This window comes from Kocuria tytonicola (genome assembly GCF_003687455.1).
Taxonomy (GTDB): Bacteria; Actinomycetota; Actinomycetes; order Actinomycetales; family Micrococcaceae; genus Kocuria; species Kocuria tytonicola.
This window is the reverse complement of the sequence record NZ_PHOA01000003.1, coordinates 1-57,671: the sequence shown is the minus strand read 5'-3', so window position 1 is coordinate 57,671 and position 57,671 is coordinate 1. Positions and strand designations below refer to the sequence as shown.

The 57,671-nt window shown below is 72.1% G+C and carries 46 protein-coding genes and 3 tRNA genes (1 of these 49 running past the window's edge); 28 read left to right on the top strand and 21 right to left on the bottom strand.

All coding sequences use genetic code 11. From position 1 onward, the window contains the following. A protein-coding gene (locus CWC38_RS00990) for a DUF3145 domain-containing protein (RefSeq protein ID WP_121844989.1) crosses the window boundary here: on the top strand, window positions 1-494 show its 3' portion. Its footprint begins 10 nt before the window's first position; the window shows 494 of its 504 coding nt (coding positions 11-504); its start codon lies beyond the left edge, outside the window; it ends in the stop codon at window positions 492-494. Between the two features lie 303 nt (window positions 495-797). Here the strand turns inward: CWC38_RS00990 and CWC38_RS00985 are convergent, their stop codons facing one another. The 6 genes from CWC38_RS00985 to aceE all read right to left on the bottom strand — a co-directional run bounded on the left by CWC38_RS00985 (window position 798) and on the right by aceE (window position 8,821). Next, entirely contained in the window at window positions 798-2,060 is a 1,263-nt protein-coding gene (locus CWC38_RS00985) for a beta-ketoacyl-[acyl-carrier-protein] synthase family protein (protein ID WP_121844988.1), read from the bottom strand. Between the two features lie 117 nt (window positions 2,061-2,177). Next, the gene (locus tag CWC38_RS00980; protein WP_121844987.1) at window positions 2,178-2,423 is read right to left on the bottom strand and encodes an acyl carrier protein; all 246 of its coding nucleotides are present in this window, start codon (window positions 2,421-2,423) and stop codon (window positions 2,178-2,180) included. Between the two features lie 148 nt (window positions 2,424-2,571). After that, the gene (locus tag CWC38_RS00975; protein WP_121844986.1) at window positions 2,572-3,639 is read right to left on the bottom strand and encodes a beta-ketoacyl-ACP synthase III; all 1,068 of its coding nucleotides are present in this window, start codon (window positions 3,637-3,639) and stop codon (window positions 2,572-2,574) included. A 57-nt stretch (window positions 3,640-3,696) separates the two neighbouring features. Continuing rightward, entirely contained in the window at window positions 3,697-4,608 is a 912-nt protein-coding gene (locus CWC38_RS00970) for an ACP S-malonyltransferase (RefSeq protein ID WP_121844985.1), read from the bottom strand. A 91-nt stretch (window positions 4,609-4,699) separates the two neighbouring features. After that, window positions 4,700-5,935 carry a PucR family transcriptional regulator gene (locus CWC38_RS00965; RefSeq protein WP_121845005.1) on the bottom strand — a complete coding sequence of 412 codons (1,236 nt, stop codon included), beginning with the start codon at window positions 5,933-5,935 and terminating at the stop codon, window positions 4,700-4,702. Between the two features lie 147 nt (window positions 5,936-6,082). After that, window positions 6,083-8,821, bottom strand: a complete 2,739-nt coding sequence (gene aceE / locus CWC38_RS00960) for a pyruvate dehydrogenase (acetyl-transferring), homodimeric type (protein WP_121844984.1) — start codon at window positions 8,819-8,821, stop codon at window positions 6,083-6,085. A 350-nt stretch (window positions 8,822-9,171) separates the two neighbouring features. Here aceE and CWC38_RS00955 point away from each other — a divergent pair, with 350 nt between their 5' ends. The 3 genes from CWC38_RS00955 to CWC38_RS00945 are packed head-to-tail and all read left to right on the top strand — an operon-like array spanning window position 9,172 to window position 10,997. Then, window positions 9,172-9,588 carry a DUF3052 domain-containing protein gene (locus tag CWC38_RS00955; protein ID WP_121844983.1) on the top strand — a complete coding sequence of 139 codons (417 nt, stop codon included), beginning with the start codon at window positions 9,172-9,174 and terminating at the stop codon, window positions 9,586-9,588. Window positions 9,589-9,628: 40 nt separating this feature from the next. After that, entirely contained in the window at window positions 9,629-10,090 is a 462-nt protein-coding gene (locus tag CWC38_RS00950) for a redoxin domain-containing protein (protein WP_121844982.1), read from the top strand. A 1-nt stretch (window position 10,091) separates the two neighbouring features. Continuing rightward, window positions 10,092-10,997, top strand: coding sequence for a Sir2 family NAD-dependent protein deacetylase (locus tag CWC38_RS00945; RefSeq protein WP_121844981.1), 906 nt, complete (start codon window positions 10,092-10,094; stop codon window positions 10,995-10,997). Between the two features lie 367 nt (window positions 10,998-11,364). On the opposite strand, the gene ppgK is transcribed toward CWC38_RS00945, so the two are convergent. Next, window positions 11,365-12,198, bottom strand: a complete 834-nt coding sequence (gene ppgK, locus CWC38_RS00940) for a polyphosphate--glucose phosphotransferase (RefSeq protein WP_121844980.1) — start codon at window positions 12,196-12,198, stop codon at window positions 11,365-11,367. A gap of 115 nt (window positions 12,199-12,313) precedes the next feature. After that, on the bottom strand, window positions 12,314-13,210 hold the full coding sequence (gene map, locus CWC38_RS00935; protein WP_121844979.1) for a type I methionyl aminopeptidase: 897 nt from the start codon (window positions 13,208-13,210) through the stop codon (window positions 12,314-12,316). A 176-nt stretch (window positions 13,211-13,386) separates the two neighbouring features. Between map and CWC38_RS00930 the strand changes: the two genes are divergently transcribed. Further along, window positions 13,387-13,563 carry an SPOR domain-containing protein gene (locus CWC38_RS00930; protein ID WP_121844978.1) on the top strand — a complete coding sequence of 59 codons (177 nt, stop codon included), beginning with the start codon at window positions 13,387-13,389 and terminating at the stop codon, window positions 13,561-13,563. Window positions 13,564-13,641: 78 nt separating this feature from the next. Here the strand turns inward: CWC38_RS00930 and panB are convergent, their stop codons facing one another. Continuing rightward, window positions 13,642-14,493, bottom strand: a complete 852-nt coding sequence (gene panB / locus CWC38_RS00925; RefSeq protein WP_121844977.1) for a 3-methyl-2-oxobutanoate hydroxymethyltransferase — start codon at window positions 14,491-14,493, stop codon at window positions 13,642-13,644. A gap of 189 nt (window positions 14,494-14,682) precedes the next feature. On the opposite strand from panB, the gene CWC38_RS00920 reads away from it, so the two are divergent. Then, window positions 14,683-16,026 (top strand): glutamine synthetase family protein, encoded by a 1,344-nt coding sequence (locus CWC38_RS00920; protein WP_121844976.1) that lies wholly within the window; start codon window positions 14,683-14,685, stop codon window positions 16,024-16,026. Continuing rightward, window positions 16,027-19,107, top strand: a complete 3,081-nt coding sequence (locus CWC38_RS00915) for a bifunctional [glutamine synthetase] adenylyltransferase/[glutamine synthetase]-adenylyl-L-tyrosine phosphorylase (RefSeq protein ID WP_240624974.1) — start codon at window positions 16,027-16,029, stop codon at window positions 19,105-19,107. 90 nt (window positions 19,108-19,197) lie between these two features. Here CWC38_RS00915 and CWC38_RS00910 read toward each other — a convergent pair whose 3' ends face one another. Together CWC38_RS00910 and CWC38_RS00905 are read right to left on the bottom strand one after the other, a co-directional pair. Then, entirely contained in the window at window positions 19,198-19,785 is a 588-nt protein-coding gene (locus CWC38_RS00910; protein ID WP_240624973.1) for a DUF2231 domain-containing protein, read from the bottom strand. Between the two features lie 204 nt (window positions 19,786-19,989). Then, a tRNA-Arg gene (locus CWC38_RS00905) sits at window positions 19,990-20,062 on the bottom strand. 257 nt (window positions 20,063-20,319) lie between these two features. On the opposite strand from CWC38_RS00905, the gene CWC38_RS00900 reads away from it, so the two are divergent. Then, the gene (locus CWC38_RS00900; RefSeq protein ID WP_121844974.1) at window positions 20,320-21,087 is read left to right on the top strand and encodes a single-stranded DNA-binding protein; all 768 of its coding nucleotides are present in this window, start codon (window positions 20,320-20,322) and stop codon (window positions 21,085-21,087) included. A 123-nt stretch (window positions 21,088-21,210) separates the two neighbouring features. After that, window positions 21,211-22,893 carry an energy-dependent translational throttle protein EttA gene (ettA, locus tag CWC38_RS00895; RefSeq protein WP_121844973.1) on the top strand — a complete coding sequence of 561 codons (1,683 nt, stop codon included), beginning with the start codon at window positions 21,211-21,213 and terminating at the stop codon, window positions 22,891-22,893. Between the two features lie 88 nt (window positions 22,894-22,981). On the opposite strand, the gene CWC38_RS00890 is transcribed toward ettA, so the two are convergent. Genes CWC38_RS00890 through CWC38_RS00875 form a run of 4 tightly spaced genes read right to left on the bottom strand, consistent with a single transcriptional unit; the run spans window position 22,982 to window position 31,612 of the window. Beyond that, on the bottom strand, window positions 22,982-26,059 hold the full coding sequence (locus CWC38_RS00890) for a GNAT family N-acetyltransferase (RefSeq protein WP_240624972.1): 3,078 nt from the start codon (window positions 26,057-26,059) through the stop codon (window positions 22,982-22,984). Continuing rightward, entirely contained in the window at window positions 26,056-28,053 is a 1,998-nt protein-coding gene (locus CWC38_RS00885) for an IucA/IucC family protein (RefSeq protein ID WP_240624971.1), read from the bottom strand. The genes CWC38_RS00890 and CWC38_RS00885 overlap by 4 nt, the downstream gene beginning before the upstream one ends. Before the next feature lie 23 nt (window positions 28,054-28,076). After that, window positions 28,077-30,137 (bottom strand): GNAT family N-acetyltransferase, encoded by a 2,061-nt coding sequence (locus tag CWC38_RS00880; protein WP_121844972.1) that lies wholly within the window; start codon window positions 30,135-30,137, stop codon window positions 28,077-28,079. Then, window positions 30,134-31,612 carry a pyridoxal phosphate-dependent decarboxylase family protein gene (locus CWC38_RS00875; RefSeq protein WP_121844971.1) on the bottom strand — a complete coding sequence of 493 codons (1,479 nt, stop codon included), beginning with the start codon at window positions 31,610-31,612 and terminating at the stop codon, window positions 30,134-30,136. The genes CWC38_RS00880 and CWC38_RS00875 overlap by 4 nt, the downstream gene beginning before the upstream one ends. Before the next feature lie 261 nt (window positions 31,613-31,873). Here CWC38_RS00875 and CWC38_RS00870 point away from each other — a divergent pair, with 261 nt between their 5' ends. Together CWC38_RS00870 and CWC38_RS00865 are read left to right on the top strand one after the other, a co-directional pair. Continuing rightward, a complete protein-coding gene (locus tag CWC38_RS00870; protein WP_121844970.1) occupies window positions 31,874-32,644 on the top strand; it encodes a siderophore-interacting protein in 771 nt (256 codons plus the stop codon). Then, on the top strand, window positions 32,641-33,894 hold the full coding sequence (locus tag CWC38_RS00865) for an MFS transporter (RefSeq protein WP_121844969.1): 1,254 nt from the start codon (window positions 32,641-32,643) through the stop codon (window positions 33,892-33,894). Before CWC38_RS00870 ends, CWC38_RS00865 begins: the two co-directional genes overlap by 4 nt. Window positions 33,895-33,976: 82 nt before the next feature. Here CWC38_RS00865 and CWC38_RS00860 read toward each other — a convergent pair whose 3' ends face one another. Further along, window positions 33,977-34,867 carry an acyl-CoA thioesterase gene (locus tag CWC38_RS00860; protein WP_121844968.1) on the bottom strand — a complete coding sequence of 297 codons (891 nt, stop codon included), beginning with the start codon at window positions 34,865-34,867 and terminating at the stop codon, window positions 33,977-33,979. Window positions 34,868-34,910: 43 nt separating this feature from the next. Between CWC38_RS00860 and CWC38_RS00855 the strand changes: the two genes are divergently transcribed. After that, the gene (locus CWC38_RS00855; protein ID WP_121844967.1) at window positions 34,911-35,378 is read left to right on the top strand and encodes an acyl-CoA thioesterase; all 468 of its coding nucleotides are present in this window, start codon (window positions 34,911-34,913) and stop codon (window positions 35,376-35,378) included. Continuing rightward, the gene (locus CWC38_RS00850; RefSeq protein ID WP_121844966.1) at window positions 35,375-36,082 is read left to right on the top strand and encodes a DUF8185 domain-containing protein; all 708 of its coding nucleotides are present in this window, start codon (window positions 35,375-35,377) and stop codon (window positions 36,080-36,082) included. Before CWC38_RS00855 ends, CWC38_RS00850 begins: the two co-directional genes overlap by 4 nt. A 23-nt stretch (window positions 36,083-36,105) precedes the next feature. Here the strand turns inward: CWC38_RS00850 and CWC38_RS00845 are convergent, their stop codons facing one another. Beyond that, window positions 36,106-36,516, bottom strand: coding sequence for a globin (locus tag CWC38_RS00845; protein WP_121845002.1), 411 nt, complete (start codon window positions 36,514-36,516; stop codon window positions 36,106-36,108). A gap of 179 nt (window positions 36,517-36,695) precedes the next feature. Then, window positions 36,696-39,278 (bottom strand): aminopeptidase N, encoded by a 2,583-nt coding sequence (gene pepN / locus CWC38_RS00840; protein ID WP_121844965.1) that lies wholly within the window; start codon window positions 39,276-39,278, stop codon window positions 36,696-36,698. A gap of 337 nt (window positions 39,279-39,615) precedes the next feature. Here pepN and CWC38_RS00835 point away from each other — a divergent pair, with 337 nt between their 5' ends. Continuing rightward, window positions 39,616-40,128 (top strand): ribose-5-phosphate isomerase, encoded by a 513-nt coding sequence (locus CWC38_RS00835; RefSeq protein WP_121844964.1) that lies wholly within the window; start codon window positions 39,616-39,618, stop codon window positions 40,126-40,128. 16 nt (window positions 40,129-40,144) lie between these two features. Further along, the gene (locus CWC38_RS00830; protein ID WP_121844963.1) at window positions 40,145-41,065 is read left to right on the top strand and encodes an Fpg/Nei family DNA glycosylase; all 921 of its coding nucleotides are present in this window, start codon (window positions 40,145-40,147) and stop codon (window positions 41,063-41,065) included. A gap of 147 nt (window positions 41,066-41,212) precedes the next feature. On the opposite strand, the gene CWC38_RS00825 is transcribed toward CWC38_RS00830, so the two are convergent. Next, window positions 41,213-41,283: transfer RNA gene (locus CWC38_RS00825), tRNA-Gly, on the bottom strand. Window positions 41,284-41,480: 197 nt separating this feature from the next. Here CWC38_RS00825 and CWC38_RS00820 point away from each other — a divergent pair. The 6 genes from CWC38_RS00820 (at window position 41,481) to CWC38_RS00795 (ending at window position 46,665) form a co-directional block, all read left to right on the top strand. Beyond that, window positions 41,481-41,553 (top strand) — tRNA-Pro (locus tag CWC38_RS00820). 103 nt (window positions 41,554-41,656) lie between these two features. Next, window positions 41,657-42,991: a trigger factor gene (gene tig, locus CWC38_RS00815; RefSeq protein ID WP_121844962.1), complete on the top strand. Its 1,335-nt coding sequence runs from the start codon at window positions 41,657-41,659 to the stop codon at window positions 42,989-42,991. Window positions 42,992-43,224: 233 nt separating this feature from the next. Continuing rightward, a complete protein-coding gene (locus CWC38_RS00810; RefSeq protein ID WP_121844961.1) occupies window positions 43,225-43,878 on the top strand; it encodes an ATP-dependent Clp protease proteolytic subunit in 654 nt (217 codons plus the stop codon). 50 nt (window positions 43,879-43,928) lie between these two features. Further along, window positions 43,929-44,591 (top strand): ATP-dependent Clp protease proteolytic subunit, encoded by a 663-nt coding sequence (locus CWC38_RS00805; RefSeq protein WP_121844960.1) that lies wholly within the window; start codon window positions 43,929-43,931, stop codon window positions 44,589-44,591. Window positions 44,592-44,736: 145 nt separating this feature from the next. Continuing rightward, window positions 44,737-46,032, top strand: coding sequence for an ATP-dependent Clp protease ATP-binding subunit ClpX (gene clpX / locus CWC38_RS00800; protein WP_121844959.1), 1,296 nt, complete (start codon window positions 44,737-44,739; stop codon window positions 46,030-46,032). Window positions 46,033-46,062: 30 nt separating this feature from the next. Then, window positions 46,063-46,665: a mycothiol-dependent nitroreductase Rv2466c family protein gene (locus CWC38_RS00795; protein ID WP_121844958.1), complete on the top strand. Its 603-nt coding sequence runs from the start codon at window positions 46,063-46,065 to the stop codon at window positions 46,663-46,665. Window positions 46,666-46,788: 123 nt separating this feature from the next. Here the strand turns inward: CWC38_RS00795 and CWC38_RS00790 are convergent, their stop codons facing one another. After that, on the bottom strand, window positions 46,789-47,769 hold the full coding sequence (locus tag CWC38_RS00790; protein ID WP_165860309.1) for an alpha/beta fold hydrolase: 981 nt from the start codon (window positions 47,767-47,769) through the stop codon (window positions 46,789-46,791). 171 nt (window positions 47,770-47,940) lie between these two features. After that, window positions 47,941-50,592: a valine--tRNA ligase gene (gene valS / locus CWC38_RS00785; RefSeq protein ID WP_121844956.1), complete on the bottom strand. Its 2,652-nt coding sequence runs from the start codon at window positions 50,590-50,592 to the stop codon at window positions 47,941-47,943. Between the two features lie 176 nt (window positions 50,593-50,768). Between valS and CWC38_RS00780 the strand changes: the two genes are divergently transcribed. From CWC38_RS00780 to CWC38_RS00750, 7 genes are all read left to right on the top strand, one after another. Then, entirely contained in the window at window positions 50,769-51,569 is an 801-nt protein-coding gene (locus tag CWC38_RS00780) for an SDR family oxidoreductase (protein ID WP_121844955.1), read from the top strand. Window positions 51,570-51,690: 121 nt separating this feature from the next. Then, window positions 51,691-52,755 carry an ABC transporter substrate-binding protein gene (locus CWC38_RS00775; protein ID WP_121844954.1) on the top strand — a complete coding sequence of 355 codons (1,065 nt, stop codon included), beginning with the start codon at window positions 51,691-51,693 and terminating at the stop codon, window positions 52,753-52,755. Between the two features lie 5 nt (window positions 52,756-52,760). Continuing rightward, window positions 52,761-53,855, top strand: coding sequence for a FecCD family ABC transporter permease (locus tag CWC38_RS00770; protein ID WP_121844953.1), 1,095 nt, complete (start codon window positions 52,761-52,763; stop codon window positions 53,853-53,855). Continuing rightward, window positions 53,852-54,922, top strand: coding sequence for a FecCD family ABC transporter permease (locus CWC38_RS00765; RefSeq protein ID WP_121844952.1), 1,071 nt, complete (start codon window positions 53,852-53,854; stop codon window positions 54,920-54,922). Before CWC38_RS00770 ends, CWC38_RS00765 begins: the two co-directional genes overlap by 4 nt. Before the next feature lie 113 nt (window positions 54,923-55,035). Beyond that, a complete protein-coding gene (locus CWC38_RS00760; protein ID WP_424321737.1) occupies window positions 55,036-55,959 on the top strand; it encodes an ABC transporter ATP-binding protein in 924 nt (307 codons plus the stop codon). Continuing rightward, complete coding sequence (locus CWC38_RS00755) at window positions 55,956-56,993, top strand: siderophore-interacting protein (protein ID WP_121844950.1); 1,038 nt, start codon at window positions 55,956-55,958, stop codon at window positions 56,991-56,993. The genes CWC38_RS00760 and CWC38_RS00755 overlap by 4 nt, the downstream gene beginning before the upstream one ends. A 114-nt stretch (window positions 56,994-57,107) precedes the next feature. Next, window positions 57,108-57,671: precorrin-2 dehydrogenase/sirohydrochlorin ferrochelatase family protein (locus CWC38_RS00750; protein WP_133306224.1), on the top strand; the 564-nt coding region annotated here is incomplete at its 3' end.

The following is a 57,671-nucleotide window of genomic DNA, read 5'->3' as shown; positions in this document are numbered from 1 at the left end:
CCACCACGCGGGGAGTGCTCTACGTGCACTCCGCGCCGCGGGCGCTGTGCCCCCACATCCAGTGGGCCCTGGAATCCGTGTCCCACCGGCGCACGGATCTTCAGTGGACCCCGCAGAACGCCGAGCCCGGATGCGTCCGCACCGAGCTGGAGTGGTCGGGTCGCGCGGGCACCGGTGCCCTGCTCGCCTCCGCGTTGCGCACCCTGGGGCGGGTCCGCTTCGAGGTCACGGAGAACGCGAGCCAGGGCAACGACGGCTCCCGCTGGTCGTTCACCCCGGATCTGGGGATCTTCCACGCCACCACGGACGTGGCGGGGAACATCTGCGTGAGCGAGGACCGCATCAAGTACGCGTTCGAGGCCTCCGGAGGAGACCCCGAGGCCGTGGTCTCGGAGCTGTCCCTCGCGCTCGGTGAGGCCTGGGACGAGGAGCTGGAGCCGTTCCGCCACGCGGCGGAGGGAGCTCCCGTGCGCTGGCTGCACCGCGTGGGCTGACCCGCCGCGCGGCGGTGTCGGTCTCTTCGGCAGTGCTGGCCTCCTCGGCACGGCGCGTCGGCACGAATCCCGGGACGCCGCCTCCGGGAAGGAGCGGGAACGTCAGAGACGGGCACGACAGCTCACGGCCGTGCCATGACCGGTCCGCCCAGCAGCGTGGTGGCCACGGTGCCCCGGGGTCTTGAGCTTTCGTTCCTCTTCCACCGTCTGTGAAAGAACCCCCGGTGCCCGGCTGATCGGACGGGCACCGGGGGTTCTCCTGCTGGGTGCCGCCGCGGTCCGTCGGCCGCGGCAGGCAGACCCTCAGACGGAGCGGAACGCCGCCACCGAGTTGTGACCCCCGAACCCGAAGGAGTTCGAGATGGCCACCATGTCCCCGGAGGGCAGGTCGCGGGCGGTGGTCACGACGTCCAGGTCGATGCGGGGGTCCTGGTTCTCCAGGTTGATGGTGCAGGGTGCGGTGCGCTCCGTGAGGGCCAGAACGGCCAGCACACCCTCCACCGCTCCGGAACCGCCCAGCAGGTGACCGGTCATGGACTTGGTGGCGGAGACGGCCATCTGGTCCACGGCGTCCCCGAAGGCCGCGCGCAGGGCACCGGCCTCGGGCACGTCCCCCACCGGGGTGGAGGTGGCATGTGCGTTGACGTGCTTGATGTCCTCCGGGGCGATGTCCCCGGACTCCATGGCCTCGCGCAGGGCACGGGCGGGACCGCCCTCGTCCCCGGTGGCCGGCGCCGTGATGTGGTGGGCATCCGCGCTGAGGCCGGCTCCGGCGAGCTCTGCGTACACGCGGGCACCGCGGGCGCGGGCGTGCTCCTCGGACTCGAGGATGACGGCACCGGCGCCCTCACCCATGACGAAGCCGTCGCGGTCCACGTCGAAGGGACGGGAAGCCCGCTCCGGCTCGTCGTTGCGGCGGGAGAGCGCCTGCATGGAGTTGAACGCCGCAATGGTGATGGGGTGGATGGCGCTCTCGGCCCCGCCCACGATCACCACGTCAGCCTTGCCCGAACGGATGAGGTGCAGCCCCTGGTAGAAGGCCTCGGTGCCGGACGCGCACGCGGACACGGGGGTGATGGCGCACGCGCGGGCCTTGAACTCCATGCTCACGGAGGACGCGTTGCCGTTGGGCATGAGCATGGGAACGGTCATGGGCTTGACACGCCTCGGGCCCTTCTCGCGCATGGTGTCCCACGCGTCGAGGAGGGTCCACACTCCGCCGATCCCGGTGCCGAAGGCCACCCCCAGTCGAGTGGGGTCCACCTCGTCGCTGGTGTCGGCGTCCCGTCCGGAGAAGCCGGCGTCGGTCCAGGCCTCGCGGGCGGCGGCCACGGACAGCTGGCCGGAGGGATCGAGGCGCTTGGCCTGCACGCGGGACACGACGTCCTCGGCGGGCTGGGGGGAGAGGGCGCCGATGCGCACGGGCAGGTCGTAGGTCCGCACCCAGTCCTGCTCGAGGGCGCGAACACCGGAGACGCCCTGGAGGGCGCTCTTCCAGGTCTCCTGGACGTTCTCACCGATGGGCGTGATGGCGCCCAGGCCGGTGACCACTACTTTGCGGGACATGTTGTGCACTTCCTCGTGTCCGAATTCGCAGATGATCCAGGGGCCGTCACTGCGGCCACCCGGTATGACGGCGGTGGCGCACCCCGGTGCCGGGGTACGCCACCACTCGCCCGGGCGTCAGGCCTGGGCGTTGTCGATGAAGTTGACGGCGTCCTCGACGGTCTTGAGGTTCTTGACCTCTTCGTCGGGAATGGTGACGTCGAACTTCTCCTCGGCGTTGACCACGATGGTCATCATGGAGATCGAGTCGATGTCGAGGTCCTCGGTGAAGGACTTGTCGAGCTGCACGGCGTCGGTCTCGAGGCCGGTCTCTTCGTTCACGATCTCTGCCAGGCCGGCCAGGATCTCTTCTTTGCTCGCCATGGGGCTTCCTTTCGTTGAGGTCGCGCTGTGCAACCGTACTGGTGAGCGCGGGGGTTCCGGGGAATCCCTGCGCGGACCGCCCGATTGCTCGGGCCGGTCCTCGGACTGGAGGTGTGCGGTCTTACCCTACGACACCCGGGGGACAGGATCAGGGCAGCAGGACCACCTGGGCGCCGTACACCAGACCGGCACCGAAACCGATCTGGAGGGAGGGCTTGCCCGAGAGCTCCGGGTGCTCCGCGAGCAGCCGGTGGGTGGCCAGGGGGATCGAGGCCGCCGAGGTGTTGCCGGCCTCGGCGATGTCCCGGGCCACGATCACGGACTCGGGGAGCTTGAGCACCTTGGCCATCTGGTCGATGATGCGCATGTTCGCCTGGTGCGGGACGAAGGCCGCGAGGTCCTCGGGGGCCAGCCCGGCGGCGTCGAGCGCCTCCTGGGCCACGCGGGCGCCCTCCCAGGACGCCCAGCGGAAGACGGTCTGACCGTCCTGGCGCAGGGTGGGCCACAGGGTGGCGTCCGGGCGCATCTGCCCGGTCTCCGGGTCCACGAGGTCCTTGGCGTGGGTGCGCTCCCGGCCCTCCTCCACGGCGCGGATGTCCGTGAGGGGGTGGGTCATGCGGATGGCGTCCCACTTGGAGCCGTCCGAACCCCAGACGGAGGGGCCGATGCCCGGGACGTCCGATGGGCCGATGACCACGGCGCCGGCGCCGTCGCCCAGGAGGAAGGAGATGGAGCGCTCGGTGTTGTCGATGACGTCCGAGAGCTTCTCCACCCCGATCACCAGGACGTTGGTGGAATCCCCGGAACGCACCAGCGCGTCCGCCTGCGCCACGCCGTAGCAGTAGCCGGCGCACGCCGCGGAGATGTCGTAGGCCGCCGCGGGCGTGGCACCGAGCCGGTCCGCGAGGTTCGCGGCGAGCGAGGGGGTGAGGTAGGGGAAGGTCACGGTGGAGACGATGATGGTGCTCAGCTGGTCCCCGGTGAGCCCCGAGTTGGCGAGAGCCTCGCGGGCGGCGTGCTCGGCCATGTCCAGCACGGCGACGTCCTGGGGTGCACGGTGACGGGTGTGGATGCCCGTGCGCTTGACGATCCACTCGTCCGAGGACTCGATCCACTGGCAGATGTCGTCGTTCGTGACGATCTCCGAGGGGCGGTACGCGCCGATGCCCAGGATCCGGGTGTGTGCGTTGGGAATGTTCTGCTTGATGGTCGCCACGAGAGGCCGACTCCTTACCTGGTGCGGATCACAGCGAGTGGTGCGGTGGGCACCTGCTCAGCTCAGCGTACTCCGCACGCCCTCGAGGTCCTGCGGAGTGTTGACGGCCACGGCGGGAACGCCCTTGAGACCGCGCTTGGCGAGGCCCACCAGCGTGCCGGCGGGCGGCAGCTCCAGGACCCGCTCCACACCCATCGCAGTGAGCGTCTGCATGCAGGCGTCCCACCGGACGGGGCGGCACACCTGGTCCACGAGGGACTCCAGGGCGGCCTGGCCGCTGGTGACGGGCGCGCCGTCGAAGTTGCTGAGCAGCGGCTGCGCGGGATCCTCCGGGGACAGCTCGGGAACGAGGTCACGCAAGGGCTGCAGCGCCGGTGCCATGTGCTCCGTGTGGAACGCCCCGGCCACCTTGAGCCGGATGACCTTGGCACGAGCGGGCGGGTTCTCGGCGAGGGCGTCCAGCTGCTCGAGGGTCCCGGCGGCGACCACCTGGCCGCCCCCGTTGGCGTTCGCCGCCGTGGCTCCCACGGCGGCGATGGCGGCGGCGACGTCGTCCTCCTTGCCGCCGAGCACGGCGGCCATGCCCGTGGGGGTCGCGGCGGCGGCGCGGGCCATCTCGGTGGCGCGCACCCGCACGAAGCGCATGGCGTCCTCCTCGCTGAGCACCCCCGCCAGTGCGGCGGCGGTGATCTCGCCCACCGAGTGCCCGGCGTGGACCACGTCCTCGCGGCCCTCGAGCACGGGGGCCAGCAGTCGGCCCGCGAGCAGGCCCGCGGCCACGATGAGCGGCTGGGCCACCGCTGTGTCCTTGATGGTCTCCTCGTCCGCCTCGGTGCCGTAGTGCGCGAGGTCGAGCCCGGCGGCGTCGGAGAGCCGCGCGAGGTGCTCGGGCACACCGGGGACGGTGAGCCACTCGGTGAGGAATCCTGGCTTCTGTGACCCCTGGCCGGGGCAGACGAGTGCAATCACCCGACCATTCCACCAAGTCGACCGGGGCGTGCGGACCAGCCGAGATCACCAAGCCGGGAGACCTGATTTGTGGCTTCTCTACAAGTCGATGTCACTCGGTGGCGTGCAGGCGGCCCGCGAGCACCGCGCAGTGCAGCACGAATGCGTCCCGGGGCAGCAGGGGGTCCCACCCGGTGATGTCGCTGACGCGGCGCAGCCGGTAGCGCACCGTGTTGGCGTGGACGAACAGCTCCCGTGCCGTCGCCTCCAGGGAGTGGCCCACACCGAGGTAGGTGCTCAGGGTGTCCACCAGACCGGTGGAGGACGCGGCCAGCGGCTGCCACACGGCCTCGACCATGGCCTGCACCGCGAGCGGGTCGCCGTTGACAGCCCGCTCGGGCCACAGGTCCTCCGAGCAGACCGGGCGCGGAGCCTGCGGCCAGGCCGACGCCGCACGGAGACCGGCGTTGGCGCGGTCCGCCGAGTGCCTGGCCTCGAAGACGGAACTCACGGCGGGGCCGTGCACCACGGGGCCGTCACCGCAGACGGCAGCGAGCCGCTCCAGGGAACGCTCCCGGTCCCTGAGCCCGCCCAGGATGAGCACCAGCCGGTCGGTCTGAATGGTCACGAGGCACTCCGCGGCGTGGCGCGCGACCACGCGACGGATCCGTTCGACCCCCGCGGGGCCGGTGGTCGCGGGTGCGGCGCCCACCATGACGGTCACGTCCCCCTCGTCCGTCCAGCCCAGGGCGGAGACCCGGGAGCGCAGCGAGTCGGAGTGGTCGCCCCGCAGGATCCCGTCCACCACGAGGGACTCGAGCCGGGCGTCCCAGGAGCCGCGGTTCTCCGCCGCCCTGGCGTAGACGTCCGCGGCGGCGAACGCCACCTCCCGGGAGAACCGGAGAACGGCCTCGCGCAGGGCCACCTCGTCGTTGTGCTGGGCGAGTTCGGGGACCTTCTCCTCGACCACGTCCACGACGATCCGCAGCACTTGCAGCGCGTTCTGCAGAGTGATGGACCGGGTCAGCTCGGTGGGAGCCTGCCGGAAGATCTCGGTGAGCACCCACACGGGTTCCTGGGGGTTCTCGTACCAGCGTACGAAGGAGGCGATGCCGCGCTGGGCCAGCAGGCCCAGTTCCGAGCGCTCGTCCGCCCGCAGCCCCTCGAACCACGGGAGGGACGTGCTCAGCCGTTGCACCGCCACGGTGGAGACCTGCCCGAGGTTCGCCGTCAGGTTCTCCAGGGTGCGGGGATGGGGGGTGCCCTGCTGCCGGCTGCGCAGGGACCACGCGCCCCGGCGCGAAGGGCGTGGCTTGCGGGGGGCGGACCCTGAGGCGTCGGTGGGCATGAGACGAGGGTAGTCGATCTCCATTCCTGCGCCCCCGGGGCTGGTCCTGGGCCGTCACCGTCCCCGAGTCGGCGCTGAACGGACGAGCGCCCCGCCCCGGGAGTCCGGGGGCGGGGCGCTCATGGTGCCGCGGTCTGGTGCCCGGTGCTACGCGTCGCCACCGGCGTTTCCCGAGGTTCCGGCCCCGGGGTTCGCCAGCTCGTAGCGGGTGAGCGCCTCTGCGGGGGCGGACCAGTCCACCTCGCCGCGCTTGGCGAGCATCTCCAGGGTGCGGACCACCATGGAGTGCGCGTCGATGGTGAAGAACCGGCGCGCACCGGCGCGGGTGTCGGCGAAGCCGAACCCGTCCGCACCGAGGGACGCCCAGTCGTTCGGCACGTACTGCCGCACGGAGTCCGGCAGCTGTGCGGCGTAGTCGCTCGTGGCGACCACGGGACCCGTGGCGCCGGCCAGCGCCTGGGTGATGAAGGGCGTGCGGGCGCCGGACTCGGGGTCCATGAAGGCGTCCTGCTCGGCGGCCATGGCGTCACGGCGAAGGTTGGTCCACGAGGTCACGGACCAGACGTCCGCTGAGACGCCCCACTCCTCGGCCAGGATCTTCTGGGCCTCGAGCGCCCACGGAACGCCGACGCCGGAGGCCAGCAGCTGCGCGCGCGGGCCCTCGGTCTCGGCCGGCTTGAGCAGGTAGATGCCGTTGATGATGCCGTCGACGTCCACGTTCTCCGGCTCGGCCGGCTGGTGGATCGGCTCGTTGTACACCGTGAGGTAGTACATGACGTTGTGGTCCTCGTCGCCCGTGCCGTACATGTGCTCGATGCCGCGCTTGACGATGTGCGCGATCTCGTAGCCGTAGGCGGGGTCGTAGTGGATCACGGCGGGGGTGGTCGCGGCCAGCAACGGGGAGTGCCCGTCCGCGTGCTGCAGGCCCTCTCCGGTGAGCGTGGTGCGCCCGGCGGTCGCGCCGATCACGAAGCCGCGCGCCATCTGGTCCGCGGCAGCCCAGAACTCGTCACCCGTGCGTTGGAACCCGAACATCGAGTAGAAGATGTAGAACGGGATCATCGTCTCGCCGTGCGTGGCGTAGGAGGTGCCGGCGGCGGTGAACGCGGCGGTGGCACCGGCCTCGTTGATCCCGGGGTGCAGGATGACGCCCTGAGCCGACTCCTTGTAGGCCAGCATGAGTTCGCGGTCCACGGAGAGGTAGTTCTGCCCGTTCGGGTTGTAGATCTTGGAGGTGGGGAAGAACGAGTCCATGCCGAACGTGCGCGCCTCGTCCGGGACGATCGGCACGATGCGGTGGCCGAAGTCCTTCTCGCGCATCAGGTCCTTGAGGATGCGCACGAACGCCATGGTGGTCGCGGCCAGCTGCTTGCCCGAGCCCTTCTTGCCGGACGCGTAGGCGCGCTCGGAGGGGAGGGTGATCTCCTTCTGGGCGTGCGGCCGGTCCGGGACGAAGCCGCCGAGCTCCTTGCGCCGCTCCAGCATGTACTTGATCTCGGGGGAGTCCGCACCCGGGTGGTAGTACGGCGCGTTGTAGAGGTCCGCCTCCAGCTGCTCGTCCGTGATGGGGATGCGCAGGTGGTCACGGAAGGCCTTGAGGTCCTCCAGCGTGAGCTTCTTCATCTGGTGGGTGGCGTTGCGGGCCTCGAAGTGCGGGCCCAGGCCGTAGCCCTTGATGCCCTGCGCCAGGATCACAGTGGGCTGGCCCGTGTGCTCCAGTGCGGCCTTGTACGCCGCGTAGACCTTGTTGTAGTCGTGGGCGCCGCGCTTGAGGTTCCAGATCTGCTCGTCGGTGTAGTCGGCCACGAGCTCCTTGGTGGCCGCCGAGCGCGCGAAGAAGTGGTCGCGCACGAAACCGCCGGACTCCGCCTTGAAGGTCTGGTAGTCGCCGTCGAGGGTCTCGTTCATGATCCGGACCAGCTCGCCGGTGTGGTCCGCCTCGAGCAGGGCGTCCCACTCGCGCCCCCACACGACCTTGATGACGTTCCAGCCGGCGCCGCGGAAGAACGCCTCGAGCTCCTGGATGATCTTGCCGTTGCCGCGCACGGGCCCGTCGAGGCGCTGCAGGTTGCAGTTGACCACGAAGGTGAGGTTGTCCAGCTTGTCGTTGGCGGCCAGCTGGAGCACGCCGCGCGACTCCGGCTCGTCCATCTCGCCGTCGCCCAGGAAGGCCCACACGTGCTGCTGGGAGGTGTCCTTGATGCCGCGGTTGTGCAGGTAGCGGTTGAACTGCGCCTGGTAGACCGCGTTCATGGGGCCGATGCCCATGGAGACCGTGGGGAACTGCCAGAAGTCGGGGAGGGAGCGCGGGTGCGGGTAGGAGGGCAGCCCGTTCGGGGCCTTGGTCTTCTCCTGCCGGAAGCCGTCCAGCTGCTCCTCGGTCAGGCGCCCCTCGAGGTAGGCGCGCGCGTAGTTTCCGGGGGAGGAGTGGCCCTGGAAGAACACCTGGTCACCGCCGCCCGGGTGCTCGGGACCGCGGAAGAAGTGGTTCAGGCCCACTTCGTAGAGCGTGGCCACGCCGGCGTAGGACGAGATGTGCCCGCCCACGCCCACGCCGGGGCGCTGGGCGCGGTGCACCATCACGGCCGCGTTCCAGCGCAGGAAGGCGCGGTAGCGGCGCTCGATCTCCTCGTCACCGGGGAACTCCGGCTCCTGGTCCACCGGGATCGTGTTCACGTAGTCGGACGTGGTCACCATGGGCACGCCCACGGAGTGGGTGCCCGCGTGCTGCAGGAGGGCGCGCATGATGTACTGCGCCCGAGCGGTGCCCTGCGCCTGGATCAGGGCGTCGAAGGACTCGATCCACTCCCGGGTCTCATCCGCGTCCGCGTCCTGCAGGTTGTTCGTCAGGCCACTGAGGATGTGGTGATTGCTGTCAGAAGACACGTGAACCTCTCTATCGTCAGCTCCGTGTCGCGGGATCCCCGGGGCGGAGCGGTGTGCCAGGCGACGGGCCGTTCGGAGTCGAACGCGGTTCCCATCGTCCTCTCATCGTGTCACAGGCTACGGCGCGGGGGATCGCGGCGACAGGGTTCTGCGCGTCACACCGCGCGGCACCCCGGTGTCACACGCCACGGCAATGCCGCGGCGGTCCGCCTGTTGGCTTGAACGTGCGGCTAAAGCAGTGTTGTCTTTATTACGCACCGTCGGCGGACCCGCCACGGTGAGTTTGAGTCCGACCCACCGACCGGTGGCCACCGGCACTCACGCGACCCGGCTTGAGAAGGAGAGACACGGTGAGCGAGGCGAAAGCCCCCGAGGAGAGCATTGCGGAGCAGCTGAACCTGAAGGACGGCGACTACGTCCAGGAGTTCGGCTACGACGACGACGTCGATGCGGACCTGCGGGAGCGGATCGAAGCCGCCATCGGCTCGGAGCTCTTCGACGAGGAAGCGCAGGAGGTCGTGGACGCCGTGGTGCTGTGGTGGCGCGACGGCGACGGCGACCTCGTGGACGAGCTCGTGGACGTCCAGACCACCCTCGACGACGGTGGTGTGGTCTGGCTGCTGACCCCCAAGGCCGGGCGGGAGGACCACGTCTCACCCGCTGACGTGCAGGACGCCGCCTCCACGGCCGGGCTCCACGTGACGAGCGCGGCCCGGGTGTCCTCCGACTGGTCCGTCTCCCGACTGGCCCCCAAGCGCAACTTCTGATTCCGAGCCGCGCGGCGCACTCGTCGCGGAAGAGGACACCATGACCGACACCGGATCCACCGCCCCGGACTTCCGTCTCCCGAACCGGGAGGGTGAGAGCCGCACCCTGTCGCAGTACCGGGGGGCGCCGGCGGTGCTCGTGTTCTTCCCGTTCGCGTTCTCACCGATCTGCACCGACGAGCTGTGCCACCTGCAGGACCACACGGACACCTTCGAGGAGTTCGGGGCCCGGGTGCTGTGCATCTCCACCGACAGCCACTACGCCCTGGACGCCTTCGCCCGGCAGGAGTCCTACGACTTCGAGATGCTCTCCGACCACTGGCCCCACGGGGAGGTGGCGCGCGCATACGGTGTGTTCGACGAGCAGGAGGGCTGTGCGCGCCGCCACACCGTCACGGTGGACGCCTCCGGCATCGTGCGGGACGTCAGCTCCGCGGACATGACCGAGGCGCGGGAGTGGGACCGGCTGCGCGGCGTGCTCGAGAACCTCCCCCGCCCCTGACATGCCCATCAGGGTGATCCGCGCCGGCTACGGTGCGCCGGTGGAGCCGGGACTCTTCCCGGATCCCGCCGCCCTGGACGCCAGCTCCGGCCTGCGTCCCGTGCACGAGCTGCTGGTGGGCCGCCGCATCGTCGTACTGACCGGCGCGGGCGTGAGCACCTCCTCCGGGATCCCGGACTACCGCGGTCCCGGCTCCAGGCCGCGCAACCCCATGACGTACCAGGACTTCATGGGCAGCGTGGAGAACCGGCGGCACTACTGGGCGCGCAACCAGTACGGCTGGCACTTCGTGGCCCGGGCGCAGCCCTCCGCGGCTCCCACGGCGCTGGCCGCGCTCGAGGCCCGCGGCGTGGTGGACGGGATCATCACCCAGAACATCGACACGCTCCACCAGAAGGCCGGCTCCCTGGCAGTCGTGGACCTGCACGGCACCTACGCCTGGGTGGTGTGCACCGCGTGCGGTTCGCGCTTCCCCCGCGGGGAGGTCTCGCGGTACCTGGACGAGCTGAACCCCGGCTTCTACGACGGCATGGACTCCGGGGCGGAGATCGAGTACGCGCCGGACGCCGACGCCACGGTGGAGCACACCGGGGGCTTCCGGGTGTGGGACTGCCCCGTGTGCCAGGGGGTCCTGAAACCGGACGTGGTGTTCTTCGGGGAGAACGCGTCCGGCCTCAACGTGGCACTGGCCCGGCGGATGGTCTCCCGCGCGGGGGCGCTCCTGGTGGCGGGCAGCTCACTCACCGTGAACTCGGGACGGCGCTTCGTGCGCCAGGCCGCGCGGGAGGACATCCCCGTGGTCATCGTCAACCACGGCGTCACGGGAGGCGACTCGCTGGCCACGCTCAAGGTGGATGCGCCCGTGGGGGAGTTCCTGACGTCCCTCACCGGGCTCCTCGCGCGGTGACACCGGTGCTTGCCCCCGGGGCCGGGAGGTCATAGACTCGTCAGCACGAGACCCCGAGGGTCTGCGGAGGGGAAGCCGCGGACATCATCGGGGTCTCGCTCATTTCTGCCCTGCTCAGGTCCGTCTCGCTCGTGGCCGATGGCTCCCCGCCGTTGGTGAGCCGAGGACGACGAACGGCCCCCGACTCCGTGTGGAGCCGGGGGCCGTTCCCTATCCGTGACGAGGAGCCCCGGTACCGGTCGTGCCACCGAGCACGGCCGACGACTGCGCCGACCCGAAGACCGTGCCGAACGGTCGTCGGACGGCCGTGACAGGCATGGAAGGTCACCGAGCCCGGGGCGGCGTCGTCCGGCGTGCGCGGCGCAGGTCAGTCGATCGGGTCGATGACCGGCTTCGCGGCCTGCGCGTCGCGGCACTGCTGCGCCCACAGCGCGGCACCCACGATGCCGGCGTTGTTGCGCAGGGCCGCGATCTCCACCGGCGTGCGCAGCTCGAGGTAGGGCAGGAACTTCTCCGAGTTCTTGGACACGCCCCCGCCGATCACGAACAGGGACGGGGAGAACAGGAACTCCACGTGGGAGAAGTAGCGCTGCAACCGTTTGGTGGCCCACTTCTTCCACGGCAGCTGCTCGCGCTCTCGGGCCGCGGCCGAAGCCCGGGTCTCGGCGTCGTGGCCGTCGATCTCCAGATGACCCAGCTCGGCGTTGGGCACGAGCTGGCCGTTGAGGATCATGGCGGAGCCGATGCCGGTGCCGAGGGTGATGACCATGACCAGACCCTCCTTGCCCCTGCCCGCCCCGTAGTGGGCTTCCGCGAGCCCGGCGCCGTCGGCGTCGTTGAGGGCCTCGACCTCGCGGCCGAGCGTCTCGCTCATCAGGGCGTCCACGTCCGTGTTGATCCAGGACTTGTCCACGTTCGCCGCGGACAGGGCCACGCCGTTCTTGATGATGGCCGGGAACACGATGCCCACGTGGCTGTCCGGCTCCGGAGCCTCCGGACGGGACTGCAGCTCGTCCACGATCTGCCTGACCACGCCCGCCACGGCCGCGGGTGTGGCGGGCTGCGGCGTGGGGATGCGGAAGCGCTCGCCCACGAGCTGACCGGTGGAGAGGTCCACGATCCCGCCCTTGGTGCCGGTGCCACCGATGTCGATTCCAATGCCGTACTGCGAGACGACACCCTGCGGAGTCCCTGAGCTCATGAACGGTCCCTTCGGTTCACGGTCTTTCGCTGTGCCGGGGCGGTGGATGGTCCTGACCGGCCCCCCTGTCCCCGAGTTTACGGCCACGGTGCCGCGGATCACGGGAGGACGAGGATCACGGGAGAGTGAGGATCTCCACGCCGTCCTCGGTGACCACCATGGTGTGCTCGTACTGCGCGGTGCGCAGGCGGTCGTGCGTGGTGATGGTCCAGTCGTCGTCCCACTGGTCCCACGCGATCGTCCCGAGGGTGAGCATGGGTTCAATGGTGAAGATCATGCCCGGAACCATCTCGGTGCTGTAGGACGGGGCGGCGTCGTAGTGCGGCACGATCAGCCCGGTGTGGAACTCCCGGCCCACGCCGTGGCCCGTGAAGTCCCGCACCACGCCATAGCCGAAGCGCTTGGCGTACTTCTCGATGACGCGCCCGATCACGTTGATCTCCCGGCCGGGACGCACCGCCTTGATGGCCCGGTTGGTGGCCTCCAGGGTGCGCTCCACGAGCAGCCGGGAGTCCTCGTCCACGTCCCCCACCAGGAACATGGCGTTGGTGTCGCCGTGCATCCCGTTCTTGTAGGCGGTCACGTCCAGGTTGATGATGTCCCCGTCCTCCAGCACCGTGGAGTCCGGGATCCCGTGGCAGATCACCTCGTTGAGCGAGGTGCAGATGGACTTGGGGAACCCGCGGTACTCCAGGCAGGAGGGGTAGGCCCCGTGGTCGCACATGTACTCGTGGGCGATCCGGTCCAGCTCGTCCGTGGTCACCCCCGGCCTGGCCTCCGCGCCCGCGGCCTGCAGCGCCCGGGCCGCGATCTGCCCGGCCTCGCGCACGAGCTCGATCTCCTCGGGGGTGTAGACGTTCGAGGCACTGCCCTCGTCCGGCTCCAGGCGCCCCACGTACTCCGGGCGCTCGATCTCCCGCGGCACGGGGCGCAGGGGCGAGAGCGTGCCTGGGCGCAGTGCGCCGGTCGGGGCGGTGGATCCGGGGGCGGGTGCGAGGTTGTGGCTGGTCACGATGGGTCGATGCCTCCTGCGGCGGTCGAGCGGTGTGTCCCGGGGCGTGGCAGCACTCCGGACAGCTGATTCACCAACTAGCCTAAGCCTTGGGTCCCGGGCCCGTTCCGTCCGGGTGTTCGCACCCCGCGTCCCCGCGGGCAGACGGCGCCGCGCGCCGGGAAGAGAGGCATCACATGGCCGAGTACTGGTACAACCTCTACACCAAGCAGGTCGAGGAGGGCGCCCAGGACGACTACCGCAAGCTCATGGGCCCCTACGCCACTCGCGAGGAAGCGGCACGAGCCCTGGAGCACGCGGCGGAGAACACCAAGCGCTGGGACGACGAGGACACCGCGTTCAAGGGCGACTGACGCGCCGGCGTGAGGGGGCGGCGTCGTGCTCCGGCGCTGCCTGCGCAGGCGGGGGTGGACGGGCCGGGCGGAGCCGGGCTAGCCGCGGTAGGAGTGCTCCTCCGCGGGGAAGGCTCCCGAGCGGACGTCCGCCACGTACGCGGACACGGCCTCCGAGGCGAGCTCCGCGAGCTGCGCGTACTGCTTGACGAAGCGCGGCATGGGCCCGGTGCGCAGCCCCAGCATGTCCTGCCACACGAGTACCTGGCCGGTGGTCACGTCTCCCGCGCCGATGCCCACGGTGGGGACGTCGAGCGCGTCCTCCACCGCGGCGGCCGCGTCCGCCGAGACCATCTCGAGCAGCACTGCGAAGCAGCCGGCGTCCTGCATGGCCCGGGCGTCGTCGAGCAGCTGCTGGGCCGCGGCCCCCCGCCCCTGGATGCGGAACCCGCCCAGGGCGTGCTCGGACTGCGGCGTGAAGCCCACGTGGCCCATCACCGGGATGCCCGCGCGCACCACGGCCGCCACGTGCTCGGCGAGGTCCGCGCGCGCCTCGATCTTCACGGCATGCGCTCCGGACTCCTTCATGATCCTCACGGCGCTGCGCACCGCCTGGGCCGGGGACTCCTCGTAGCTGCCGAAGGGCAGGTCCACGAGCACCATGGCGCGTTGCGCGCCGCGGGCAACGGCCGCGGCGAGGGTGGTCATGTGCTCCAGTGTGACGGGCAGCGTGGAGTCGTGGCCCAGCACCGTGTTGCCCAGGGAGTCGCCCACGAGCAGGATGTCCACACCCGCGCGGTCGAAGATCCCGGCGGTGAGCACGTCGTAGCTCGTGAGCATCGAGAACTTCTCGCCCGCGTCCTTGGCGCGCTGCAGGTGCACCGTGCGCACGCGTTGGACGTCGGCCAGGGAGGGCGCTGCGGGGGTGCCGTGGGGTTGGGAGTCGCTCATTCCTCCAGCGTACCGGCCCGTCCGACGACGCCGCCCGGCCGGCAGGGTGGCTCATCCGCCCGCCCCGCCGGGCCCCTCTGCGTGTCTCCGCGGGCCGATAGAGTGGGCCGTGGCTCCGCGCGGTGCATGCGCCGGCGGGGAGCCCCTGAGACACAGTGCAGCACCCTTCGAAGAATCCGAGGTGGACCCGTGGACCGTCAGCAGGAGTTCGTGCTCCGAACCATCGAGGACCGGGACGTCCGGTTCGTCCGGCTCTGGTTCACGGACGTGGTGGGCACGCTGAAGTCCATCGCCCTGGCGCCGGCGGAGGTGGAGGCCGCGTTCGAGGAGGGTCTCGGCTTCGACGGCTCCTCGATCGAGGGCCTGTCCCGCGTGTTCGAGTCCGACATGCTGCTGCAGCCGGACCCCTCCACGTTCCAGCTCCTGCCGTGGCGGGGCGAGGAGGAGCCCACCTCCCGGATGTTCTGCGACCTGAAGACCCCGGACGGCGAGCCCTCCGCGGCGGATCCGCGGGGCGTCCTCAAGCGGGTGCTCGCCAAGGCCTCGGACATGGGGTTCACGTGCTACACGGCCCCGGAGATCGAGTTCTACCTGCTGCGCTCGCCCGAGCTGGACCCCCGCACCGGAGAGCCGGTGCCCGTGGACTACGAGGGCTACTTCGACCACGTGCCGGGCGGTGTGGTCCAGGACTTCCGCCGCCGCGCCGTGAGCATGCTCGAGGCCGTGGGGATCTCCGTGGAGTTCTCCCACCACGAGGCCGGGCCCGGGCAGAACGAGATCGACCTGCGCTACGCGGACGCGCTGCAGACCGCGGACAACATCATGACGTTCCGCACGGTGATCCGCGAGGTGGCCCTGTCCCAGGGGATCTACGCCACGTTCATGCCCAAGCCCTTCTCACGCCACCCCGGGTCCGGCATGCACACCCACTTCTCCCTGTTCGAGGGGGACACCAACGCCTTCTACGAGGCCGGGGCGGAGTTCCGGCTCTCCGACACCGGACGGCACTTCATCGCGGGGCTGCTGCGCCACGCCCCGGAGTTCACGTCCGTGACCAACCAGTTCGTGAACTCGTACAAGCGGCTGTGGGCCGGGGACGAGGCCCCCTCCTACATGTCCTGGGGCCACAACAACCGCTCCGCGCTGGTGCGGGTGCCCCTCTACAAGCCGGACAAGGTGCAGTCCTCGCGGATCGAGTACCGCGGCATCGACTCCGCCACCAACCCGTACCTCTCCTACGCCGCGCTGATCGGGGCGGGGCTCAAGGGCATCGAGAACGAGTACGAGCTGCCCCCGGTGGAGATGGACGACGTCTTCTCCATGAGCAGCGCCGAGCGCCGGGCGGTGGGTCACCAGCCGCTGCCCTCGAGCCTGCACGACGCGATCGGGCTCACGGAGGAGTCCGAGTTCATGGCCGAGCTGCTGGGCGAGCAGGTCTTCGAGTACTTCCTGCGCAACAAGCGCCGCGACTGGGACCAGTACCGCCAGGAGGTCTCCCCGTACGAGCTGCGCACCAACCTGGGCATCCTGTAGGTGGGGCGGGGGAGCGCCACGGAGGGCACCGCCAAGGAGCGCGCGGAGAAGATCTCCGCCAAGGAGCTGATCGGCATCGGCTTCGCGGACGTCACGAACGCCCGCCGCTGGCTCGGCTTCCCGGAACTCGACGACGTCGCCCTGCCCGCGCTGCTCGACGGCCTCCGCCACGCGGCGTCGCCGGACGTGGCCCTGCAGCTGATCGTGCGGCTCAGTGAGCAGCACCCGGACGTGGCGCGCCGGGTCAACGGCGATCCCGCGGACTCCGAGACCATGTTCCGGCTGCTCGGGGCCTCCGAGGCCCTGGGGGAGTTCCTGATCCGCGCCCCCGAGAACCTGGACCTGCTGGAGCTGCGGCCCGAGGACCACCCCGGTGCGGACCAGCCGGAGTTCCTGCGGAGGGCCCTGCTGGAGTCCGTGGGCGCGGACCCGGAGGCGGAGACCCCGGTGGCCGCAGTGACCGGCCAGGACGCGCACAGGGCGTTGCGGATCGCCTACCGCCGCGGTCTGGCGCGCGTGGCGGCGCGGGACGTGGGTGCGGTGGACCCCGTGGAGTACCTGCCGGCGGTGGGCAGACAGCTCGCGGACCTCGCGGGGGCGGCCCTGGAGGCGGGGCTCGCCGTGGCCCGGGCGCAGGCCCACGAGCGCTGGGCACCCGCTCTCGTGGACCAGGTGCGGCTCGCGGTGATCGGCATGGGCAAGTGCGGCGCACGCGAGCTGAACTACATCTCGGACGTGGACGTGGTCTACGTGGTGGAGACCCGCGCCGCGGAGTCCGGGGAGGTGCCGGACGAGAACCTGGCCACGGAGATCGCCACCGAGCTCGCGCACCTGACGGCCCAGGCCATGATGGCCACGGGTCCCGAGCCCGCCCTGTGGGAGGTGGACGCGAACCTGCGGCCCGAGGGCAAGGACGGACCGCTGGTGCGCACCCTGGACTCCCACGTGCGCTACTACAAGCGGTGGGCGAAGTCCTGGGAGTTCCAGGCGCTGCTCAAGGCCCGCTGCGTGGCCGGGGACCGCGAGCTGGGGGAGCGCTACGAGGACGCCGTCGCACCGTTCATCTGGTCCTCCGCCGAGCGCGAGGGCTTCGTGGAGTCCGTCCAGGCCATGCGGCGTCGTGTCACGGAGAACATCCCTCAGGAGGACCGGGACCGGCAGATCAAGCTGGGCCCGGGAGGGCTGCGGGACGTGGAGTTCACCGTGCAGCTGCTGCAGCTCGTGCACGGGCGCGGTGACGAGACCGTGCGCACGCGCGCCACCACGGACTCCCTCACCGCCCTGTCCTCGGGCGGGTACATCGGACGAAAGGACGCCGAGGAGTTCGGGCGCAACTACCGGTGGCTGCGGCTGCTGGAGCACCGCATCCAGCTCTTCCGGCTGCGCCGCACCCACCTGATGCCGCGGGACGAGCGGGAGCTGGCCGTGGTCGCCCGCTCGGTGGACGGTGCCTCCGAGGGGACGCACCCCACGGCCGAGAAGCTCGTGCAGGAGTGGACCGGGGTCAAGCGCACCGTGCGCTCCATGCACGAGCGGATCTTCTACCGTCCCATGCTCGCGGCGCTGGCCAACGCCCCCGCGGACACCACGCTCACCACGGACTCCGCCCGGGACCGCCTCGCAGCACTCGGCTACCAGGACACGAAGGCGGCCATGCGCCACATCGAGGCGCTGTCCCGCGGGGTCAGCCGGCGCGCCGAGATCCTGCGCACGCTGCTGCCCGTGCTGCTGGGCTGGCTGGCCGAGGGCGTGGACCCGGATGCCGGGCTGCTCAACCTGCGCCGGGTGTGCGAGTCCCTGGGGACCACTCCGTGGTTCCTGCGCCTGCTGCGGGACTCCAACGCGGCCGCCGAGCGGCTGTGCCACATCCTGTCCAGCTCCCGCTACGTCTCGGACCTGCTGGAGGTCTCCCCGGAGGCCACCGCGTGGCTCGGTGACGACTCCCAGCTGGCCACCCGCAGCCTCGAGGACCTCGGGGTGGAGATGTGCTCGCAGCTCACCCGTCACCGGGACCCCGCGGAGGCCATCCGGGCCGTGCGTCAGATCCGGCGGCGCGAGCAGCTGCGGATCGCGCTCGCGGACACGAGCGGCGTCGCCGACGTGGAACGAACCGTGGCGGGGCTCTCGGACGTGGACCAGGCCACGGTCATGGCCGCGCTGCACCTCGCACGCAAGGGGTACGAGGCGGAGCACGAGGGGCCCGTGCCCGCGGAGGTCCTGGTGATCGCCATGGGGCGCCAGGGCGGACGGGAGATCGGCTTCGGCTCGGACGCGGACGTGATGTACGCCTACGAACCCGTGGAAGGGGCGGAGCCGCGAGAGGCGCAGGCCGCGGCCGAGGACGTCCTGGCACGCATGGTCAAGCTGCTCAAGCAGCCCTGCACCCCGCCCGTCGTGGCCGAGCGGGTGCTGGAGATCGACAACGACCTCCGGCCCGAGGGCCGCTCCGGGGCCAAGGTGCGCTCCGTGGCCTCGTACGCCGAGTACTACGAGCGCTGGGGGGAGACCTGGGAGGCGCAGGCCCTCACCCGGGCGCGCTACATGGCCGGTTCCGAGCACGTCGCCCACGCGTTCTTCCGCGTGGCGGACCGGCACCGGTACCCCGCCGAGTTCACCGACCGCCAGCTCGTGGACATCCGCCGCATGAAGGCCCGGGTGGAGAGCGAGCGCATGCCGCGCGGCGCGGACCCGCTGCGCCAGGTCAAGCTGGGCCGCGGCGGGCTCTCGGACGTGGAGTGGCTCGTGCAGCTGCTGCAGCTGCGCCACGCGCACGAGGTCCCCGAGCTGCGCACCACGTCCACGCTGGCGGCCCTGCACGCGGCCGTGGCCGCGGATCTCGTGGGTCCCGAGGACGCCGCCGTGCTGGAGCACGCCTGGAAGCTCGCCACGGACATCCGCAACGGCAACGTGCTGCGCTCGGGCCGTGCCTCGGACTCGGTGCCCTCGCGGCGCGCCGACCTGGAGGCCGTGGCGCGGTGGATCGGCTACGACCCCGGTTCCGCCACGCAGCTGGAGGAGGACTACCTGCGGATCACCCGGCAGTCCCGTTCGGTGTTCGAGCGGCTGTTCTACGGTCGCTGAGCGCATGCTCCCCGGCACGGAGGCGCGGCTGCGCGCGGCGGTCGCGGACGACGTCGCCCGCGTCCGTGCGCTCCCGGGCGGCAGACCCGGTCAGGGGCGGCCGTTGGTGCCGTCCTCGAAGGCGGCGTCGCGTGATCCCACCTGACGGGACACCGAGAGGTGCCCGCCCAGGTAACCCCCCAGTCCCGCGGCGGTCATGCCGCCCAGCGAGAGGGCGCGCCCCAGGCCGTGACGACCCGAGCGACGGGCGAGCCAGGACGCGGCGTGCAGCGCCGTGGCCGCGCCGTTGGCCCCGGCGTGGACCACGGTCACCCGCTTGTCGCGCAGCTGCAGCCCCGAGTACTCGGCCCACCCGGTGAGAGCCGAGGGCCCCGCGGAGAGAACGCCCACGCCGGTGAGCAGGCGCGCGGCGCCCCTGCCGTCCCGACCCCCCACGGCGTCCAGGACGAGGGCGCTCAGCCACGTGCCCATCGGCACCTGGACGAGCAGCGGGTGCACAGCGTGGCCGAGACGCTTGCCGCGCAGCAGGTCCCGGATGGACGCGCTGCCCGTGACCACGGAGGACAGGGTGTCCGCAGCGCTCACCAGGGAGTCCAGGGCCCCGGCGTTCTCCAGGGCGCGCATGGGCGGGGTGAGGAAGCTCTCGGGGGAGGCGTGGGTGTGCTGTGATGCAGTCATGGAGGGTGCCTCTCGTCGCGGACGGTACGAGATCATCCTGGCACCGCGCCACGCCCCGGACCACCACCCCTCCAGATGCGGCGGGGGCCGTGAACGCAGTGGAGGCGTCACCGGGCGGCCCAGCGCGCGGAGCGAGTGCGGACGGGAAAATGGCCCCCTCTCCACCAGGCCGTGTTGCTGACACTCCGGCCAGGTATGTTGCGGTGCCCCAGGAGGGAGTCGAACCCCCGACCAAGAGATTAGAAGGCTCCTGCTCTATCCACTGAGCTACTGGGGCGTGCTGCGGGCAACGAGACCCTACTTTAGCAACGCCGCAGCGCCGTCCGATGCGCGCGCCCGTGCGGAGCGCCCTCCCCAGCTCCGAGCACGACGGCGCCCGGTCGGCCGTTCTCCCCAGTTCCGTCCGCCGTCGGGCACCCGGGCGCGGGGCACAGCACAGTGGGAGCACCCCGTACCGGGGCACATTTCTCGCCCGCTGTGAACGGCCTCGGGGCCGCAGACCGGAACCGGGCGAGCACGAACGAGGAGCACTCCATGAGCGAGCACATCACCCTTCGCGGATTCGTGGGCAAGGACCCGGAATCCCACCTCTTCGAGGACGGCACCATGGTGGCCCGGTTCCGTCTGGCCACCACGTCCCGGCGCTTCGACGCCGCCACGAACGCATGGCACGACACCAGCACGAACTGGTACACGGTCCGCTGCTTCCGGTCCCTGGCCATGCACGTCATGGCCAGCGTGCGCTGCGGGCACCCCGTGGTGGTCACCGGCAAGCTGGGCATCAACGAGTGGCAGTCGGAGAACGGGCCCCGCACCGTGGTGCAGGTGGACGCGGCCGCGGTGGGTCACGATCTGAGCTTCGGCACCGCCAACTTCTCCCGCTCCAGTGGGCGGGCCCAGCGCCAGGACGCGCAGGACGGCGGTACCCACGAGGGCACCCGGACCGGCGGCGGGTCGAACCCGGAGGCGCGGGGGACCGGCGCCACCCGGGACGGCGGCGGCACCGGCCCCGGGGAGGGGCAGGGCCGCGCCGGCACCGAACCGGGGGAGGACCGCTACCGGGACGCACAGGCACTGGGCCTCGCGGAAGAGGGATTCGTGGACCTGGAGTCCGGGGCGGTCCTGGCTGTGGCCCGGGACGACGACACGTTCCGCGATCCGACCGGGGGCACACGCGAGCGCGGGACCGCGAACGGGGATCCCGGGCGTTCGTGTGAGGACGCGGCCGGTACGGACGCGGATGGCGGGGACGCGGACCAGGAGGCGGCCAAAGACCGGGCACCGGCGGTGGCGTCCCACTGAGCGTGCACCGTGGCGCCCGCTCCGGGCGGGGGCGCGTGGCACCCGGAAGCACGCCCCCGTTCCGGCCCGGACGTGCCCGGAGGGTGGCTCGGAGCGGGGCGGCGGCGCGGTAGCCTGGAGGGCATGGCGGAATTTATCTACACCATGAACAAGGCCCGCAAGAAAGTGGGCGACAAAGTCATCCTGGACGACGTCACCATGTCGTTCTTCCCGGGCGCCAAGATCGGCGTCGTGGGCCCGAACGGCGCGGGCAAGTCGACCATCCTGAAGATCATGGCAGGGCTGGACCAGCCCTCCAACGGCGAGGCGCGGCTGAGCCCCGGCTACTCCGTGGGCATCCTGCTGCAGGAGCCCCCGCTGAACGAGGACAAGACCGTTCTCGGCAACGTGGAGGAGGGCGTGGGCGAGATCAAGGCCAAGCTCGACCGCTTCAACGAGATCTCCGCGGAAATGGCCGAGCCGGACGCGGACTTCGACGCCCTCATGGAGGAGATGGGCAAGCTGCAGGAGGAGATCGACGCCGCGAACGCGTGGGATCTCGACTCCCAGCTGGAACAGGCCATGGACGCCCTGCGCTGCCCGCCGCCGGACGCGGACGTGAAGGTGCTCTCCGGTGGTGAGCGCCGCCGTGTGGCCCTGTGCAAGCTGCTGCTGGAGAAGCCGGACCTGCTGCTGCTGGACGAGCCCACCAACCACCTGGACGCCGAGTCCGTGCTGTGGCTCGAGCAGCACCTGGCGAGCTACCCCGGTGCCGTGCTGGCCGTGACCCACGACCGGTACTTCCTGGACCACGTCGCGGAGTGGATCTGCGAGGTGGACCGTGGGCGCCTGTACCCCTACGAGGGCAACTACTCCACGTACCTCGACACCAAGGCCAAGCGCATGGAGGTCCAGGGCAAGAAGGACGCCAAGCAGGCCAAGCGTCTGAAGGACGAGCTGGAGTGGGTGCGCTCCAACGCGAAGGGCCGCCAGACCAAGTCCAAGTCCCGTCTGGCCCGCTACGAGGAGATGGCTGCGGAGGCCGAGAAGACCCGGAAGCTGGACTTCGAGGAGATCCAGATCCCGCCGGGACCCCGCCTGGGCAACCAGGTGATCGAGGCCAGCAACCTGCAGAAGGGCTTCGGGGACCGCTCGCTCATCAACGGTCTCTCGTTCTCCCTGCCCCGCAACGGCATCGTGGGCGTGATCGGTCCCAACGGCGTGGGCAAGTCCACGCTGTTCAAGACCATCGTGGGTCTCGAGGAGCTGGACGGCGGCGAGCTCAAGGTGGGCGACTCCGTGGAGATCTCCTACGTGGACCAGAACCGCTCCAACCTGGACCCGGAGAAGACCCTGTGGGAGGTCGTCTCGGACGGGCTCGACTACATCAACGTGGGCAAGGTGGAGATGCCGTCCCGCGCGTACGTCTCCGCGTTCGGCTTCAAGGGTCCGGACCAGCAGAAGAAGGCGGGAGTGCTCTCCGGTGGTGAGCGCAACCGCCTGAATCTGGCGCTGACCCTCAAGCAGGGCGGCAACCTGCTCCTGCTGGACGAGCCCACCAACGACCTCGACGTCGAGACCCTCGGCTCCCTGGAGAACGCGCTGCTGGACTTCCCGGGCTGCGCCGTGGTGGTCTCCCACGACCGCTGGTTCCTGGACCGCGTGGCCACCCACATCCTCGCGTGGGAGGGCACCGAGGAGAACCCGGACACCTGGTACTGGTTCGAGGGCAACTTCGACGCCTACGAGGAGAACAAGGTGGAGCGCCTCGGCGCGGAGGCCGCCCGCCCCCGCCGTCTGACCCACCGCCGCCTCACGCGCGACTGACCTCGGATCCGTCCGAGTACCCCGACGCCCCCGGCCACCGACAGCACGTCGGCGACCGGGGGCGTCGTCGTCCCGGGGCACCCCCTGCTCAGCCGCGGCCCTCCGGCGGGGTGGCGGGCACGCGCAGGAACGCGAGCCGCCCGGTCTTGCCCGGCAGCTCGACGGCGGGTCTCAGCTCGAAGCCCATGGCGACGGCACGGGAGAGGGCCCGCTCGTTGGACACGTCCGGCTCGGCGACGATCCGTCGCGTGCTCCCGTGGCGGGCAATCTGCCCCAACGCCGCCCGACCGAGGGCCGCCGTGAGCCCGGGCCGCCGACGCCGCACGGGAGCCAGCAGCACGTGGATCCCGAGGTCCCCGGGCTCCACCCGGTAGAGCGCGCCCACGGGATCGGCGTGCGGCTCGTAGCTCTGGAACAGGCCCACGGGCTCGCCGTCCAGCTCGAGGAGCCACGCGTGGTGGGTGGGTGAGGCCTCCAGGTACGTGTAGATCTCCTGCACCTCCCGGACGCTCAGCCCGTTCATCCCCCAGAATCGTGCGCGCGGCGCGCTGACCCACTCGTGCAGCAGTGCGGCGTCGCGCGCTGGGTTCACAGGGCGCAGCGCGGCACGCGGGGCCTCGCTCTCTCCGTCACCCGTGGGCTCCAGGGGACCCAGGTCCAGCACGGCACCCGTGGGCCCCACCGCACCCGCCGGGACCCACGGCAGAGCGTGGTCCAACTCGCCGCGGGCCCACCGCGCGAGCGGGCTCCCGCCCCGGGCAGGGGTCTCGGCGGAGGTCGACCCGGCTTCCGGGGTCCCGGACAGCGGGTGCCCGGCGAACGACGACCCGACGTCCGGGGCACCGGAACGCGGGTGCCCGTCCGCGCGGCCCGGCAGGATGGGGGCCGGCGCGCTGGCGGCCGGTGCTTCGGGGGTCTGCGCGCCGACGTCCGCAACGCCGGGAACGGGAACGCCGGGGGACTCGCGGCCGTCCCCCACGGAGGCGCTGGCCCTCCGATCCACCGGATCGGGGGTGATCCACCACGACGCCGCCGGGTCCGCGAGGTCCCACAGCACCCGCGCCGCGGGCACCCGCAGGCACGCGGGCCCCGTACCGGGCACGGTTCCGGTGGCGAGCAGGCAGTCGGTGTCCCCGCCCACGGGCACCGGGTCCACGGCCGTGGCGGCGGGCTCGCCGCGCCACGGGGTGAAGGCGTGCAGCGTTCCCCACGCGGGCAGCACCTGACCACCCGCCGCGAGGTGATCCTCGGCCACCCGCTCGAGGGCGACCAGTGCGCAGGTCGTGACGTCCACACCGAGCGCGGGGCCGCGGCGGAGGACGTTCTCCACCGCGAGCCCCACACGCCCCGGGCCGTGCAGGAACGGGTCCCACACCGCGGGCATGCCGGTGGGCCCGGTCAGGGCACGGAGCTCCGTGCCGGCCACGAGCTCGCGCACGAACGCATCGCGCCACACGGCGAACCACGAGGCCCCGGTGGACTCCGCGGCCATGCTCCCGTCCCACGAGAGCAGCCGGGCACGCACCCACGACGCCGCATGGGACAGCCGGGGTGGTCGCCCGTCATCGGACGTGGTCCCTGCGCCCGGGCGCCGTGCCGGAGTGGACGCCTCCCCGGAACTCGAGGCCGCGCCCGGGCCCGCATCCAGTATTGGGTCCGCAGCCGGTGCTGGGCCGGAAGCCGGTGTCGGAGCGGGCCCACCTGCCGGGTGCGTGGCACCCCTTCCAGTCTCCGGGGCGGCCGACGCCGATCCCGGAGCGGGCTCTGCAAACAGGGACCTCAACAGTCCGGGCCAGTGCGGGGCGGCGGTGTCCAGCTGCGCGGCGGCCAGGTCCTCCAGGGTCACGGTGCCGTGCCGGTCCACCGCGTGCCGGAGCAGTGCGGTGGCGCGCTGCGCCCGGTGCGGGGACGCGCACGCCAGCCGGGCCGCCGATCCGCCGGGGGAGGAAGGCCGCTGGTTGGCGCGCACCGTGATCTCCCGCAGCTCGCGGCGCGGCTCGTGCTCCCCGAGGAACGCCCCGACCACGGCGTGGCGGCACGCTCCCTCGCCGTCCGCCGCGAGCAGGTCGTTGCACGGCACCGCCCAGCCGGTGAAGGCGTCCAGCACGTCATCCGCGGTGCGCGCCAGCAGGGTCTCCCGGCATGCCGCGAGCGCCCGCGCGGTGTCCGGCACGGGGGCGGGGGTCACCACGGTGACGGTCGCGCGGTCGCCGGCCGCGGCGTCGTCGAGGGCGTTCTGATCCGCCCCGGTGCCGGGGAGCACGAAGCCCGCCGCGCAGCGCCACACGGAGCACGGTCGCTCCACGCCGTCCCCCGCCCGCAGCACCGTGCGGTGCCGTTCGAGGGGCTCGCCCGTGTCCGCCACGCGCCACGCACCGGCCCGGTGCTCCAGGGCCACGTCCGTGACCGTCTCGGTGACCGTCATGGCAGCGGTGATGGCCCACGCCGCGGACTCGGTGCGCCCGAAGTGGGGCACCCCCGGCAGACCGACGAGCGCAAGCCCCCGCACCCGCAGGCCCGGCGCGGACAGGCACACCGGCTGGTACGGTCCGGACTCCTCCACGATCCGGTGCGGGTCCGCCGCGAGCAGGGGCGCGCCGCTGGCGGAGAGGTGACCGGGCACGAGCCACGCGTTGGACCCGGCGGCCGCCGGGGACTCGGCGTCCAGCACGGGAACCCACGCCTCGCCCAGGGTGGCGCGCACGCGGCGTCGCCACAGCTGCTCGGGCAGGCTGCCCGTGAGCAGGTGGGCGTCCAGGTGCACGGCGACCGGGGTCCACGGGTCCCACGGCCGGACGGGAGTGTCCGCCACCCCGGCCGCGCGGGCTTGGGGGGTCTCAACCCACACCTCGGCCAGCGCCTCGCTCATCCCGCGGGCGTAGGCCGCGAAGAACGCGCGGTCCTCGGGCGACGACGCCTCCCACCAGCGCCGCGCGGTGCCCACCACGTCCACCGCGAGACTCAGCTGATCGGCGTCGAGGGCGTCCGGGCCCACGAGCTCCGCGGAGCGCGCCTCGGCCCGGCGTCGCAGGACCTCCGCGTACCAGGCGCGGTCCACCCCGGTGACGTACCCGTGGCCGTGGGCGAGCGCGGTGAGGTCCTCGGCCTGCACGTGGGGCACCCCGTGGGGGTCGCGGAACAGCTGCCAGCCGGCTCCCGCGCTCACCGTGCGCCGTCCCGGAACGTGGCCAGCGGGTTCTCCAGCCGCCCCGCGTAGGTGAGGGACGCGGACTGGTCCGTGAGGTCCACCATCTGCTGGGGGTTGCGCAGCTGCAGCCGGTTCAGGCACGAGTGGGCGAAGCTCTCCCGGAACAGGTCCAGCTCCCGCCAGTGCTGCGGGAACCGGGCACGGTGGGAGTCCAGCGCGCGGGCGGCGAGCGCCCAGAACTGGGTCTCGTCCAGCACGCCCGTGGTGTGCAGCAGCACCGCGAGGTGGCGCAGCACGCCGTCCAGGACGTCCGTGTGGATGGACAGCTCCCGCTCCTCGGGCTCGGTCACCGCGCGGATCCGCTCGATGCCCTCCGGCAGGGGGCGCTCGCTGAGCACCGCGACCTCCTCGCCCAGGTCCTTCCAGAACGCCCCCACGGGCAGTCCGTCCCGCAGCCGCAGGATGACGTTCTCGCTGTGGGGCATCAGGGCGATGTCCTGGGACAGCAGCAGGTGCGCCACCGGCACCAGGTACACGTCCAGCAGGGCGGCCACCCACTCGGCGGGGGAGACACCGGAGCGTTCGATCCACGCCCCGGCCAGGGGGCGGCCCTCCCGGTCCGTGTGCAGCACCCCGGCGAGGCTCGCGGCGTGCTCGTCCGGTGCCAGCAGGGCCACGGGGGACTCCCGCCACAGGGCCGCGAGCTGCTTGGTGTGGTCCGAGCGGAGCCCGCTGCGGTGGTGCGCGTCCCCGGTGTAGCCCACCGCGGCGTGCTCCCGCAGCACGCGGATGCCGCTGCCGCTCAGCAGCTCGTCCGCGGACACGATCTCGTGCAGCCAGTCGCTGATCGCGGGCATCGTGGCCATGTACGCGGGGGAGAGCCCGCGCAGGAAGCCCATGCTGTGCACCCCGATGGCGGTCTTGGCGTAGTCCCGCCGCGGGTCGGTGACGTCCAGGAACGTGCGCAGGGACTGCTGCGCCCGCCACGCGTGCTCGCCCTGACCCACCAGCACGAGGTCCCGGCGCAGCACGTCCGGGAGCATCCCCGGCAGGATGCGGTGCTCCCACTGCCACGGGTGCACCGGGACCACCGTGTACTCGTCCGGGTTCTCGCCGACCGCGCGCACGGCGGCACGGAAGCGTTCGAGCTCCGTCTGCGTGAGGTGGCGCTCCAGGTGCTCGGCGTCCGTGAGGTGCCCGCCCAGGGACACCGCGCACAGGCTCCGGCGCGCCGCGAGCCACGTGAGCGGCGTCGGCTCCGCGGCCTCCGGCGCCCAGGCGTGCTGCTCGGCGGCGCCCATGCCCACACGCCCGGAACTCGCGACGAACCCGGGGTGGCCACGGTCCAGGAAGCGCTCCACGTCCGCGAGGTCCGCGTGCGCGAGCTCCGCCGCGGTGGGGGCGGGAGCGGCGCGGCGCTGGGCCATGGAGAACATGGTCGCCGAGAGGTCCTCCAGGTACAGGGGCAGCATCTCGTCACTGAGCCCCAGCACGTCCCGCAGGTCCAGCACGGCCTGCTGGGCGTCCGGCTCGCGGTCCGCGGACCCGGGGACGATGCGCCGCACCGACGCCGGGTCCACCTCCCAGTGCTCCAGCGGGTGGCGCGTGGCCTCGAAGTACCAGCACGGTGCTCCCGTGCCGTCCGCCACGGTCCAGCCCGCGCCCGAGCGCTCGGGGCGCAGCATGCGCTCGTGGCTGAACTCGGAGAACATCTTGGCCAGCACGTCCCGTTCCAGGGCCCGCGCGGTCTGGCGGTCCAGCGCGGGTGCGGGGGTGGGCCGCACAGCGGACGACGACGCACGGTCACCGCCCGCGGGTTCGTTGCTCGCAGGGCGCTGACGCGGCGCCTCGGCCCCGGAGGGGTCCATGACGGCGCCGCGCATGTGGTGGGCGTTCGCGGTCGCGCGTTGTCCGTCCGTCTCGACGGCGTTGTCCTCGCCGGTCGTCCCGCCGGGCTGCGGGGGCTTCGCCGCGCCCGAGGTCGAGGCGGCGGAACCGGATGCGGAGGGCACGTGGGCGGTGCTCGTCCGGGGGCTCACCGGTCGGCCTCCGCACGGGTGCTCGTGGTGCACGGGGACGCCGCGTGCTCGGGCGCCTGCCGCCCGGCGCGGTCGCTCACGGGGGCGGCGGGGTCGGTGCTGCGGTCGGAGGTGGCACCGCGGGCGCGCGCGGCACCGTGGACGGGCGCGGCGTCGTCCTGCGCGGCGGGGCGCTCGACCACGCTCACGCACGCGGTCTTGCCCGGCAGGCGGGCCTCGCCGACCTCCCGGAACCCGGCCCAGCGGTTGATCGCCCGGATCCGTTCGTTGCGCACGTCCGGCTCCACGAGCACCCGTTGCACGCCGGGGTCCGACCACAGGAACCGCAGGGCCGCGGCCATCACGGCGCGCGTGGTGCCGGGAACGGGGCGGTCGGCGGGGGCCACGAAGAGGTGCAGACCGGCGTCGCCGTCGCGCACGGGCCACACGGCGGCCAGGGGGCTGCGGGCGGGGTCGTAGGTCTCCAGCAGGGCCAGCGGGGTGCCGTGCTCGCTCACGATCCAGGCGTCCTCCCCGGGGGCGGCGGCCATCCGGCGGTACTCCGCGAGCACCTGCTCGGGGGTGGCGTCCACCAGCTCCCAGGCGTGGGCGCGGGGCGCACTGAGCCACCCGTGGAGCAGGGCGAGATCGCGCTCGGGATCCACGGGGCGCAGCGAGAACGTGCGGTCCTGGGAACGGACCTCCACCGCACCGTCCCCCCAACGCTCGGCCGCGAGGCGGGGAACGGTGTCGCCCTGGGGGATCCGGCCGAAGCTCTGGAACGTGGTGTGCTCCTCGGTGGCGTACGGGGCCCGGCCGGTGACGTGGGCCAGCACGTGCGCGTTGCGCAGCGGTCCCATGCCCAGGTCCGGGGCCGTCAGCGCGTGGGTGTGCTCGCCGTGGTTGAGCACGTGCACGGTGCCGTCCGGGCTCGCGCGGTGGTGCCGGTCCGGGCTCAGCCGGCCCGCGGCGTCGGTCGAGAGCTGGTCGGTGACCGGTGCGAGCCAGTCCAGGTCCGCGGGGCGGTAGCCGGTGGCGGCCACCACGGCGTCCGTGACGGTCTCGCGCACGCGGTGGTTCTCGGTGCTGCGCCAGCGCAGGACGGTGCGCCCGCCCTCGTGCCAGGCGTCCGTGAGCTCGGTCGCGGCCACGAGCCGCACGGGGGCCGCGTCCGCGTGGCGGCGCACGTAGAGGGCCTCGTGGATCGCGTCGATCGTGTCGTCCGAGATGCCGCGGTGCAGCTGGGGCTGGGAGGCGTTGAGCCGTTCCCGGTCCGCCTCGGGCAGGGCCCGGAAGTGGTCCAGGTAGTCGGGGGAGGTCAGCTCCAGGCTGAGCTTCGAGTACTCCATGGGGTAGAAGCGCGGGGAGCGCGTGATCCAGTCCACGGCGGGCGCGTCCGGCGCGCTGACGAGGTCCAGGAACACCTCCGCGGCGGACTGTCCGGAGCCCACCACCGTGACGTGGCGTCGGCGCAGGAGATCCTCCCGGTGCCCCAGGTAGTCCCCGGCGTGGACGGTGTCCCCGGCGACCGCCTCCAGCTGCGGCGGCACGGTGGGCACGGTTCCGGCGCCCACCACGAGGTGACGGGTCCACCACGTGCGCGTCTCGCCGCGTGCCGCCGCGGTGACGCACCACGGGCCCTCGCCCGCGGGCCGGGTGACCTCCGTGACCCGGTGGCCCCAGTGGATCCCGCGTGCCCGCTCGGCGGCCCAGCGGCAGTACGCGTTGTAGTCCCGGCGCAGGGGGTAGAAGGACTCCCGCACGTAGAAGGGGTACAGCTCGTCCGTCTCCTTGAGCCACTGCAGGAAGGAGAACCTGGAAGTGGGATCGGCCATGGTCACGAGGTCCGCGAGGAACGGGACCTGCAGCGTGGCGTCCTCGAACAGCAGCCCGGGGTGCCAGTCGAAGCCGTCCGCGGCGTCCAGGAACGCGGCGCGCACGTCCCGCAGGGGGTCCGTGAGGCACGCGAGTCCGAGCCCGAACGGTCCCACCCCCACGCACAGCAGGTCCAGCGGCAGCTCGGGGGTGCCCCGGTCCGCGGGGCACGCGGTGGGCGACGGGGTCTCGTGGGGTGTCATGCGCAGGCCTTTCCGGTGTTCTGGTGCTCGGTCAGGGGCAGAGCGGTCTCGTGGACCAGCTCCAGGACGCCCTGCACGTCCTGCAGGGTGGTCTCGGGGTTCAGCAGCGTGAGCTTGAGGCACGGGCGCCCGGCCACCTCGGTCTCGGCGATCGTGGCGCGGCCCGTGTCCCAGACCGCGCGGCGGATCGCGCGCACCCACGGGTCGGGATCCCCGGGTGCGGGGCCGTCGGCGGGCGGCAGCCAGCGGAACAGCACCGTGCTCAGGATCGGCTCGCACACGAGCTCGAAGCGGGGGTCCGCGCGCAGTACGTCCGCGACCCGCGCCGCGAGGTCGATCACGGTGTCGAGCATCCCGCCGATCGCGTCCGGGCCCACGGTGCGCAGCGTGACCCACAACTTGAGGGCGTCGAAGCGGCGCGTGGTCTGCAGCGAGCGGTCCACCTGGTTGGGCTCGGGGGTGTCCGCGGGGTTGAGGTAGGCCGCGTGGTGGGCGCAGTGGCGCAGGGTGCGTCCGTTGCGCACCACCACGGCCGAGCAGCTCACGGGCTGGAACCACGTCTTGTGGTAGTCCACGGTCACCGAGTCCGCGTGCTCGATCCCGGCCAGCCGGTCGCGGTGCGTGGGGGAGACGAGCAGCCCGCCCCCGTACGCGGCGTCCACGTGCAGCCAGATCCCGTGCTCGCCGCACAGCCGCGCGAGCTCGGGCAGCGGATCGACCATCCCCCGGTCCGTGGTGCCCGCCGTGGCCACCACCGCCATGGGCGTGAGCGACTGCTCCCGCAGGTCCACGACCGTCCGGCGCGCCGCGGCCACGGACAGCGCGCCAGTCTCGTCCACCGGCACGGGGATCACGCAGTCGTCGTCGAGACCCAGGATCCGCGCCGCCGTGACCACCGAGAAGTGGCTCTCGGCGCTGGCCAGGATGCGCAACGACGCCGCCCGCACCGGTCGCGGCGCTGCCCCCGGCTGCTGCCCGCTCGCCTCGAGGGCCTCGTCCCTGGCCAGCATCAGGGCCTGCAGGTTGGAGGTGGTCCCGCCCGGGGTGAACATGCCGTCCGCGGTGGCGGGGAAGCCGATGCGCCCCGCTGTCCAGGACAGCAGCGAGCGCTCGATCGCGGTGGCCGCCTTGGACTGGTCCCACGTGTCCATGGACACGTTCACCGTGGCCGCCAGCGCCTCCGCGGCCACCGCCGGGACGGCCACGGGGCAGTTCAGGTGCGCGAGCGTGCGCGGGTGGTGGAACCACACGGCGTGGCGCAGCCACGTGCGGTCCAGCTCCTCCACGGTGGCGTCGAAGTCCCCGAGCGGGGTGTCCAGGTCGATGCGCTCCACGGCCCCCGCCACGTCACGGTGCTCGGCGGGCTCGTGGGGCTGCTGGGCGCCTGCGATCCGTGCGGCGCCGGCGGCCGTGGCCGCGGTGACGTCCCGCATCAGATCCGCAACGGTGTCCTGGTGCAGCAGGGGTGAACTCATGGAACAGTGCTTCTTTCCGTCGGGTGCACTCGTGGGACGTAATAAGATACAAATTCGTCACCTATTCGACAGCAGGTTAGGCTAACCTAAGCATCAGGCTTTGGACAGTCGCGCCCGGGTCGCGAACCCGCTCCGCGCGGCGCCCCGGGAACCGGTTGGCCCCGAGAGGCGCGGCAGCGCGCGGGGGACCGGCCCGGCGTCGTCGTCCTGACTGAGACCGAGATCACGGCGCCCGCGGGCGCCCACCGAGCGAGGAGAACCATGCCCCACTGGGAACGACTGGCCGTGCGCGCCCTGGGTGCCTCGGAGACCAGGCTCACGGTGGTGTCCCGGCGGGACGTGAGCCCCACCTATGCGCGCATCACGGTGCGGGACGAGGGGTTCCTGGCCCGGCACACCCCGTTCCCCACGCTGTGGCTGCGGCTGTGGTTCACACACGAGGGCAGGGACCACCAGCGCGCGTTCACGGTGATCGACCCGCGCCCCGAGGAGGGCCTGTTCGACCTGGAGTTCGCCCTGCACGCGGGTGCGGCGTCCGACTGGGCGCGCACGTGCGCACCCGGGGACACCATCCGTGCCTCGCTGCTGGGCAGCACCCCGCCGTGGCAGCCCAAGAAGAACCCCCGCCGCGGGACTCCCGAGGCGCCATCCGCGGCACTCGACGCGGACTTTCCGGGGCGCACCGTGATCGTGGGGGACCCCGCGAGCCTGCCGGCCGTGAACTCGATGCTGACCCGGCTCTCCTCCCGGGACGTGGAGGTGTGGTTCGAGTACCGCAACCCCGAGGACGAGTCCCTCCCGCTGGCCGCCGCCGAGCACCACCGGGTACGCCGCGTCCGGCGCCGCGGGGAGGGCGAGGAGCTCGCGGACGCCGTCCTGAGCCACTGGGACACGGAGCACCCCGCGGCCGGTGACAGGTTCTGGATCGCCGTGGAGGCGCAGCAGAACCGGACGCTGAGCACCACCCTGCGGACCCGCTACGGCGTGCCGCGCACGAACATCGACGCCACGGCGTACTGGAGGAGCACATGAGCACCCTGACCGCACCCGAGACCGCCCCGGTGCGGACCAGCAACGGCTTCTGGTGGCTGCTCTGGGCGCTGTACACCACCCAGTTCATCGGGGCCTCGTTCCTCTCCACCGGGCTGGTGGGCATCCTGCGGGACGGCGGCACGGACCTCGGCACGCTCGGGCTGCTGCAGCTGCTGGCGCTCGTGTGGCCGCTGAAGTTCCTGTGGGCGCCCCTGCTGGACCGCTGGTCCCCGGGGCGCTCCCGCGGCCACTTCCGCTCGTGGCTGCTGGTGCTCCAGCCGCTGATGGTGGTGTCCCTGCTGGCCATGGCCGTGGTCGGGGACCCCCAGGACGGCCTGGGGGCGGTCGTGGCACTGGCCGCCGCGTTCGTGGTCTTCTCCGCCACCCAGGACATTGCCGCGGACGCCCTGTCCGTGCGCGGACTCACGAGCGAGCAGCACGACCTCGGCGCGGGCATCCAGGTGGGCGCGAGCTACATCGGCACCGTGATCGGCGGCGGCCTGGCCCTGCTGATCTACGACGCGTGGGGGTGGCGTGCGGCCGTCGTGGTGCTGGCCCTGTGCACCGCGCTCGCCATGGTCCCCGTGCTGCGGCACAGCGAGACCGAGCGCGTGGTCCCGGACCCCGAGGTGGGGAGGCTCTCGGCCATGTTCGGTGTGCTGAGCGTCCCCGGGGCCCGTGTGTGGGGGCTCGTGGCCGTGCCGCTCGTGGCGCTGGGTTCGGCGGCGGTGTGGTCGCTCGTGACCCCCGCGCTCGTGGACGCCGGGTGGTCCCTCGGCTTCATCGGCACGGTGACGTCCGTGGTTGCCGCGGCCCCCGCGCTCGGCGCGGCACTGCTGGGCGGGCGGTTGTGCCGCCGGTACGGACGCGGGACTGCCCTGCTGATCGGGGCGGCGGTCCAGCTGCTCGGCGGCGCGTGCTTCGTCCCGGTCGTGTGGAGCGCTCTCGCCGTGCCGCACGGCGCGCAGGTGGGCTTCGGTGTGGTGGGGGCGTGCGGTGTGCTCGCGGGCTACACCGTGATGAACACGGGCATCTACGCCGTGAACCTGGACATCTCCCGCCCGGGCCACGCGGGCGCCGACTTCACGCTGCTGAGCTCCATCTCCATGCTGGGCGGAACCATCGGCGCCTCGGCGGGGCTGGTGCTCGCCAGCATCACCGGCTACGGCGTCTCGCTCGTGCTCGGACTCGCGCTCGTGGTGCTCGGGGTGCTGCTCTGCCGCTCCCACCCGCTGCTCGCGCGCCACTGAGCGACGCACGACGCAGGGCCGGAGGCACGTGCCTCCGGCCCTGCGTCGTCCCCGGGGGCCTCACATGCGCCCGGGGTGGTGCTCACTGGAACTCGGGGAGGCGCATCATGCCCTCCTGCGCGGTGGTGGCGATCATCCTGCCGTCCCGGGTGAACATCTTCCCGATCGACAGCCCGCGGGCCGAGGAGGCACTCGGGGAGGTCTGCGTGTACAGGATCCACTCGTCGGCGCGTGCGAAGCGGTGCCACCACATGGCGTGGTCCAGGGAGGCCACGTTCATGCCGCGCTCGCCCCACGAGCGGCCGTGGCGGCGCAGGATGGGTTCCATCATCGTGTAGTCGGACACGTACGCCAGGGCCGCACGGTGGATGGCGGGGTCGTCCGGCAGGGGGGCCAGGGCCTTGACCCACACCGCGTTGTAGGAGTCCGTGGGGCCCTGCCACGGCAGGAAGAGCGGCTCGGTGATGTAGCGCATGTCGAAGGGCCGCTCGAACGCCTGGGCCCGGGCCTCGGGGATGTCCAGGGCGCCGAACGTCTCGCGCAGGGACGGCAGGGACTCCGGGTCCGGAACGTTCTGCGGCATCTCGTCCTGGTGCTCCAGCCCCTCCGCGGGCACCTGGAAGGAGGCGATCATCGACAGGATGGTCTTGCCCTCCTGGTACGCGTGGATCCGGCGCGCGGAGAAGGACCGGCCGTCCCGCACCCGCTCCACGCCGAACGTGATGGGCAGCTCGATGTCCCCGCCGCGCAGGAAGTACGCGTGCAGGGAGTGGATGGCCCGCTCGGGGTCCACGGTGCGCATCGCGGCCATCGCCGCCTGGGCCAGGACCTGTCCACCGTAGACGCGGGCGCGCGGCGTGGTGATGGTGCGTCCCACGAAGATGTCCTCGGTGGTGCGGGCGCCGCCGCCGTCCGCGAGGTCGAGCATGGTGATGAGGGAGCCCACGGGGTCTTGGGTCGGGTCCAGAGTCATGGACCCACTCTAAACCGGGGCGTGAGTGTGGTGTGATGGGAGCATGACTTCCCTCAACGTGCCCGTGCAGATGCGCTTCTTCGACCAGGACCAGTACGGCCACATCAACAACGTGACCATGCTGCGCTACTTCGAGGACGCCCGCGTGCGGCTCACCGCGTCGCCCATCACGAAGGACCCGGACCACGGGATCCCGGAGGACACCACGTTCCGCGAGTCCGTGGGAGAGCTGCGCACCGTGGTGGCGCACCAGAGCGTGGACTACAAGGAGCAGCTGTTCTTCCGCATGGACCCGGTCTACGTGCGCACGTGGATCTCGCGGGTGGGCGGTTCGTCGTTCACCATCTCCTACAGCCTGCAGGAGGAGGACGGCTCCCACGTGTACGCGCAGGGCGAATCCGTGATCGTGGTCATGGACCCCGAGTCCGGCAGGAGCGTCAAGCTCTCGGAGGACCACCGGGCCCTGCTGGCCACCCTGGAGGACGACGTCAAGTACCCGCACGCCCGATGAGCTCCCCCCGGGACGCCCATCCCGAGGGCTTCGCGCTGCTGGACCGCCGGGACGCGGCGGACCTGGCCACCTACCTCAGCCGCGCGCGCTCGGTGGACCCCCAGGCCGCGGTGCGGCTGCAGGGCGCGGGCCGCGTGCTCGCGGTGTGGGTCTCGGTGGTCCACCCCGCGGGTCTGCTGGACAGCGCCCCCGTGGTCCTGGGACTGCGCACGGTGGGTCTCGCCGAACCCGCCGCGCTGGACGTGACCGTGGCGGCGTCCGCCATCACGGACCGGCTCGCGCGCACGGCGGGGGAGGGCGCCCCTGACGACGACGCCGTGTGGCTGAGTGCCCCGCCCCAGCAGGTCTCCGCCTCCTGGGCCGGCATTGTCGCGCCCCGCGGCGGCTGGTCCGGGGTGGGCGCGGTGGACGCCGAGCGGGTCCGGGACGTGGCGCGCCGGGGCGTGCAGGCGGTCTCGGACGCCGTCCCGGTGGACTCGGGCGCCGCCGTGGTGCAGAAGGTGCGCTCCCGCGTGTGGGGCGCAGCCTCCGGGTGGGGACCGCCGGAGAGCCCCGCCATCCCGGACGGTGCCGCGTTCGCCCTGGACGTCCTGGGCTTCCTTCCGCCCACGGTGCAGCAGGTCCAGGTGGCCGCCGAGCAGAGCGGGCAATGGGTGCGGCTGAGCACCGCCGCCGGCCACGTGCTGGTCAAGCCGCAGCGCTGAGCCCACCGCGGCGCCCGCCAGGATCAGCCCGGGCGGTTCACCATGGCGTGGGCCGCGCGGTCGAAGTAGTCCCACATGATGCCGTCGTGCAGCGGGGACAGCTCCACCGCGTCCATGGCGGCGCGCATGTGCCGCAGCCACGTCTCGCGCGCCCACGAGTCCACGGGGAACGGGGCGTGGCGCATCCGCAGCCGAGGGTGCCCGCGCTGCTCCGAGAACGTGGTGGGCCCGCCCCAGTACTGCTCCAGGAACATCCGCAGCCGTTCCTCGGCCGGACCGAGGTCCTGCTCCGGGTACAGGGCCTTGAACTCCGGGTCCTCGGCCACGCGCGCGTAGAACTCCCGGGTGAGCTTCACGAACGTCTCGTGCCCGCCCACCTGCGCGTAGAACGAGTCCGACGACGACGCCTCGGCCGCCTCCCGCGCGTCCCCCACCTGCTGGGGCGGCTGGGTCACGGGCGCGCCGGCCGAGCGGGAGCCCACGGCACCGAGGGTGAACGTGCGCCGTCCGCTCGGGGCCGCGGCCTCGGAAGAGAGCCGCTCGGGCGAGGCGGTCTCGCCCGGGCCCGTAGTGGGGCCGGGAGAGCCCGCGGAGCCGGGGGTGGCGGCGTCGTTCACCGGCCGGTCTCCGCGCCGTCCGTGGCGAGCGCGGCGGCGTCCACCTGCTGGGCGCGGACCGCGCGTCGGGCGCCGTCCTGGCGCTCCAGCACGATGCGGCGCAGACCGCTCAGCTCGGGGTCGAGGCCGTCCAGGAAGCGCTGCGCGGCGTCCACCGTGTCCTGCGCGGCGTGGCGCGGGAACAGCCCCACCGCGATCTGCTGGGCGAGCTCGTGCGTGCGCCCGCGCCACACCCCGGTGACCTCCTCGAAGTAGCGGGAGGCGTACGGGGCCACCAGGGCGTCGTCGTGCACGCGCAAGAACCCGGCGATCGCGGCCTGCTGCTGGGAGTTGGGCAGTGCGCCCTGCTCCACCACGAGCCGCCACGTCTGGGCCTTCGCCTCGGGCGTGGGGACCGCGGCCCGCGCGGTGGCGGCGGCAATGGCCCCGGTCTCGGTGTTGTCCTCGCGCAGGGCGGCGTCCACGTCCTCGGCACCGGCGCGGCCCGCGGCCACCAGGGCGGTGAGCACCGCCCACCGGGTGTCCGTGTCCAGCTCCACGCCGTCGGGAACGCCCTCGCCGCGGAAGAAGCCCGCCACGCGGTCGAGCTGCGCCTCGGTGCAGGCCCGGCGCAGGAAGGCGCGGAAGAACTGCCACTGCTGGTCGGAGCCCGCCTCGGCGGATGCCGTGAGGTCCCAGAGCGTGTTCGCGGCGGCCGCGCGCACCTCGTCCGCGTGCTCCGGGGCGAGGTAGCGGTCCAGTGCCGCGTCCAGCTGGCGCAGCTGGACCTGGATGGCGGTGGAGTCCGTCTCGTGGCCCACGTTGGAGAGCACCAGGCGCACGTAGTCGCTCGCCGGGCTCACGCCGTCGTGCACCGCGTCCCACGCCGCGGCCCACACGAGCGAGCGGGGCAGGGACTCCTCGAAGTCCCCGATGTGGGTCATCGCGGTGGCCAGCGAGCACTCGTCCAGGCGGATCTTGACGTAGGCGAGGTCGTCGTCGTTGAGCAGCACGAGGTCCGGGCGCTCCCGGCCCACGAGCTGCGGGACCTCGGTGCGCTCGCCGTCCACGTCCAGCTCCACGCGGAACGTGCGCGTGAGGCGCCCGGTGTCCTCGTGGTGGTCGTAGAAGCCCACGGCCACGCGGTGCGGACGCAGGGTGGGGTGGCCCTCCTGGCCGATCTGCTCGATGGCGAAGGACGTGATGACGCCGTCGTCGTCCGTCTCCACGCGCGGGACCAGCGTGTTCACCCCCGCGGTCTCGAGCCAGCGCTCGGACCAGTCCCCGAGGTCGCGCCCGCTCGCGGCCTCCAGCTCCACCATGAGGTCCGAGAGCTCGGTGTTGGACCACGCGTGCTTGTCGAAGTACCGGCTGAGTCCGGCCATGAACTCCTTCTGGCCCACCCACGCGACGAGCTGCTTGAGCACCGAGGCGCCCTTGGCGTAGGTGATGCCGTCGAAGTTCACGAGCACGGCCTCGAGGTCCGGGATCTCGGCCTTGATGGGGTGCGTGGTGGGCAGCTGGTCCTGCGCGTAGCCCCAGGACTTCTCACCGGCCACGAACGTGGTCCAGGCATTGGTGTACCGGGTGTTCTGCGCGCACGCCAGCGTGGACATGTACTCCGCGAAGGACTCGTTGAGCCACAGGTCGTTCCACCACCGCATGGTCACGAGGTCCCCGAACCACATGTGCGCGAGCTCGTGCAGCACGGTGATGGCGCGGCGCTCGACGAGCGCCTGGGCGGGCTTGGAGCGGAAGATGTAGGACTCCACGAACGTCACGGCGCCCGCGTTCTCCATGGCACCGGCGTTGAACTGCGGGACGAAGAGCTGGTCGTACTTCTCGAACGGGTAGGGCGTGGCGAACTGGGACTCGTAGAACTCGAAGCCCTGCTTCGTGATCTCGAACATCTCCTGCGCGTCCATGTGCTCGAACAGGGAGCGGCGTGCGAAGAGGCCCAGCTCGATGGTCCGCCCGTCCGCGGAGACCAGGCTGTCGTGCGTGCTCTGGTACGGCCCGGCCACCAGGGCGGTGACGTAGCAGGACATCACCGGGGTGGGGGAGAAGTCCCAGCGCGCCACGCCCTCGGAGACCGTCACGGGCTCGGGGGTCGGCTGGTTGGACACCACGGCCCACTCGGCGGGCGCCGTCACGGTGAAGCGGAACGTGGCCTTCAGGTCCGGCTGCTCGAACACCGGGAACATCCGCCGGGTGTCCGCCACCTCGAACTGGGAGTAGAGGTACACCTCCCCGTCCACGGGGTCCACGAAACGGTGGAGACCCTCACCCGTGTTCATGTAGTGCATGCGGGACTCCACCACGAGCTCGTTGCGCTCGGCGAGGTCGGGGAGCTGGATGCGCTCGCCGTCGCTGACCTCGGCGGGGTCCAGGGCCGTGCCGTTGAGGGTCACGGAGTCCACGGACGCGGTGATCGCGTCGATGAACGTGCTCGTCCCCGGCCCGGCGGTGAACACCACCTCGGTGCGGACGGGGAACGTCTCGGGGTCGCCCGTGAGGTCCAGCGCCACGTGGTAGGACTCCACCGAGATGTTCCGCGCGCGCTCGGCGGCCTCCGCTCGGGTCAGATTGGTTCCGGGCACGACGGCGTTCCTCTCCTCGACGACAATTCGATGCGCACGCGGCGCATCTGGCCATTATGGCAGTCGCCACACCCTGTGCACGGTTCGCGGCGGAGACCGTGGCGCACGCCGCCCCGCAGCCCCGCCGGGCCGCGGCGGACCGCCCCGGGGACGTCCGCGCGCTCCGGCGGGTCCGGTCGGCACCACCCGCGCCGCACGCACCGCCCTTACCCGTCCCGCGGGCCCGTGGGACCCGCCCCGCCGGCGCCGGGCCCGGCGCTACAGTGGGGACACATGCCGTCCGCGCGTCCCGGGTCCCCGGCGCCGCGCACCCCACCGAGGAGTTGCTGAAGAACCCATGCGCGTGCACATCGCCACCGACCACGCGGGCCTCGACCTGTCCCACCACCTCATGGCCCGGCTCACCGAGCACGGCTACGAGATGATCGACCACGGTCCCGTGGAGTACGACGCCGCGGACGACTACCCCGCTTTCTGCATCAGCGCCGCCCAGGGCGTGCGCGAGGACCGCGAGAACGGCCTGGACTCCCTCGGCATCGTGCTGGGGGGCTCCGGCAACGGGGAGCAGATGGCCGCGAACAAGGTGGCCGGCATCCGGGCGGCACTGGTGTGGAACACGGACACCGCCAAGCTCGCCCGCGAGCACAACGACGCCCAGGTGATGGCCCTCGGCGGGCGCCAGCACGAGTTCGAGGAGGCGCTCGAGCTCGCCCTCGCCTTCCTCGCGGAGCCGTTCTCCGGGGACGAGCGCCACGTGCGCCGCATCGGGCAGCTCGCCGAGTTCGAGCGCACCGGTGACATCGCGGGCAAGCTCTCCGCCGTCACGCCCCGCCCGTTCACCGCGAGCTGAGCGGAGGTCCGCGCCCGTGCCCGAGGGTCACTCCGTCCACAGACTCGCGCGTCAGATCGGCGACCTCTTCGAGGGTCAGCGGCTGCGCGTGAGCAGCCCGCAGGGGCGCTTCGCCGCCGGTGCCGCAGCCCTGGACGGCCGGGTGCTCGTGCGCTCCCGGGCGCACGGCAAGCACCTCTACCTGGACCTCGCGGCACCCGGTGACCCGCAGGACGTCCTGGTGCTGCGCTCGCACCTGGGCATCTACGGGGCCTGGAGCTTCGCGGGGGACGAGAGCTTCGCCGCGGCGTCGTCGATCGGCGCCCCGCGCCGGGTGGGGGAGCGGGAGACCGGCTCCGCGGCCACGGCGGTGGAGTACGACGACGCCGGTCGGGTCGTTCCCGACGCCCCCGTGGGTGCCGTGCGGGTCCGCCTCGCGGGCGAGCACGGCTGGGCGGACCTGCGCGGTCCCGCACTGTGCACTGCGGAGACACCGGAGGAGGCGCGGGCCGCGGAGGCGAAGCTCGGCCCGGACCCCCTGGACCCGGACGCGGACCCCGAGCCGTTCGTCCGAGTCGCGGGAAGGTCCCGGCGGCCCGTCGGCGTGCTGCTCATGGAGCAGCACGTGGTCGCGGGGATCGGCAACATCTTCCGCGCCGAGTCCCTGTTCCGCCGCGGGGTGGACCCCATGACCCCGGGCACCTCGCTCACGGGGGAGGACCTGCTGGGGCTGTGGGAGGAGAACGTGGCGCTCATGGCGGCCGGCGTGCGACTGGGGCGGATCGTCACCACGGACCCCGAGGACCGCCCGGGTGTCCCGGACACGGAGGCCTGGCCCGAGCACGCCAACTACGTCTACCACCGCCACGGGCAGCCGTGCCTGCGGTGCGGTGCCACGATCCTCACGAAGGACCTCAACGGGCGCGGCCTGTACTGGTGCCCCGCGTGCCAGGGGTGAGGCACGGCGGGCGGTGACCGGGCGGCGTCGTGCCCCGGGGCCGGCGCGGTCCCAGGAGCAGGCTCGCTCCCACCCCTTCCGGCTGGACGGCCGGGGAAACGCAAGAACCCCGCCGCACTGCTGCGACGGGGTTCTCGGTGTTCTGCGAGGGGGCGACGGGAATCGAACCCGCGTAGCCAGTTTGGAAGACTGGGGCTCTACCATTGAGCTACGCCCCCGGGGACGTGGAAAGCGTACACGAGGCACCAGGGCCGTGCCACTCGCCCGGTGCCCTCGTGGGCCCCGGACCGCACGGTTTCCGAGCCCGGGGCCGCAACACGATAGACTGTCGTGATGTCGGCGCGCCCGCGGGTGCTCCGACGGCCCGGTTCCGCCCACGTGCGGAACCTCGCCGCGTGCCCCGTGCACGCGAGTGCGGGGTGTAGCGCAGTGGCTAGCGCGCCTGCTTTGGGAGCAGGAGATCGCAGGTTCGAGTCCTGTCACCCCGACGTCTGAACGGTGCGCCGCCCCGCGCCGCGCCGTTCGAGGACCCACCGGACCGACCCCGGTCCGTTGCCGTAAGCACCCATCGACCCCAGGAGTACAGCGGAAGTGAAGAGCGCCGTCGAGAAACTCAACCCCACCGAGGCGAAGATCACCGTTGACATCGCGTACGCGGATCTGAAGCCCTTCGTGCAGAGCACGTACCAGGAGCTGGCCAACCAGATCCAGATCCCGGGCTTCCGCAAGGGCAAGGTCCCCTCCAAGCTCATCGACCAGCGCGTGGGCTTCGACTTCGTGGTGGAGAACGCCCTGAACGAGGGCCTCAACGCCTTCTACCAGCAGGCGCTCTCGGAGAACGAGCTGACCCCGCTGTCCCAGCCCCAGGTGGAGGTGCTCTCCAAGCCGGAGGAGAACAATCGCGAGGCGGACACCAAGGTGGAGATCTCCGTGGCCATCCGCCCCGAGATCGAGCTGCCGGACTACAAGGGTCTCGAGGTCCAGGTGGAGGCCCGCGAGGCCAGCGCCGAGGACGAGCAGAAGGCCCTGGACGAGCTGCGCGCTCGCTTCGGCACGCTCAAGGCCGTGGACCGTCCCGCTGCCGAGGGTGACCACGTGACCCTGGACCTGCAGGCGCTGGTGGACGGCGACGAGGTCGACGCCGCCAACGACCTCTCCTACGAGGTGGGCTCCGGCACCATGCTCGAGGGCATCGACGAGGCCGTGACCGGTCTCTCCGCCGGCGAGGACGCCACCTTCGAGACCACGCTGGCCGGTGGCGAGCACTCCGGCGCCGAGGCGACCGTGAAGGTCAAGGTCACCGCGGTCAAGGAGCGCGAGCTGCCCGAGGCCGACGACGAGTTCGCCCAGCTGGCCTCCGAGTTCGACACCATTGCCGAGCTCAAGGAGGACCTGAAGAAGCAGGCCGCCGAGTCCGCCGTGGTGGAGCAGGGCATCGAGGCCCGCGACAAGGTGCTCGACAAGCTCGTGGAGCTCATCGAGGTTCCCGTGCCGGAGAAGGTCATCGAGGACCAGATCTCCCAGCACTTCGACTCCGAGCAGGCCCAGGCCTCCGCGGAGCCGGGCCACGACACCGAGGAGCACCGCGCCGAGGTCCGCAAGAACGCCGAGACCGCGTTCCGCAACGAGATCATCCTGGACGCCGTGGCCGAGGCCGAAGAGGTCGGCGTGGAGCAGTCCGAGCTGATCGACTACATCATCTCCATGTCCCAGCAGTACGGCATGGACCCGAACCAGTTCGCGCAGATGCTCGACGGCTCGGGCCAGGCCGGGATGATGGTGGGCGAGGTGCGCCGCCGCAAGGCCCTGGCCAAGGTCCTGGAGACCGCCAAGGTCACGGACTCCAACGGCAAGACCGTGGACCTGTCCTCCTTCGTGGGCGCGGCCGACGACGCCGAGGGCACCGAGGCTCCCGAGAGCGAGTGACCCACCCCTCCGCCCCGGCGGAGCACGCGTGAGACGACGCCGCGGCCGCCCCTTCCCGGGGTGCGGCCGCGGCGTTTCGTCGTCCCCGGCCCACCATGCGCCACCAGCGAACAGCACGGGCTGACGGGGGTGCGCGGACGGGGCGAGCACTACGCTTCTGAGTCAGGAAATGTACGTGGGTCCGGGCTCGCGCCGCGAGCCGCTGCGACCCTTCCAGAAGAAAGAGGGCATTCATGACCTCCACTCCCATTCAGCCGTACGGTGCCGCGCCGGCCACTCCGCGCATGGAGGACATGGCACCGGGCGGGCAGGACGACTACGTCTACAACCGCCTCCTCAAGGAGCGCATCATCTGGCTGGGCTCCGAGGTGAAGGACACCAACGCCAACCTCATCTGCTCCCAGATGCTGCTGCTCTCCGCCGAGGACCCCGAGGCGGACATCTTCCTCTACATCAACTCCCCGGGCGGTTCCGTGACCGCGGGCATGGCCATCTACGACACCATGCAGCTGATCCCGAACGACGTGGTGACCGTGGCCACCGGCCTGGCGGCCTCCATGGGGCAGTTCCTGCTCTCCTCCGGAACCCCGGGCAAGCGCTACGCCACCCCGAACGCCCGGATCCTCATGCACCAGCCCTCGGGCGGCATGGGCGGCACGGCCTCGGACATCCGCGTGCAGGCGGAGCTGATCCTCTCCATGAAGCAGCGCCTCGCGGAGCTCACCGCCGAGCAGACCGGCCAGACGCTCGAGACCATCCTGCGCGACAACGACCGCGACAACTGGTTCGACGCCCAGCGCGCCCTGGAGTACGGCTTCTTCGACCACATCGCACAGTCCGCCAGTGGCGTGACCGGCGGCGGCGGGACGATGAAGGACTCGCAGTAGCCACGGCCCGCACCTGCAGGCACCACTCACAGACTTCTCAGGACGGATCAATGAACTTGCCCCACGCCACTGCACCGCAGCTGCCCTCCAGCCGCTACGTGATTCCCGACTTCGAGGAACGCACCCCGTACGGCTACCGGCGGCAGAACCCGTACACCAAGCTGTTCGAGGACCGCATCATCTTCCTGGGCGTCCAGGTGGACGACACCTCCGCGGACGACATCATGGCCCAGCTGCTCGTGCTCGAGTCCCAGGACCCGGACCGGGACATCACCATGTACATCAACTCCCCGGGCGGTTCCTTCACGGCCATGACGGCCATCTACGACACCATGCAGTACATCCGCCCGGAGATCCAGACCGTGTGCCTGGGCCAGGCGGCGTCGGCCGCGTCCGTGCTGCTCGCGGGCGGCACCCCGGGCAAGCGCCTGGCGCTGCCCAACGCGCGCGTGCTGATCCACCAGCCCGCCATGGAGGGCCAGGGCGGCGGCCAGGCCTCGGACATCGAGATCCAGGCCAACGAGATCATGCGCATGCGCACGTGGCTCGAGGAGACCATGGCGCTGCACACGGACAAGCCCGCCGAGCAGATCAACCGCGACATCGAGCGCGACAAGATCCTCACCGCGGCCGAGGCCAAGGACTACGGCATCATCGACCAGGTCCTGGACTCCCGCAAGATCAACAAGCCCGCCACGGTCACCCAGGCCTGAGCGGACACGAGCACTACGCGCGCGGCCACGCCCCACCACCCCGGTGGGCCGTGGCCGCGCGCGTGCCCACGAGGATTCGGCGTGCCGCGAGCCGCTCGCCTAGAGTGGTCCCAGCACCCGCCACGACGAACTGTGAGGCTGACACATGGCGCGCATCGGAGAGAGCGTTGACCTGCTCAAATGCTCCTTCTGTGGCAAGAGCCAGAAGCAGGTGCGCAAGCTGATCGCGGGCCCCCGGGTCTACATCTGCGACGAGTGCATCGAGCTGTGCAACGAGATCATCGAGGAGGAGCTCACCGAGGTCGCGGAGACGGACCAGACGGAGCTTCCCCGCCCGCAGCAGATCTACGACCACCTCCAGGAGTACGTGATCGGCCAGGAGCCCGCCAAGCGGGCGCTGGCGGTGGCGGTCTACAACCACTACAAGCGCATCCGCGCGGGCGTCTCCGGGCACACGCTGTCCCTGGCCGGTGCCGAGGGGGACGAGGAGGCCATCGAGGTCGCCAAGTCCAACATCCTGCTGGTGGGCCCCACCGGCTCCGGCAAGACCTACCTCGCGCAGTCGCTCGCCAAGAAGCTGGACGTGCCGTTCGCGGTGGCGGACGCCACGTCCCTGACGGAAGCGGGGTACGTCGGTGAAGACGTGGAGAACATTCTTCTCAAACTCATCCAGGCCGCTGATTTCGATCTCAAGAAGGCGGAGCAGGGGATTATTTACATCGACGAGATCGACAAGATTTCGCGTAAGTCGGAGAACCCCTCGATCACGCGCGACGTATCGGGCGAAGGGGTCCAGCAGGCGCTCCTGAAGATCCTGGAGGGCACGGTGGCGTCCGTGCCGCCGCAGGGCGGCCGCAAGCACCCGCAGCAGGAGTTCCTGCACCTGGACACCACCAACGTGCTGTTCATCGTGGCGGGAGCGTTCGCGGGTCTCGAGGAGATCGTGCAGCAGCGCACGGGCAAGAAGGGCATCGGCTTCGGAGCGCCCATCAAGGACACCAGCGAGGTGGACATCGCCGGGCAGGTCCAGCCCGAGGATCTGCTCAAGTTCGGCCTCATCCCCGAGTTCATCGGCCGCCTGCCCGTGGTGACCACGCTGTCCAAGCTGTCCGTGGCGGACATGGTGCGGATCCTCACCGAGCCCCGCAACGCCCTGGTCAAGCAGTACCGCAAGCTCTTCCAGCTGGACGGCGTGGAGCTCACGTTCGACCCCCAGGCCCTGGAGGCCATTGCCGAGCTCGCGCTAGAGCGCGGCACGGGTGCCCGCGGTCTGCGCGCGATCCTCGAGGACATCCTCATGCCCGTGATGTTCGACCTGCCGGGCCGGGACGACATCGCCGCGGTGCTCGTCACCGAGGACGCCGTGACGAAGCTCGCTGACCCCGAAATCTTCACGCACGAGATGATCGAGGCCGAGCGGCGTCGTCACAAGTCCGCGTGAGGCCGTAGCGAACGCACGAAAGGACCTCTCATGGCAGAGAAGCAGCACGTCGACTTCTGGTTCGACCCCCTGTGCCCGTGGGCATGGATGACTTCCCGCTGGATGGAGGAGGTCGTGCGCGTCCGTGACGTGGAGGTGGACTGGAAGATCATCTCCCTGGGCATCCTCAACGAGGACAACCCGGACAACCACCACCACGGCCACGAGGAGTCCATGTGGCTCGTGCGCGTGGTGGAGGCCGCCGCGCAGCAGCACGGGGACGAGTACCGCAAGAAGCTCTACGACGCGATGGGCACGCGCCGCCACCCCGGCGGCGTGGAGGACCTGGAGCAGATCATCACCGAGTCCCTCGCGGAGGTCGGCCTGCCCGCAGACCTCGCGGCGGCCAAGGACTCCACGGAGTACGACGCCGCCCTGCGCGCCTCCACGGACGAGGCACGGGCCGTCGCGGGCCGGGACATCGGCACCCCGTGCATTGCCGTGAACGGCGTGGGCTTCTTCGGTCCCGTGTTCACTCCCGCGCCCAAGGGCGAGGAGGCCGGCCAGGTCTGGGACGGTGCGCTCGCACTGGCGTCCTACCCCGGGTTCTACGAGCTCAAGCGCGGCCGCGAGAAGGGCCCGGACTTCAGCTGACCCTCCCGGTGTGGCCGGTACGTCTCACGGCGCCCCGCCCCAGGGCAGCGGAAACCCCGCCCCGGTGCTCCCTCGAAAGCGCCCGGGCGGGGTTTCGTCGTGGGTGGAGCCGCCGCCCTGCCGTCATCTCCCGGCGGGGCAGTCCGCGCCGCCGCAGCCGCTGCCGGGATCACGGGTGAAGGTGTCGGTGAGGGCCACCACGGCGTCGGCGAAGGCCTGCGGCTGCGCGTTCATGACGTTGTGGGCGGCGCCCGGGATGATCCGCTCGGCCGGGTGCCCGAGCCTGTCCCGGGTGTCCTGCAGGGAACCGCCGGAGCGCTCGTCCTCCGCGCCCCAGATGATGGCGCGGGGAACGGCGATCGCGCGGGTCTGCTCCGGTTCCAGGTGCAGGATGCCGCTGCGTCCTGCCGAGCCCAGCAGCGCGTGCTCCATCGAGCCCTGGGTCATCGGGCGCAGCCAGGCGCGGGCCAGGTCGGCCCCGGCCTCGCCGTCGAAGGCGGTGCAGGCCGAGCCGCAGGAGCGCGCCAGCGCCGAACGGTCCAGCCAGGTCCACCGGGTGACGATCCGGTAGACGCTCGTGGTGTGGGGCAGCCGGGCGATCCGTGCGCGCCAGGTGCCATCACCCAGGTGGAGGTCCTGGGCGTCGCCGTCCGCGAAGACCACGCCGCCCACCAGCTCCGGGTGCCACAGGGCGGTGCCGCCCGCCACCGCTGCTCCCAGCGAGTGACCGACGACCACGGGGCGCCGCAGGCCCAGGGAACGGATGGTGTCCGCCACGAGGTCCGCCTGGGAGCGCAGGTTCTCGGTGTCCCCGCCGCGGGTGTAGCCGACACCGGGCAGGTCCAGGGCGTACACCTCGCGGCCCTGCGCGGCGATCAGGGGCGCCGTGGCGCGGAACGCGACCGTGGACTCCGCGAACCCCGGCAGCAGGACCACGGGCGCGGCGGCCGCGGAGGTGCTTCCGGCCGGGGCGGCCCAGTGCTCGTAGTGCACGGCGGCCCCGTCCACCTGGGTGTACGCACCCGCGTCGGGGTCGAGGGTCTCGGGCGGGGTGGTCAGGGCGTTGCCCACCACACTCGCCGCGGTCAGCACCAGCAGGGCCACGAGCACCCCGACCACAGCCCGGCGCAGGAGTCGTGTCCAGCGGCCGGGCCGGCGCGATCCCCGGCCGCGGTTCCCCCTCACCGCTGCGGTGGAGGGGGACCCGCCTGACCGGGACGCGGTGGTGCCCCGCGTCGTCGTGGTCGCGGAGCCGCGCCCGGCCGCCACGGTGGATCAGCCCTGCTCGGTCTGCTCCAGGACCACGTCGCTCACCGCGAGCTCGCCCTCGGCGGCCGAGAGCGTGAGGTCCGCGGCATTGCCCGCCGCCATGAGGTCCTCGAGTCCCGCGCGCAGCTGCTCGAGCTGGGCTGCGGGGGCGCAGACCGTGGCGGAGGTGACGGCGGTGCGCTGCTTGACCTTGGCCTCGGACTTGGACTTGCGCAGCCCGGACAGCGCCTCGCCCACGACGGTGAGGACCTCCGGGTCGCCCTGTTCGGCGAGTGCCGCCCAGCCGTCCGTGACGGGCCAGGTGGCGTGGTGCACCGAGCCGGTGCGCCACCAGGACCACACCTCCTCGGTGGCGAAGGGCAGGAACGGCGCGAACAGCCGCAGCACGGTGTCCAGCGTGGTGGCCAGCGCGGCGTGCACGGATGCCTGGGCCGCCTCGCCGCGAGAGCCGTACGCGCGGTCCTTGACGAGCTCCACGTAGTCGTCCGTGAACGTCCAGAAGAAGGACTCGATCAGCTGCAGAGCGCGGGCGTACTCGTACTCGCGGAACGCGGCGGTGGCGCGCTCCACCACGGTGGCCAGCTGGGCGAGCAGCGCACGGTCCAGGTCGTTGCCGACCACGGACGCGTCCATCCCAGACCCCAGCACCGAGGCCTCGGTGACGCCCTGGGCCAGCACGAACTTGGAGGCGTTGAGCAGCTTGATGGCCAGGCGGCGCCCGATCTTCATCTGCCCCTCGTCGTACGCGGTGTCCGCGCCCAGGCGCGCGGAGGCGGCCCAGTAGCGCACGGCGTCCGCCCCGTACTTCTCCAGCACCTCCGTGGGGACCACCACGTTGCCCTTGGACTTGGACATCTTCTTGCGGTCCGGGTCCAGGATCCACCCGGACAGCGCCGTGTTCGTCCACGGCACGGTGCCCGCCAGGGTCTCGGCGCGGACCACCGTGGAGAACAGCCACGTGCGGATGATGTCGTGGCCCTGCGGGCGCAGGTCCATGGGGAACGTCTTGGCGTGCAGGTCCTCGTCCACGCCCCAGCCCGTGGCGATCTGCGGAGTCAGGGAGGACGTGGCCCACGTGTCCAGCACGTCCGGGTCCGCCATGAACCCGCCCGGCTGGTCCCGCTGCTCCTCGGTGTAGCCCGGGGCGGTGTCCGCGGCGGGGTCCACCGGCAGCTGCTCGGGGGAGGGCAGCACGGGGTGCTCGTAGTCCGGCTCGCCGGAGGCGTCCAGCGGGTACCAGACCGGGAAGGGCACACCGAAGAAGCGCTGGCGCGAGATCAGCCAGTCCCCGTTGAGGCCCTCGATCCAGTTCTCGTAGCGCGAGCGCATGAACGAGGGGTGCCAGGACATCTCCCGGCCGCGCTGGATCAGCACGTCACGGCGCTCGGCGTCCCGGCCGCCGTTGCGGATGTACCACTGGCGGGAGGTGACCACCTCGAGGGGCTTGTCGCCCTTCTCGTAGAAGTTCACGGGGTGCATGATCTTCTTCGGCTCGCCGTCCAGGTCCCCGGACTCGCGCAGCATCTCGACCACGGCCTGCTGCGCGGAGAACACCGTCTTGCCGGCCACCTCCGCGTAGCGCTCGGCGGGGGCGCCGTCCGCGATCCACTCGGGCTGCTCGGCCTGGAAGCGGCCGTCACGTCCGATCAGGGCCCGGGTGGGCAGGTCCAGCTCACGCCACCAGGTGACGTCCGTGAGGTCGCCGAACGTGCAGATCATGGCGATGCCCGAGCCCTTGTCCGGCTTGGCCAGCGGGTGGGCGCGCACCTCCACCTCCACGTCGAACAGGGGCGAGCGCACCGTGGTGCCGAACAGGTGCTGGTAGCGCTCGTCGTCCGGGTGGGCCACCAGGGCCACGCACGCGGGCAGCAGCTCGGGGCGGGTGGTCTCGATGAAGACCTTCTCGCCGTCCGGGCGGTGGAACGAGACGCGGTGGTAGGCGCCCTCGCGCTCGCGGTCCTCCAGCTCGGCCTGGGCCACGGCGGTGCGGAAGGTCACGTCCCACATGGTGGGGGCCTCGGCCATGTAGGCGTTGCCGGCCTCGTAGTCCTTCAGGAACGCGAGCTGCGAGACCTTGCGGGAGTGGGCGTCGATGGTGCGGTAGGTGCGGTTCCAGTCCACGGACAGGCCCAGGGTGGAGAACAGGTGCTCGAAGACCTTCTCGTCCTCCACGGCGAGCTCTTCGCACAGCTCGATGAAGTTCTGGCGGGAGACCACGTCCCAGTCCCGCTGGTTCTTGGCGGGCTTCTCCGGCGGCCGGTAGCCCTCGACGTACGGCCTGCCCGGCTCGCAGCGCACGCCGTAGTAGTTCTGCACGCGGCGCTCGGTGGGTAGGCCGTTGTCGTCCCAGCCCAGCGGGTAGAACACGTTCTTGCCGCTCATGCGCTGGTAGCGCGCGATCACGTCCGTCTGCGTGTAGGAGAACATGTGTCCCACGTGCAGGGAGCCGGACGCCGTGGGCGGGGGAGTGTCGATCGAGTACACGGACTCCCGGTCCGTGTCCTCGCGGAACGCGTAGGTCCCGTTCTCGCGCCACAGGGTGGCGTACTTCTCCTCCAGGCCCTCCAGGGCGGGCTTCTCGGGAACGGTCACCGCGGCGGGGGTCGCTGCGTGGTCAGGGGTCTCGGGCGTGTCTGTACCCGTCGTCTCATGTGCCATGCCGCCAGTCTCTCACGAGCGTTTCCGCCCGCTCCAACCGCCGTACGACGACGCCGCCCGCTCGCCTGCGCGCCTCCGGGAGCGACCCGCGCGGGGTGGCCGGGGGCGTGGAGGCCGCGATGGGCTGGGTCCGCGGAACCAGCCCGGGCGGCGTCGTGCTCCGTAGACTCGCTGCCATGACTCAGAACACAGCATCGAGGTATCCCGCGCCGCACGCCCTGGGCGCGGGGAAGGTGGCGGTGGTCTCCGGGGCCTCCACGGGAATCGGGGAGGCCACGGTGCGGCGGCTGCGCGCGAGCGGGTGGACCGTGTACGCCGTGGCCCGCCGGGCCGAGCGGCTCGCGGCGCTCGCCGAGCAGACGGGCGCGGTGCCCGTGCCCACGGACGTGACCGTGCAGGAGCAGGTGGACGCGCTGCGGGACCGGGTGCTCGCGGAGCAGGGGACCGTGGACGCGGTGCTCAACATCTCCGGCGGGGCGCGCGGCACGGACTCCGTGCTGGACGCGGACGTGACCGGCTGGCAGTGGATGTACGAGGTGAACGTGCTGGGCACCCTGCGCGTGACCCGCGCGTTCCTCCCGGCCCTGCGCGCGAACGGGGAGGGCACCGTGCTGAACCTCACGTCCCTGGCCGCGTGGCGCGCGTACGAGGGCGGCGCGGGGTACAACGCCGCCAAGCACGCCGAGCGCGCGATGACCGAGGCGCTGCGGCTGGAGGAGGCCGAGCACAACGTGCGGGTGGTCGAGATCGCTCCGGGTCTCGTGCACACCCCGGAGTTCTCGCTCAACCGGCTGGGCGGGGACGAGGACCGGGCCGAGCAGGTCTACGCGGGGGTCGAGAAGCCGCTCACGGGCGAGGACGTGGCCGAGGTGTGCGCGTTCGCGGTGGAGCTGCCGCACCACGTGGACATCGACACGCTCACCCTCAAGCCCGTGGCCCAGGCCGCCGCGCACAAGGTGATTCGCACCACGTCCTGAGCGTGCGGACTGCGCGCCCCGGCGGAGAGCGGGGCCGGGGACCGGAAGCCCGCTTGCGACCGGCCGTTCGGGTGAATTAGGTTAGGCAAGCCTTATCAAATTCCCCGCCCGAGGAGAGCCCATGTCCCGCGACTCGTCCCAGCCCCGCCCGCGTCAGCTCGACCGCCGCACCCTGCTCGGCTCCGGCCTCGCCCTCGCGTCCCTCGTGGGGCTCACGGCCTGCTCCACCGGTTCCCGGGACGGCGGCGGCTCCGGCAGCACCGCGGGTGCCACGGCCTCCTCGGCCCCCACCGACACCTTCCCCGTGACGGTGAAGCACGCCCTGGGCTCCACCACCGTGGAGAAGGCCCCCGAGCGCGTGGTGTGCGTGGGTGCCAGCAACACCCAGGACTTCGTGGCCGCACTCGGCGTGGTCCCCGTGGGCATGACCAAGGTCGCGTGGGGCGGCAACGACAAGGGCTCCACGGACTGGTTCGACGCCAAGGTCTCCGAGCTGGGCGGGCAGAGCCCCCAGACCATGGACGAGTCGGACGGGATCAACTTCACGGACCTCGCCCAGCTCAGCCCGGACCTGATCATCGCGGTGAACTCCGGGGTGACCAAGGAGGAGTACGGGCGGCTCACCAAGATCGCCCCCGTGGTGGCCTACCCCACGGGCCCGTGGGTCAACTCGTGGCAGGACATGCAGCGGCTCACCGCCCAGGCCCTGGGGCGCGCACAGGCCGGAGAGGACCTCGTGTCCCAGACCGAGAAGCTCATCCGCGAGCGCTCCGAGGACCTGGGCGGCGCCCAGGGCAAGACCTTCATCTACGGGGACGTCACCCAGTCCCTGGGCTTCTACGGCCCTTCGGACGGGCGCCCCCGCTTCCTCACCGAGCTGGGTCTGAGCCTGGCCCCGGTGGTGAAGGAGAACATCTCGGAGAAGGAGTTCTGGCGCGAGTGGCCCAAGGAGCGCGCGGACGAGCTGCACAGCGACCTGTTCGTGGCCGCCGCGGAGGACGACGCCCAGGCCGAGACGTTCCGCACCGACTCCGTGCTCAAGACCATTCCCGCGATCGCGGCCGGCCACGGGCTGTTCCTCACGAGCAAGCAGGACGTGCTCTCGGGCTACTCGTCCTCCCCGCTGTCCCTGCCGCACGCCCTGGACACCCACGTCCCGGCGATCAAGAACGCGCTGGGGGCCTAGCCTCCGTGGCCCCGAGCAGCACCCTCGCGCGCGCCGACGCCCCGAGCCCCGTCCGCACGGACCACTTCGCCCGTGCGGGGCGCCCGGGGCGTCGGGCCGTGCCGTGGCTCGTGCTCGGCGTGCTGCTCGTGCTCTCGGTGCTCCTCTCGGTCTCGTGCGGCTCCCGCCCGATCGACCTCGGGAGCACGTGGCGGGTGGTGCCGAGCGTGTTCGGGGGTGACCCGGGCTCCGTTCCGGGCGTTCCCGCGCTCGACGGCGCCGTGGTGGAGTCCCGCGTGTGGCGCACCGCCGCCGGGCTGCTCACCGGGACCGCGCTCGCGGTTGCGGGGGCCCTGCTGCAGGGGGCCACGCGCAATCCGCTGGGGGACCCCGGGATCCTGGGGCTGACCGCGGGTGCCGCGTTCGCGGTGGTGCTCGGTGGGGCCGCATTCGGGCTCTCAGGGGTCACGCACCAGCTGTGGCTCGCGGCCCTCGGCTCCGCCGTGGCCATGGTCGCGATCTACGCCCTGGCCGCCGCGGCGCGCGGCGGGGCCCGGCCCGTGACCCTCGCGCTCACGGGTGCGGCCGTCTCCGCCGGGCTCACGGCGCTCACGAGCGCGATCCTGCTGAGCCACCAGGCCACCTTCGACACGTTCCGCCGCTGGCAGGTGGGGGAGCTGACCCGCCCGGACGGCACCTTCCTCGTCGCGGCAACCCCCGTGATTCTCGTCGGCCTCGTGCTGGGATGCTCGCTGGCCCGCTCCCTGGACACCCTCGTGCTCGGCGACGCGCTGGGCCGCGGCCTCGGCACCCACCCCGCCCTGACGCGCTCGCTCGCCGGGGTGGCCGTGGTGCTGCTCGCCGGGACCTCCACCGCACTCGTGGGCCCGCTCGTGTTCTGCGGCCTGCTGGTGCCACACGCGGTGCGCGTGCTCGTGGGCGTCTCCTACCGCAGGGTGCTCCCGGCATGTCTGTTTGCGGGCCCGTTCATCGTGCTGGTCTCGGACGTCGTTGCCCGGGTGCTCGTGCCGGACCGCGAGATCCAGGTGGGGATCGCCCTCGTCGTCATCGGCGCGCCCGCACTCGTGGCTGTGCTGCGCGGGAAGACGGTGAGCGCATGAGCGCCCCCACTGTCCCGGCCCCTCTCACTCCGGCGGCACCGTCCACCGGGACGCTCGCCGCTGTGCAGGCGGGCCGCACCCGGTCACGACGCCGCACGCGCCGCCTCACGCTCGGACTGCTCGCTGTGCTGCTCGTGGCCGCCTTCGCCCGGGTGGCACTGGGCAAGTACGTGGTGGCTGTGCCGGACCTGCTCGCGGTCCTGGCCCACGACTACACCGGACCCGCCGACTACATCGTGTGGCAGATCACCCTGCCGCGCACCGTGCTGGGGATCCTCACCGGCATGGCGTTCGGCCTCGCGGGCCACCTGTTCCAGCGCGTGCTGCGCAACCCCCTGGCGTCACCGGACATCATGGGCGTCTCCTCCGGGGCGGGGCTCGGCGCCGTGGTGGCCATCACCGTCTTCGGCCTCTCCGGGCCGGCCGTGACGCTGAGCTCCCTCGTGGGCGGGATCGGCCTCATGGCCGCGGTGGTGCTCGCGGCGGGCGGCACGCACGCCAACATCGGCAAGCTCGTGCTCACCGGAGTGGCCGGCGGCGCGCTCACCGGTGGCGCCATCAACGCCGTGCTCACGCGCGCGGACATCTACGCCGCGCAGGACGCCATGCAGTGGCTCACCGGCTCCCTGAACGCCGCCTCCTGGGAGGACATCGCCCGCGTGGCGGTGTGCCTGCTCGTGCTGCTGCCCGTGTGCGCGTGGCTCGCCCCGTCCGTGGACGCCCTCGGCACCGGGGACGCGCTCGCGGCCGGTCTGGGCGTGAGGGTGCAGGGCGTGCGGATCACCGCCCTCGCGCTCGCCGTGGTGCTCGTGGCCGTGGCGGCCTCCACCGTGGGCCCCGTGGCGTTCGTCTCGTTCATGGCCGCGCCCATTGCCCGGGGGCTGGGCGGGGGAGCGGGCCACGCCCACCACGCCGCCCTCGTGGGCGCGGTGCTCATGGTGGTCTCGGACTACGTGGCGGCCGAGGCCATTCCGGACCTCGCCCTGCCCGTGGGCGTGGTCACCGCCGCGGCGGGAGCGCCCGTGCTGCTGTGGCTGCTCATCGGACGCGGAAAGGCGGAGGCATGACCACCGACGACAAGGACCGGGACACCGTGACCGAGAACTCCCCACGCACCACCGCGACCCCGCACGCACCGGACGGTCCCGCGCGGGCCGGGTGGGCGGCGTCGTCGCCCGAGATGTCCGTGCGGCACCTGGAGGTGGGCTACGGCGGGGCCCCCGTGCTGCGGGACGTGAGCGTCACGTTCCCGGCGGGGCGGGTCACCGCGCTCGTGGGCGCGAACGGCTGCGGGAAGTCCACGCTGCTCAAGACCTGCGCGCGGCAGCTCACTCCAGCCTCCGGTGAGGTCCTGGTGGGGGGAGAGGACGTGCGCGGCTGGCACCGCACGCGCTTCGCCCGCACCGTGGGCTTCCTGCCGCAGGACCCGGTGGCACCGGAGGGCGTGAGCGTGCGGGAGCTCGTCTCCCGGGGCCGCCACCCCCACCGCGGGGCGTTCGGCCGCTGGCGCGCCCAGGACGACGCCGCCGTGGCCGAGGCGCTCGAGCTCACCGGCCTGCGCGAGCTGGTGGACCGGCAGGTCACCGACCTCTCCGGCGGGCAGCGCCAGCGCGTGTGGATCGCGCTCGCCCTGGCCCAGCAGACGGACGTGCTGCTGCTGGACGAGCCCACCACCTACCTGGACATCGCCCGGCAGGTGGAGATCCTGGACATCCTGGGGCAGCTGCAGCGTGCGCGGGGGATCACCCTGGTGATGGTGCTGCACGAGCTGTCCCTGGCCGCGCGCTGCGCGGACGTGCTCGTGGCCCTCAAGGACGGGGTGGTGGTGGCCCAGGGCACCGCCGCCGAGGTGATGACCGACGCCACGGTGGGCCACGTGTTCGACATGCGCGCCCGCGTGCTGCACGACCGCGTGACCGACGCGCGCGTGGTCATCCCCCTCTCCACGGGCGCTGCGCGCCCCGGCGCATCGGACGGATCCCCGGTGGCGTCGCAGCCCGGACCCGTGCCGGTGCCCTCCGCCCCGTGCGCCGACGCACCCCCGGGGCGGACCCCGGAAGCACCGTCCCCCATCCGAGCCGACGACCACGAGGTGTCCTCATGACCCAGCTGGCGTGCGTGAACGCCACGGTGACAGCGCGCGAGATGCTCAGCGAGCACCTGGTGCGGGTGCGTGTGGCGGGAGAGGCCCTGCGGGAGCTGCCGTGGGGCGCCCAGGGCCCCGGTCCGCGCGCGGACTCCTACATCAAGGTGCTGATCCCGCCCACCCGCGGCGGCTCCGTGGCCGTGGACGTCTCCGACATGGCCCGGTGGCGCCGCGAGTTCATGGCCGCCCCGCCCGAGAGCTCCGGCTGGATGCGCACGTACACCGTGCGCGACGCCGCCACAGTGGACCTCGCGGGGACCACCGTCCCCGAGCTGGCCATCGACGTGGTGCTCCACGAGGACCCCGAGCACGGGATGGGCCCGGGAGCCGCGTGGGGAGACACCGTGCGGGAGGGGGACACCGCCCAGCTGCTCGTGCCCGCTGGGGACGGATCGTGGTGGGCCGCGTGGGACGAGCGCCGTGCGGCCGGCCAGGACGTGGTGGTCGCCGGGGACGAGACCGCGCTTCCCGCGATCTCCGCGATCGTGGACGGCATCGAGCAGGGGGTGCGGGTCAACCACCCCGCGGACACCCCCTACGTTCCCCCGCGCACCGTCACGGTGGCCGTGGAGGTCCCCGCTGAGGGCGACGCCGTGGCGGCCGCCGGTCCGCGCGCGCTGGCCCGTGCGGCGTCGTCCGCGGACGGCACCGAGCTGGACGTGGTCCTGGAGGGCGGCACCGAGCTGCGCTGGACGTGGCTGCCGCGCGGGGCGCGCGACCGCAACCTGGAGCTGGAGCTGTGGCTGTGGGAGCGGCTCTCGGAGCACGCCCGCAGGCACTGGGCCGCGGGGCACACCGAGCTGTCCTGGTGGCAGGACGAGAGCGAGTTCGTGTGGAACACGGCGCGCTCCGAGGGGCGGGGCACCTACTGGTTCCTGGCCGCGGAGTCCTCCGCCGTGAAGTCCATGCGCCGGATGTGCGTGAGCGGCGGGGTGCCCAAGACGGACATCTCCTTCATGGGCTACTGGAAGCAGGGCACCGCCACCGAGTGAGGCACCGCCGCGGGCCCGTGTGACGCCCGTGTGACAGCCCGGGCAGTGTGAGCGGGGACCGTGCGTAGCATGGCGTGTTCCCGTTCCCACCGCTGCGCCAGGAGAGCCCCGCCCATGACCTACCCCCTCGGACTGAACCTGTCCGGCCGGAGAGTGCTCGTGGTGGGTGGCGGGCCCGTGGCGGCCCGGCGGGTGCCCCCGCTGCTCGCGGAGGGCGCGGCCGTGGAGCTGGTGGCCCCGCGGGTGGAGCCGGGACTGGCCGAGCTGGCGGAGTCCGGGGCCCTCGTGTGGCACCGGCGCGGGTTCCTCCCGGAGGACGTCACCGGTGCGTGGCTCGTGCTCGCCCACACCGACTCTGCCGAGGTGCAGGGGCTCGTGCATCGCACGGCGGAGGAGCAGCGGGTCTTCTGCGTCGCGGGCGGCGACGCCGCGGGGTCCAGCGCGTGGGTCCCGGGTGTGGCTCGCGCGCACGGGGTCACCGTGGCGGTCAACGCGGGTGCGGACCCCCGGCGGGCGAAGGCCGTCACCGCGTGGCTGGCCGCGCGGCTGGAGACGGGGGAGATCCCCGTGGCCCCGCAGCGCCCCGGCGTCCCCGGCGCCGAGAGCGTGCAGGCTCCCGGCACGGTGGCCCTCGTGGGCGGTGGGCCGGGCGATCCCGGTCTGCTCACGGTGCGGGGG

Bases quoted from the DNA above. Each gene is read 5' to 3' on its own strand.
- CWC38_RS00850 (WP_121844966.1), top strand. From the start codon at position 35,375: ATGAGCTCCCCCCGGGACGCCCATCCCGAGGGCTTCGCGCTGCTGGAC.
- CWC38_RS00810 (WP_121844961.1), top strand. From the start codon at position 43,225: ATGACCTCCACTCCCATTCAGCCGTACGGTGCCGCGCCGGCCACTCCG.
- CWC38_RS00875 (WP_121844971.1), bottom strand. From the start codon at position 31,612: ATGAGTTCACCCCTGCTGCACCAGGACACCGTTGCGGATCTGATGCGG.
- CWC38_RS00860 (WP_121844968.1), bottom strand. From the start codon at position 34,867: ATGACTCTGGACCCGACCCAAGACCCCGTGGGCTCCCTCATCACCATG.
- CWC38_RS00950 (WP_121844982.1), top strand. From the start codon at position 9,629: ATGACCGACACCGGATCCACCGCCCCGGACTTCCGTCTCCCGAACCGG.
- CWC38_RS00760 (WP_424321737.1), top strand. From the start codon at position 55,036: ATGTCCGTGCGGCACCTGGAGGTGGGCTACGGCGGGGCCCCCGTGCTG.
- CWC38_RS00980 (WP_121844987.1), bottom strand. From the start codon at position 2,423: ATGGCGAGCAAAGAAGAGATCCTGGCCGGCCTGGCAGAGATCGTGAAC.
- CWC38_RS00795 (WP_121844958.1), top strand. From the start codon at position 46,063: ATGGCAGAGAAGCAGCACGTCGACTTCTGGTTCGACCCCCTGTGCCCG.
- CWC38_RS00900 (WP_121844974.1), top strand. From the start codon at position 20,320: ATGAGCGAGCACATCACCCTTCGCGGATTCGTGGGCAAGGACCCGGAA.
- CWC38_RS00965 (WP_121845005.1), bottom strand. From the start codon at position 5,935: ATGCCCACCGACGCCTCAGGGTCCGCCCCCCGCAAGCCACGCCCTTCG.
- CWC38_RS00755 (WP_121844950.1), top strand. From the start codon at position 55,956: ATGACCCAGCTGGCGTGCGTGAACGCCACGGTGACAGCGCGCGAGATG.
- CWC38_RS00945 (WP_121844981.1), top strand. From the start codon at position 10,092: ATGCCCATCAGGGTGATCCGCGCCGGCTACGGTGCGCCGGTGGAGCCG.
- panB (WP_121844977.1), bottom strand. From the start codon at position 14,493: ATGAGCGACTCCCAACCCCACGGCACCCCCGCAGCGCCCTCCCTGGCC.
- CWC38_RS00880 (WP_121844972.1), bottom strand. From the start codon at position 30,137: ATGACACCCCACGAGACCCCGTCGCCCACCGCGTGCCCCGCGGACCGG.
- ettA (WP_121844973.1), top strand. From the start codon at position 21,211: ATGGCGGAATTTATCTACACCATGAACAAGGCCCGCAAGAAAGTGGGC.
- CWC38_RS00865 (WP_121844969.1), top strand. From the start codon at position 32,641: ATGAGCACCCTGACCGCACCCGAGACCGCCCCGGTGCGGACCAGCAAC.
- valS (WP_121844956.1), bottom strand. From the start codon at position 50,592: ATGGCACATGAGACGACGGGTACAGACACGCCCGAGACCCCTGACCAC.
- CWC38_RS00765 (WP_121844952.1), top strand. From the start codon at position 53,852: ATGAGCGCCCCCACTGTCCCGGCCCCTCTCACTCCGGCGGCACCGTCC.
- ppgK (WP_121844980.1), bottom strand. From the start codon at position 12,198: ATGAGCTCAGGGACTCCGCAGGGTGTCGTCTCGCAGTACGGCATTGGA.
- CWC38_RS00775 (WP_121844954.1), top strand. From the start codon at position 51,691: ATGTCCCGCGACTCGTCCCAGCCCCGCCCGCGTCAGCTCGACCGCCGC.
- CWC38_RS00780 (WP_121844955.1), top strand. From the start codon at position 50,769: ATGACTCAGAACACAGCATCGAGGTATCCCGCGCCGCACGCCCTGGGC.
- CWC38_RS00870 (WP_121844970.1), top strand. From the start codon at position 31,874: ATGCCCCACTGGGAACGACTGGCCGTGCGCGCCCTGGGTGCCTCGGAG.
- CWC38_RS00985 (WP_121844988.1), bottom strand. From the start codon at position 2,060: ATGTCCCGCAAAGTAGTGGTCACCGGCCTGGGCGCCATCACGCCCATC.
- CWC38_RS00805 (WP_121844960.1), top strand. From the start codon at position 43,929: ATGAACTTGCCCCACGCCACTGCACCGCAGCTGCCCTCCAGCCGCTAC.
- clpX (WP_121844959.1), top strand. From the start codon at position 44,737: ATGGCGCGCATCGGAGAGAGCGTTGACCTGCTCAAATGCTCCTTCTGT.
- CWC38_RS00835 (WP_121844964.1), top strand. From the start codon at position 39,616: ATGCGCGTGCACATCGCCACCGACCACGCGGGCCTCGACCTGTCCCAC.
- CWC38_RS00910 (WP_240624973.1), bottom strand. From the start codon at position 19,785: ATGACTGCATCACAGCACACCCACGCCTCCCCCGAGAGCTTCCTCACC.
- CWC38_RS00930 (WP_121844978.1), top strand. From the start codon at position 13,387: ATGGCCGAGTACTGGTACAACCTCTACACCAAGCAGGTCGAGGAGGGC.
- CWC38_RS00855 (WP_121844967.1), top strand. From the start codon at position 34,911: ATGACTTCCCTCAACGTGCCCGTGCAGATGCGCTTCTTCGACCAGGAC.